Raw genomic sequence first — 57,671 nt, 5'->3', positions numbered from 1 at the left:
AAGAGGCCGGTGTGAGTGCGAGTATGCCCTACAATCGCAAGTTATTTTATCTAAAGGACGGGGTATGCATGAATCGTATTGACGAAATTATATGGAAACGGAACAAGATCATCAGCATCATTCTATGGGTTGTATTAATTGTAGGATTTTCTGTAGCTTTAATTGAGCCCAAATTATTTATTTCCAACGGTGTTGTGATCTTGTATGGAATATGGCTCGCTTATGCAAACGCCAAAAAGAAGCACATCCATCTAATTCCTTGGGTGAACACTGTGCTGATCTCGTTGTGTGGGGTATTCGCCGGATGGGGAAGTGTTGAACCGCTGCTTGCCATTCTTATCTCTTCGATCCTGCTTATTTATCCAAATAAAAAATTATTTGTCATCGGATTTTCGGTTATGCTTGCGAACAACATTCTTCAACTTGTGATTATTCCTACAACGACTCAGGATCAGTTTGTGACTAATGCAATCAACGTAGGGCTGTTCGCCGTTACGGGCGGAATCATGTTCATGGTGTCCTATCTGAACCAAAAGCTCTTTCATGAAAGTGAAAAAAGATGGAGCGAGGTCGAAGCGTCGCGGACCCGGGTGGAAACGATGCTTGAACGGGTTAAGGAGTCTGTTGGCGGACTATCTCGTTATACGGATCAATTGAAGCAAAAGGTGGATTCAACAGGTTCCATTACCCATGAAGTGACCCTGGGATTCAGTGAAGTTGCCAAAGGCGTGGAGTTCCAGGCGACCAGTGTGGCCGACATTTCGGAATCCTTAGCTGTATCGGATCGGCATATTAAGGACGTTGCGTTGTACTCCCAGCAGATGAAAGAGTTGTCTGCAAGTATGGCAACGAGTACGCAAACAGGAAGCGAACATATGGACCAACTGAATATTCAGATGCAAGAGTTATATGAAACGATCAATACAACTGCAAATGACATGCGAAAGTTCAATGAGGAAAGTGAATCCATGACACTTATGCTGAACAGCATAGCGGATATCGCAACTCAGACCAACCTGCTCGCGCTTAATGCAGCCATTGAAGCGGCTCGTGCAGGCGAGCATGGACGCGGGTTTGCCGTTGTATCAGAGGAAGTACGCAAGCTGGCCGAGAGCTCAGGTCAATCTGCGAATGATATTTCAACCATTCTGTCTCGATTAAAAGGACAGACGCAGGCACTGACAGATCGATTCGAACGTATTCGTCTATCGTTACAACACGGAAGAGACAGTGTGCAAACGGCAGATGAAGTGTTCCGTACAATTAACAGCAACTCTCAGCATGTGTTGAATCAAGCGACAGATATTGAGATGAGTTCGGCTACAATGAAGGAATCTTCCACCAGAGTAGTGAATGAGGTTTCCGAGATTTCGAGTGTAACGGAGCAATCCAGTGCAGCGACAGAAGAGATTCTGGCGAGCATGGAAGAACAACGTAACCTGACACAGAAGATGGTGGAAAGTTTCGGAGAACTGGAACAACTGATTGTGAACCTGAATGACTTAGTCTCGGATCACCAGGCTTCTTCCGTTGAGAATAAACTTTAATACTATATCGTTGAAAGTTCGTCTGTACGTATTTATCGTGCTGGACGGGCTTTTTTTCATCTGCAGTACAGCTTGAAGCCGACATTTTTTTCCTATACAGTGTGTGTAGAGTATGAAGAGAGTAGAACTGAAACTGTACATGGTAGTTAAAAGAAGATGTTACCTCATGGGGGAGTAAAAGGTTGAAGAATAAAGGAATGAAAGATAATTTGGACTGTGATGACCGTACATATGAGGTTAGGAATGATAATTGCGCTGCACGCGTACGTTTTTATGATCAGCATTCGTTCAAAGACATGGACTGGCCCGATACAGAGGACGGCAGATATGCCAGAGCTTATCTGGAACCTATGATGCTGGACGGGACCCAAAGCTTTATGTCCAACGTGGAAACGACATTGTTGCTCGCCCGGATTGATGATCTCGTTATTCCGCTGACGGTGAATGATACAGAGTATGATAATGCTTACGTTTGTTCGCCATATACGCATTATGTGAGTTACGCCAAGCAGGAATTGAGCATGTTGCAGAAGCCTGTGTTGGAAAAAGGTCTTTCTGTGCTGCTCAGTCTAATAGGTTGGGGAATGAAGCAATCGCAGATCAACAAAGTTGTGCATGTGAACAACTGGTTGTTGTCCACCAATCTGTATCCAGCCATGTCCGGTGAACAGGCAGAATGTTTGCTTGCAGCGGTACAAGAGCGATACCCTGAGCATGTCATTGTGTTTCGCTCCTTGTGCCCGGGACTTCATCCCGATCTGACGGCGAGGCTAACGGAAGTGGGGTGTCGACTGATTCCGAGCCGACAAATCTACCTGTACCAAGCGCATGATCCGAATTTTGGGAACTCGAAGTCACGCTGGCTGTTGAAGCGGGATTACGAATTATTGGGCAAGCATGGATACGAATTCGTTTCCGAATCAGATATGACGGATGCAGATATTCCGCGAATCGTTGAGCTGTACAAGCTGTTATACCTTGAAAAATACTCCTACCACAATCCCCAGTTCACCGAGCGGTTCATTGCTGCTGCGATGGCATCAGGAACACTCAGGATCTATGGATTGCAAAAGGAGGGGCGCCTGGACGCGGTCATGGGTTATTTCTGCCGAAATGGAATCATGACAACGCCGTTGTTCGGTTACGAGACAGCGGTGCACCAGTCTGTCGGGCTATACCGCATGTTATCCGCTTGTCTGATCGGACAGGCCCGCGAGAACGGCCATCTGTTACATGAGAGCGCCGGGGCGGCGCAGTTTAAGCGCAATCGCGGTGCTGTGGCGGATTTTGAGTATTCGGCTGTGTATGAGCGCCACCTTCCATGGGGCAGACGCTGGTGCTGGCTGCTGCTTGATCGATTGTTGAATCGGATAGGTGTGCCGCTGATGCGCCGCATGAAGCTGTAAACAAACATAATAACGTTTTTGCGCTGCCCGATGCAGGTGTGAGCTTGCAACTGGTTTGACTGCACACATACACACCCCACCGGTCATCCTGATATGTACACTTAGTGCTTAGTTACACTCGCCTAATTAGACATGCTCTGCGAGTTGTACCTCGAAGCCATCGGGATCTGTAATGTAAATAAAGCGCAGATGCGGATTGGGCTGGATGGGGCCACGTACAATCGGAATATTCAGTTCTGTCAGTCGTTCCATGGCTTCATCCAGCGAGTTCACCTCATAACCGATCGACACGCCGGCCTCTGGTTTAAGAATGGATTCACTGCCCTCAATCAGTTCCAGTTTGGTTTCATTCTCCATGCCCAGCATGGCAATCTGCCGTCCACGGCTTTCGAATCTGCGCTGAATTGGAAGTCCGAGCATGTCGTGGTAGAACCCGAGTGAAGCTTCCAAATTACTGACCCTCAGCGTGATCCAGTTTAATTTGATCAACATGGGTGAATCTCTCCTTTTTCTTGCATGATATGTATTTTTGTTACGTTCATTATACGCTAGGCGTTAGCAGGAACCTACCCCTTATCAGTAAACAATAAAATAGCTGCCGAAATATTCGGCAGCCAAATGGTGTAATCTCTTGCAGTTCCGGTAGTGCTAACGAATTATTGAATCAGATCAATGGCCGTTTGTGGTACAAATGCCTCTACACCGTTATAGACAATGACACCCTCCAAAGTTGTCTTTTTGCCGTTTACCAGTGCAATATTTTTGTAGATTTGCAGTTCCAGCTTGGTATTGCCTTTTGTTACGAGGATCTTCGGATTTTTAGCGTCAGTCAGGTCCAGTTTGTACGTCGCACCTTTGGCTGTAAATGCCTGTTTGGCAGGTACAAACAATTGTTTGCTCACGCTGTCGAGATCCAGATCCAGTACTCGTGCCATATATTTGGCGACATCCGTGTTATCAATCACACCGAACGGACGGTCATTGTTCGGAGCATACGTGTACAGCACGACATCTCCACCTGTATGACCACCGGTTGTCCAGCCGATCCCTGCACGTTTGCTAATCATTGGACCAATTGCATAGTTAAGACTGCCTGGCTCGGCCGCTTTGATGGTGGCAATCTCTTCGGAAGTCAGGTCCGTAATGCCATAGTATTGTTTCATCACTGCTTTGATGTTTGTACGCTTCGCATTCAGCTTTGCTTCAACGCCTTCGCCTGTCAGTTTGGCCTTTTTCAAAGGTCCGATAAATGTGGACAACGGCTCTTTATCGTACGTGCCGCTAGTTGCGTTGTTACCAATGGTGAGTCCACCATTACCATGGTCCGTAACAGCCACAACGGCAGTCTCTCCATCCGCTTTGGCAAAATCCATGGCTACTTTTACGGCATCATCAAATGCCAGCACGTCACTGATAATACCAATCGGATCATTGGCATGAGCTGCCCAGTCCACTTTACTGCCTTCGACCATCAGGAAGAAGCCGTCTTTGTCTTTGGACAGAACTTCAATGGCTTTGGATGTCATCTCGGCAAGGCTCGGCTGCTTGGCAGGATCACGGTCCATATTGTAAGCCATGCCTGCGGGTGCGAACATGCCCCATAATTTATTTGAATCGGATGCTTTCATTGCGGCTGGTGTAGTGATGTAATCGTAACCCAGTGCCTTGATGGACGAAATCAGATTCTCGCCGTCTTTACGTCCGGCTGGCTCAAGATATTTGCTACCTCCACCCAACACAACATCCATGCCATTGTAGACTTGTTGCTTGCTGAGTGCATCATAGTTTTTGCGGTCCGGATAGTGAGAGGAGAAGTCCGCTGGTGTGGCGTGCATAATCTCGGATGTAGCGATAATGCCAGTTGCTTTACCCGCCAGTTTGGAAGCTTCCAGTACGGAAGCGATCGGTTTTCTTTCGTCTCCAGGCGCAATAGCCTTTTGTCCAGGCATGGTAGCCTTGTCCGGCAGTACACCGACAAATCCGGTATGAGATTTATAACCTGTAGCAAAAGCGGTTCCGGCAGGGGCCGAGTCGGCAATCGGCGCATCGGCGGAGTGAGTCCGAACCATGCCGCTTGCCATGGAGTCCAGTGTCAGGGACGAGCCCTTATACCAACGAGCCAGAGCGGTAGCATCGTTAGCCATACCGTCAGGAATCAGAATAATCACATTTTTAATCGGTGATGCAGATGTCGTTGAGGTGGTGTCTTCCACAGCCCACGCTGCACTGCTACCTCCGAGTGTAGCCGTAACAATTGTTGTCACCGCGAGCATCATTTTGGCTGCACGGACATTAAACCGGTTTAACATGAATGCATCCTCCTAGAATATATGTATAGTTTGGTATCTCAAACCAAGTGTATACAACAATTGCTAAACTACCGTATGAAATGGGTTAACTATATGTAAAATTTACGATTAGTGAAGGATGCTGGAATTCAGGTGAACTGAACAAAATGAAGAGTCGACGAATTAAGAGACAGTATTATAGATCATCATGTTGTATGTTGAGTTTAAACCCGCATGAGAATGCAATTTTTTATGTTGCCCTGTCAGAAGTCCTATGAAGACGATTAGAAAAAGATATTGCGAACGCTTACATTATGTGCTAACATCACCATAACAACAGGATTGTAACCGTGTTTAGGGCAATACCTGTGTCAGTTCATTCGTTGGTTCTTTGTTCATCAAACGATTGATTGCGTTTACATTTTCATATGGAATGAACCTCATTCCTCAGGGTTGTTACTGATTGCAGGCAAAACCTGAATTGAGGGCAGTAGACCACGCTAAAGCGATGTCTGTTTGCCTTCGGTTCAGGTTTTTTTTATATAAAAAAATGCCTGGTGGCATGACCGCAAGCGCCGTAGCAGATATTTCGAGCAGAAAGGAGCGAGCGTAAGAGACCATTTTTCCTAAATAGAGATATAGACTCATCCAGACATTGGAATACTGATTCTTAGATACGCATCTCTAATGGACATTCCAATGAACTTATCCCATCACACACTATTCGACAGCGAGGAGATTTATGACATGAAAACCATTAAACGTTCGATTGCTGTAGCAACAATTCTGGGGTTATGTATATCCGGTTTACCGGAATATGCAGCAGGCAATACAGCATCCTCTTCTTCAGCAGCGATGGACAAGTTGATCCAATCCGAGCTTATTCGCGGCAGCGGTCAAGGTGTTAATGCAGCTTATCTGAACAAAAAGGCTACACGCATTCAGGCCGCAGTACTTTACTTGCGTTTGTCCGGATTGGAGAAAGAAGCACTCGCCTATCAGGGATCGGAAACGTATGACGATGCGGCTCAGGCAGGCAAAGTATTGCAACCGGTCGTTGGTTACTTGAAGCAGCATCCGTATGTGTCTGAGATCGTAACAGGAACGGAGAAGTTTGAACCTCATGCACCACTTACAGCGGAAGGTTATGCCGAAATGCTGCTGAAGGTGCTTGGATATGAAGCAGGTACGGATTATGAGCAGGGATCGGCTTCCACCTATGCGGCTGGTAAAGGAATTAAGGCACTTCAAGGGAAGGGCCCAAGTCAACTTACCAATCGCCTGATGGCAGAGGCAACCGCGCAAGCATTGCAGATGCCGCTCAAGAATGGCAGTGGAACTTTGGAACAGAACTGGTTAAAACATAAAGAAGCTGGAGTGTTCAAACCTCAAACGGTGCAACAGACCAAGTATGGCGCGATTGATGGCAAAACCTATGAGCAATATGGCACGCTCGGCTGGCTTGGTGTTCCTTACGCGGCACCTCCGGTAGGGGAACTGCGCTGGAAAGCCCCGCAAGAACCGGAATCATGGACAGGAACCAGATCGGCTAAGGAATTTGCAGCGAACAGCTTGCAGATCTCCGGCAAGACTACAGCGGGGAGCGAAGATTCGTTGTATCTCAATATCTGGCGTCCCGACACAACCAGCTCGAAACTTCCGGTTATGGTGTTCCTGCACGGTGGCGGGAATATGACCGGATCAGGCAAAGATTTTCAGGGTGAACAGCTTGCACGAAGCACCAACAGCATCATTATCTCGGTGAACTACCGTCTGGGAGCTCTCGGATTCTTCGAGAATGCAGCGTTGAAAACAGGCAATGCCTTGGATGATTCCGGTAACTATGGTCTGCTTGACGCATTCCGTGCACTAGAGTGGGTACAGGATAATATCGAAGGTTTTGGCGGAGATACAGGCAATGTTACATTAGCCGGACAATCTGCTGGTGCACGTGATGTGCTGGCAACTCTGATCTCGCCACTTAGCAAAGGATTATATCAAAAAGCAGTTGCTTTCAGCGGAGGATTGACGACAGCATCACCGGAAGAAGGCGAGCAAAAATCCGAGGATGTGCTTGTGAAGCTACTCGTGCAAGAGGGGAAAGCGGCTAACGCAGAAGAAGCAAAAGCATGGATTGGCAAGCAATCTCAGGCACAGCTGGAGAGTTACCTGCGTGCACTACCTGCGGACAAGTTGGTCACCGCGTTTGGTGCAACGGCAATCCGTATGGACCCATTCCCGCATCTGTTCCGTGATGGCACAGTGATTCCAAAAGAAGGATTTGACGCCATCAATAATGGCAATTACACGAAAGTACCGGTATTGCTCGGCAGCCTGGAAACGGAGTTCTCCGGTTTTGCCTTCGGTGATCCAAACTTCTCTCCATCCATCGCCGACGAGACTCTGTTTACTGATAAAACCAAGGCGGAGCAATATGCTGCTGCGTTGAAATACGGTAGCGAAGCTTATGCAGGCTTTAATGCAGAGCGTGTAGCGGAGCAATTGACAAGTGAAGCAGGTCAGCCGCCGGTATATGCGTATCGTTTTGCATGGGGCACACAACCTGGGGTCATCTCTGAGCGTTTGCTCACACTACTGGGCGCACCACATGGTGCGGATATGGACTTTTATACAGGACACGCAGACGGAATTGCTGCCTATTTCCCTGATGGGTACTTTAGCGATACAAACAAACCAGGACGTGATCAGTTGTCCGCCGCGATGGCAGCATATCTGAAGCAGTTCCTGTACACAGGCAATCCAGGTACGGGTGGATCACCTGATCTAGCGGCATGGACACCTTGGACGAAAGATGCTCAAGCCCCAATCATGCGTCTGGATGCTAGCAATACAACGGCAGAGATCGGCATGTCCACACAATATAATCAAGGCAAAGACGCCGTTATGGCAAAGATGAAAAAAGAATTGCCTGAAGAAACGTATAAACTGTTGACGGAAAAAGTGTTCGCAGGTCGTTTCTTCTGGGAATAAGGATCACCGGATAGGAAGGTATATATAGATAAATTGAAAGCCAAGGGAGCATGCTCTCTTGGCTTTTTGTACTGTTCGTTATACTTAAATATGGTATTGTTGTAAATATAAATTAATAAGATATGGGAAAGGGGAAAACGTACATTATGGATGGAGTTAGTAATTTTGGTATTGCAGGTATTATAACGCTATTAATTTTCTTTATTATGATTGGTCTTGTATTATATCTGGTTTTCTATCTTGGGATGAAGAGGTCTGGCGTCAAAGAGGAAGTATCCGCATTAAGGATGGAAGTACAAGTGTTACAAGAGGAAGTAGAGCGGAACAGGCGGGAATTGGAAAATATGAAGCGTCGATAACCTTTACACCACTAGTTTTGGATACGCGGAATGGTGTGGGTACAACAGTAGGAGAGGACAGGGGCTCTACGCCCCTACCTACTCAATATAACGTGACACCGTTCAGTTCAGCCTGTGCATACCAAGGGCACTCAATCTATTTCTTGGCAAAAAAACTAAGTGTTCCGGTGCTTTCATCTGCACTCACAAACAGGCTGCGTCCATTTACCCCGTGAATTCCTTCCGGTGATTCTCCGGCTGTAGGAATCAGACCCAGGTAGTCCGGATTGACCGGATCAGCAAGATCAAAGAACAAAATGGCATCTGCCCGTTCGGAAGCTACCGCGGCATATGTTGTGCCGTCTACAGTAGCAACGGTCAGATTCTCCACTTCACTTCCCTTGTTGGGACTGCGATCATCCGGATACAAGCCTACCATAGCTGTTGCCTCGTCAATGAGGTTCTGGCTATCGTACATCCGCTGGCCTTGCAGATCCCAGACAGCAATATTACGTCCGCCTGCTTTTACACCATCCTCAAATTCATTCTTGCCCAAGTCCCCTTCATTAGCTGTCAGCAGGTATTTACCATCTGCCGAGAAAGCAATCCCATCCGGTTCATAACGAGCTGTCAATGTCTCTTTAAACTGAACGATACCATCATCTTTCAGATCCGCTTGATGTGAAGTGGTACCCAGAGCGAAGATTGAGCTGATTTTTTTTGTCTCCAGATCTACAATGGCAACAACATTGTTTTCCTGTAACGTGATGGCTGCTGTTTTACTATCTGGACTAATGGCAACATACTCTGGTTGTGGATCATGCGGATAGATGGCACCTTCTACATTGTCCAGAGATACTGGCAAGTTGGTGATTTCACCCTCCAATACGTTCCCGCCAGCAAAAGATACTACCATAATGCTACCCGGACGTTTGGTGTTGGCATAGTCAATTTCATCGGCAGCTTTATTCAGCTCTTCATCCTCTATCGCGATAACCGCATGCAGACCGTCAGGTGACAGTGCAATGGAGTCAGGACCAATGCCGAGTTCATACGTTTTGACGGTTTTGTAGGTTGTCAGATCCACAATGGCAAGCAATCCTTTGTTTGCTTCGCTATCTGTATCCCCTGTACGAATAACAGCAAGACCGTATTTGCCATCTTTGGACACGGTTACGCTCGTGACTTCAGCTTTGGCGGAGAGGTCATGGAAGCTTACCGTCTTCAATACGTTGATGTTTTTCAAGTCAGTAATGTCCAGCACGGAAATGCTGCCATTGTCTGCTTCGGTTACGAGCAGGCGCTGTCCATCTGGCGTAGAGGCTGATATTTCTGCTTTGCCACCGGGCATCTGAAACGATGCGGTCTGTTCAAAACCGGTTTTATTTTGGTTTAGGATCAGTTGATCCGTAATTAATTTTAGCGTTTGGGAAGATACATACGTTGTACCTTTGGTGATGTAACTTTTACTGTCCAAAGAAGTTTTCACACCGTTGATGGTGGCTGAAGACGTCCCTACAGGAAGTTGTATTTTAGTATCTGCGATCTGGATATCTACACTGCGACTGCTACCGTTCCATGTGACCGTACCCTGCATATTTTGGATGGCTGTACGCAGTACGATATGATCGTTGGCAGGTTTAGTTGCGTCAGCAGCATGAATCATGGATGTGTAGCTGGTTGCTCCTGTGGTAAGAATGGCAGTCATCGACAGAACGGCGAGCCATTGATTTCTCTTTTTCAATGTTCCAGATCCCCTTTATCGTATCGTGTGTAATGAGTTGTACAATTGTTTTAGTATAGGGAGCTTATGTTAAGGAAAGGTAAGAGAAGTCTGCAATTTGTGTAAAATATGATGTTTTCCAGATATGAATGCAAATAAAAAGCCTATTGGCAGAATGATTTCTGTCCAATAGGCTTTACTTTACGTTAGTGTGGGGCAGAGCCCAGGAGATCTATACCTTTTGCTGGGTTAGAACCAGCGACTCAAGTCAGGATAACCGGTAGTCGCCCAAGCGCCATCCACGATCAGACTGGAACCCGATACATAACCCGCATCCTCACTCGCGAGGAACAAGGCAGGTCCTGTCATTTCCTCCGGCTGTGCAGCCCGTTTCATAGGAATGCGCTCCATATAAGCTTCTTTAATATCTGCATTGGAGAGCAGTTCCGCAGTTAAAGGTGTATCGATCAGGCCCGGAAGAATGGCATTCACGCGAATACCGTTGCGAGCCATTTCAAGCGCTCCGTTCTTGGTTAGCATTTCGACGCCAGCTTTGGCAGAAGCATAGGCCGATCCGGCATACATAGGTACCTGGGAGTTGAGAGAAGCTACGTTCACAATGGCTCCGCCACCATGTTTGGACATCTCAATCGCTTCGTGTTTCATGCTCAGGAAGACTCCCTTCATACATAGGTCCACGGTAAAGTCCCAGTCCTTCTCGGAGAGTTCAGTGATTACGCCTGCCCGGGATGCACCAGCCACATTAAAGGCCAGATCCAGCTTTCCGAACTGTTTAACCGCGGCTTGAACCATGTCCTCCACATCTGCTTCAACGGTCACATTGGCTTTAACTCCGACAAAACGTTCCCCAAGTTCGCCCTGAATGGCTTCCAAACGTTCCGTATTCAGGTCTGCGGCAAGCACAGAAGCCCCTTCTTGGACAAGTCGTCTGGCAATGGCGTAACCGATACCGGATGCACCGCCTGTAACAATCGCTACTTTACCCGCAAAACGGTTCTCAAACGTATTCATATGTAACACTCCTTTGTCTAATGAGATAACATGATTTCGCTTACATTTATCTTCCGTTCAAAGTATACTTAATTTTATGATTCATGTATATTTAACAAAAATGTAGTTAACTTAAATAAAATTAATGATAGAAGGATAGAGGTTGTCTATGAATTTGGAGCAAATGCAATATGTACTTGAAGTGGAAAAAACAAAATCGATTACGCTGGCTGCTTCGGCCCTGTCGGTAACACAATCCACCATCAGTCAGGCTATAACACGTCTGGAGAATGAGCTTGGCATGCCATTATTCAGTCGTTCCCGTAATGGTGCGTTTATGCTGGAGCAGGCCAAGCCAATTTTGGATAAAATGAAATCCGTCGTGGACATGGTACAAACGATCAGAGAGGATGCCCAATATATTGGGGAGTCCATCCGTGGAGAACTGCGATTGTCAGCCATACCCGGCGGTGTACCCGGTATTATACCTACGATCGCGAGTATGAAGAAGCGATATCCTGATTTGAAATTTGAACTTTCCGAGAGTGCTGCACGCAATATTATCAGAGATGTCCGTAACAAACAGGTGGATCTCGGCCTGATTGCCCTCTACCAAGACGATATGGAGCAGCACTTGGCAGGACTACACTTTGTACCGATTGATGAGGGCGTCATGCGTGCGTGCGTGAATCTTACGAACCGGTTGGCGGGTCAAAAATCAATCTCCTTGCACGAGCTGAAGAATGAGACGCTTGTGTTATTTAATGATGAGCTGGTGGATGATTTCATAGGTGAACTTTCACAAAGGGTGGGAGAAGTGGATGTACTTTTTCGAACCAACAATTCTGAAGTGGTCAATGCTGCGCTTGCTCAATTAAATGCTGTGACGATTGGGCATGAATACTCCTTCACACATGACAGAAGTGTACTGCATTATGACTTTACTACCCTTGAGATTGAGGGCATACAACGTGTTATTTCAATTGGCTGGGTCATGAGGGAGAGCAAATCCTCCAACCATATTATTCGACGTTTTCTGGATCGGTTTCAGTATAAAGGGTAACGATCTTGTCATGGGTCTGTTCGAACGGGAGAAAATACGCTAGAATTATAATTGAGAATCATTATCAATTAATTCAGGCTATCTTTACTGACGAGTCTGATCAAGTTATAGGCGAGGTGAATACCCATGCGCACGGATGATGCATTAGGCGTAGTATATCAGCATTACCTGACCCAGGAACCTTACAGTCAGCAAGATGAACACACGTATCTGCTCTCTCCCAAGGCGGGTAGCGGTAAGGTCAAAAGAGTGACAACATACAGTGGCATTGAGATTTTATATTCCCAGGTTGAATATCATCAGCCTTATCCAACGTATTTTGCATCCGAAACGCCCATTGTGGAATTGCAATTTGCCTTGTCAGGAGAGCGACATGTGGATATATCCGGTCAGGATTATTCATTATCGATAGGGCAAGGGGCCCTTATTTTTATGCATGATTTCGAAGCGTGGTTTCATCCTCCGGCAAGGGAGTTGTATATGTCCTTTTCGCTGGGGATTCCTGTTTCTCTGTTCAATTATGCGGCGGCGCAACTGGGCGGTTTCAAGTCGATTGCGTTTAATCAGGTGTTAGGGCGAAAAGTGTTCAAGCCGATTGTATTTCAATTGGATAACCGGATACGAACGATGATTGACAGTCTGATTGTAGAATTAAACAACAGTTATCGATCCTCCTTAATGATGGAAGCGACAGCCTTGGAAATCTTGAATCAATTTATGTTCCAACTGTTTGATCTGGCGCCAATCCCCGCGGGATTCTCCAGAGAGGACATCCGGAAGTTACATAGGGCACGGGAGATTATGGAGGCCTGTATGGTAGATCCTCCATCCTTGTTAGCATTGTCCAGACAAGTGGGTCTTAATGATTTTAAATTAAAAAAAGGATTCAAGGCACTTTTCGGAAGCACGGTCTTCGAATATTTGCGTCAGGTTCGTCTCGACAACGCCATGAAGTTGCTGCGCAATCAGAATAACAACGTCACCGAGGCCGCCATTGCGGTCGGTTACAGCAATGTCAGTGCCTTTTCACAGCAATTTTATCGCAAATTCGGCGTGAAGCCTTCCGAGATGAAAAAGATTTATTAAATAAGATGAACTGAAAGATTATACGAGAACGAAGAGTGCAGAACCAGTCTGGAGAAGCGGAGCGTTCGCCTTTATCAACGGATTTCTCCCTTTATATAGAAGGGAAACACGGAAATCCGGTGATAACATCGATCGGAAGATGGTACTGTAATCGTAGTGGTCTTGTGTAAAGTTTTAAGGGTTCATCTTTTTAAAAATAAGATTAATAAATCCGGCTTGCCGTGAATTGTTCCGTATAGAGGCAGTGGGGATTCTCTCAGCCTTGTATACTCCAGGTACAGTGGATACTGTACTGAAATATAGAGGAGTGTATGAGCATGAACCGAATCAGAGGAAGTATTTTTTTTAGCGTATTTGCAGCCATGCTGGGTCTGATGCTGATTGCACCCATCATGCCACCGCTTATTCGCGAGTTGGGCATGAAAGAAAGCCATTCCGGTCTTATTATCTCGCTTGGGTCCATTATGATGGCTGTTATGGCTCCTTTATGGGGCAGATGGAGTGATATAAGAGGAAGAAAACCAATCATATTGATTGGATTCATAGGCATGTCTGTGAGCTGTGCATTATTTGCACTGGCATTGTACGGGGGATTAAATGCATGGATCGGAGGGGGGCTCTTGTTAACCCTTCTGATTGTGACGCGCAGTCTGATCGGTATGTTTATTCCGGCTGTACTTTCTTCTGCCCAGGCCTATATGGGTGATGTGACAGAAGGGGAAGAGCGGGGAAGCGGGATGGCGATTATCAGCGCTGCGAATGGACTTGGCCTTGTATTTGGACCTGCGATTGCAGGAGCTTTTACCCTTATCGGTCTGCTCTGGCCGCTTTATTTTGGCATTTTTATAGCGATCGCTGCTTTTATTATCGCCTTGTTGTTAATCCCGGCAGCCAAACCGGTCATTCAGGCAAAACCGCCTAAAGTCAACCCGTTCCAACGTGGTTTGCGAATGTACCTTGCTGCAGGCTTGGTTACGATGATGGGCATCATGACATTGCAGGTTGTCGGAGGATTTTATTTTCAGGATCAACTGGCTCTATCCCCAGCGGCGACGGCCCGAATGGTTTCGTTTGGACTCATGTTCTCTGGAGCAGCGATGTTGATCATGCAGGTCATTCAGATGAAGTGGTTGAAATGGCAGCCACGCCCAATGATTTTGCTCGGGTCCCTTTTCCTGATCGCAAGCATGATTCTGTTTTTGGTCTTCCATGTGTTATCCATGTATTATTTCTCATTCTTCCTGTTTGGTATGGGTTCGGGTCTGATGATGCCGGGGTTCATGGCAGGTGCTTCGCTGGCAGTTAGCAAAGAACAGCAGGGGGGTGCAGCGGGATTGGTAGCAGCGATTCAGGGGATATCCGCCGTCATTACGCCTTTACTTACAACGACACTCTATCAAGTGGACAAACATGTTCCATTTATGCTCGTAGCTGTTCTGGTTGTCTTGTTGGCAATCATGATGCTGGGAATGCGGAAGAATCAATCCAATACTGTAGCGGACGCTATTCATTCGTTATAGTCAGACAAAGTCAGAAGGTCAAAAAAGGTCAAAATAAAAGAAAAAAGGATCTATTTTAAAATAGTGAACCATGATGAAAGAAAATCGGTTTTTTTCGTCTTTTACGGACTTTGAGCCTTATTTGCAAGGGTATTATAATAATCAATGTAAGCAACACCAATAAACCAACCACACAAAAGGAGCTGATTTTCATGTTTGATCTGATTCCGTTTCGTAAACGAAATGAAGACCCGTTCGGACACATGTTGAAATCCTTCAATGACATGGTTGAGAACTCATTCCTCTCCCCTTTTGGAACTGGCTCCCAGCCATTTCGCACTGACATTCGTGAGGAAGAAGACAAATACTGGGTAGAAGCCGAGCTTCCGGGCATTGCCAAAGAGAATATAGACATTCAGGTTGAAGGTAAAGAATTGATTATTCACGCCAAACGCCATGACATGGTTGAACAGAAGGATGACTCCAATCGGATCATTCGGCAAGAGCGTCGTTCAGGTGAATTTATCCGGCGTTTCTATGTGGATCATATTGATGAGGAGAACATTAAGGCCAGATTGGAAGATGGTGTGCTGAAGCTTGAAATTCCGAAACGTCCTGGGGATGATCAATCTCGCAGACGAATTCAGATAAACTAATATACAGAGAAAAGATTTGTTCCCTAAGCTGGCAAAAAGCATGCAGGAGACATCCATAAGGATGTTTTCTGCATGCTTTATTTTTCATATGAATTGGACGAGATGAGACATAACTGAATATCCATTTTGTTGGTCCAATTTATTTGTCTGCTGCTGCCTGCATTAATGCATAGATCTTACGTGTGGTATTCACATTTCTAACCGTCATATAAGCATAGACTTTGGAACCCACAAGCTTGTTCATGCCACTTTTGGACGCATCTTCTCTACTGACTGAGTATAAAATCGCTCCGGGAATATAGATCAGTGTGCCGATTTCCGGTTTGATGGGCAGTTGGTCCAGCACGGAGGGCTCATTGATCTCATCCCAGAGGAACATCACATCACTTTTGGCTGTGTCATCATTTACCCATTCTTCTGGCAGCGCCTGAATAACGCTATGGATTTCATCCATATTCCGCACCATTACCCTGATCTGTAAGCCAAAATCGGCGGCGATGGCCTGCTCTAACACATGGGATATCTCCACATTTGCATTGGCACGTTCCTGATGATCGGCAAAAATAATATTGCCAGAGTTGATGTAGGTAACAACATCCAGCATGCCTGCTTGTTCAAACGTTTCTTTCAGCTGCTTCATATTGATTTTATTGTTCCCGCCTACATTAATGCCTCGTAGCAAAGCCACATAGATCATATGGGCGCCCCTCCAATTCCTTCAATTTACCGTTTTAACATAATGACAGATATTCGAAAAGATGTGCAGAATACTCATCTCCCAACAGTTCTTGCAATAAAGGTTCCACATGCTCCAGATACTCGGGCTTGGTTTCATAGGTTTCTTCATCTTTTACTTCTCCGGCATAGGTGCGCGCCGCCTCAATCAGGATGGCTAGTGCACTGAAAAAGTCTGACAGCGAATCAGCAACACGGTTTGGTTCTCCACCTGTAAAAGCGGCATATACGGGAGAGTTTGGTGCTTCCACATCTACAATTAACGGATCATCGTTAAAGTTTGCGATGACGACGTGATTTTTTGGCCAAGTGGAGGACTCCTCATAAGGTTCATTCATGCCAACCCAGCGGAACCCCAGTTGCTGACGAAGCAGATGTTCAGGTGCGACAAAGGAAATAAGTGCGGCATCACCGATTTCGACGGCGGCATTTTTCATTTTGAGTGTACCTTCCGCATCCGCATCCATCATTTCATAATGACTGTACAGATACTGAAGTTCTGGAGAAAGAGGTATTCGTGTATCCACTTCCGGCTGGTGATGTTGTTCGCGTGGACGCAGATCATGATTTTTGAAAAGTCCATAAGCTTCATTATATAAATCCTGCTGTTCCACAAAACGGCTCAAGGCCGCATCCAGTTGTTGCATGATGTCTGAGTCCTCCTAATAACATTGATATAATAACAGACCGATTCGTTTGATTCTTGGCTATAAGCATTATACTATATCAAAGATAAATTCAAAAAAACATTTGAATACGTTTACATTCATGAGAGGACATGATATACTTTCACTCAAATAAGGATTGTTACTGCTTCGGGCAGGCAAAACCTGAACATCACTATGTGTGGACTTTGTTCCATTCATAATGTTGTTCGGGTTTTTTTGCATTCTACGGTCCATATTAAGGATAGAAAAACAGAGGACGTACTTATTCCAACCCAACTAACATCATGCTGTACAGAAGAAAGGGGAGCATTATGAACAAGAGAAAATGGTTAAACGGTTTTGCCGCAGGTTGTCTCAGTATCATCCTGGTGATTAGTGGATGCGCATCCAAAGCGCCACAAACCGCGAGTGACACACCAAATCAGGCGACAGAACAGACAGAGAATGAAACCCAGGAACCTGCAAACAACCAAGCTGCCAAAGGCAGAACAGTGATTACAACCGACGGTGAAGTGGATGATATGAACTCGGTTATTCGTTTCCTCTTGTATTCGAATGAGATGGACCTTGCCGGAATTGTACTGACCAGTTCCGTGTATCATTATGCCGGAGACGAGGAAGCGGGAATCCAACCGTTCCGCTGGACAGGCACACAGTGGGTCTACGACATGATCGATGCCTATGGTGAGATTTATCCGAACTTGTCCAAACATGCTGATGGGTACCCGGAGCCGGAACAGCTTCGAGCGATGACCAAGATCGGTAATATTTCCGATAAAGGGGAGATGGAGAAGGAAACCGAAGGTTCCGAATTCCTCGAAACTCTTTTCCTCGACGATGATTCCCGGGATCTGATTGTTCAGACATGGGGTGGCACCAATACCACAGCCAGAGCGCTGAAATCGATTGAGGAACAGTACAAGGACACAGCTGAGTGGGATACGATTCGCAAAAAAGTCAGCGACAAACTGGTCCTCTACATCATCCTCGATCAGGATGACAGCTACAACGAATACATTGCGAAGAATTGGCCGGATATCCGCATTCTCAACGACCAATCAAACTTCTGGCATTTTGCCTATGCATGGAAGATGCATGCCGAAGAAGTGAACAGTAAACTTCATGGAGACTGGATGGTCAAGAATATCCTGAACGGACATGGCAAGCTGATGGATATGTATGCATCGATGGGTGATGGCAAAATGATCGAGGGCGAACTGGCCGAAGAACAACGGGGAAGTGCTGAATATCTGAAGAACAATCCGCAATATGACAAGTACGATTTTATATCTGAGGGTGACTCTCCATCCTTCTTTTATCTGATCGATAATGGGTTGCGTAGTATGGAAGACCCTTCCTACGGCGGTTGGGGTGGACGCTTTGGCGTTGTGAACGACAAGCTGTTTAGAAACAATGTGCTTGATTACGATCCATACACCAAACGATATGAAGCCGAATACTCTCTGATGAGATGGTTTGACGATATTCAGGATGATTTTGCAGCACGTGCAGACTGGGCAGTTGCAGACACTTACGAAGGTGCCAACCATAATCCGTCTTTAACGATTAAGGAAGGGCTGGATCTGAGTGTTAGTCCCGGGGAGGAAGTTACTCTTCACGCGGAAGGCACAGACCCGGATGGAGATCAACTGACGTATACGTGGTGGAGATATTTCGAAGCGGACACTTATGAGGATTCCAAAGTAACAATGAACAAAGTTCAGCCTGAAATGGCGGGTGATCTGCAGCTTGGATTGCATCGTGAACTTGCAAAGGATGAGCAGGTGGATACGATAAAATTGCAGGGCAGTGACACCGAAGCGGTGACATTTACCGTTCCTGACGATGCCAAATCGGGAGATACCATTCATATTGTTGCCGAAGTACAGGATGATGGAGAGCATCAGTTGAAGCATTATCAACGTGTGATCCTAACCGTGAAATAGAGAAATAGAGGGGCTGTCCCAAAAGTCATCAACATGGCTGGTGGGACGCCCCTCTTATTTGTGTAGTCTGATCGTAATTGATCCTTTAACGCTGGATGCCTGACCAGAAGACATTCCAGGTGATCGCCAAAGCTTGTTCATAGGATTGCCGTGTCTCATACACGAGCTGTACATCCAATCCATCCATCACGGTGACAAAAGCTACGGTGGCTTCTTCCGGACTCAGGCGTATATCGGAATGTCTGGTAAATACGGCTGCCAGCTCTTCCTTCAGTGTCCCGAGGTACGTTCGATACTGGGCCAGCACAAAATCATGCACCTCCAGCGGTGTGATAAAGGACAGGATATACATAAAAGCAACGTTTGGATGAGTCAGAAAGCGATTTTTGTGTTCATGCAAAAAGGCATATAACTGCTGATCCAGAGTTTGGGTAACAGACTCGCTGAAAAATTGGCGTACAAACTGTTGTTCCTCCTGCACAACTTCCTCATATAACTCCAGCAATAACGCTTTTTTGGATGAATAGTGATAAGCCAGGGATTGCTTGCGAATGCCTGCCTCTTCGGCAATCTGCGCCATCTTGGTCCCCTCGTAACCCAGACGATTAAAATGTTGAATGGCAATTTCCTTGATTCGTTTTTTACTCAATGTCTACCTCCAGTTGGCGAGCTGTAAACCTCTGCTGTTTTTGGGAGTATACCAAATATAACAAGATATATACCACAAAAATGCCTACAGAGATAGCATACACCACCGTATAGGAAAATGCAGAAGCCACTACGCCCAGAATCAACGAGCCACCGCCAATCCCGAGGTCAAAAAAATTAAAGAAGGAAGCCATCGCATTTTCATGCTCATGTTCTTCTACAAGATTCACACACCAGGTCTGAATGGCCGGGAATATGGCACCAAAGCCAAAGCCGTATAACGCGCCGGCGATCAGGAATTGCACATCACTCTGGGCGATAATCAGAACCAGTAGCCCCGCGATTGCAAACACGGCAGAAGGTAACAACACGGAACCTGGTCCCCATCGATCAAACATTTTCCCCGAGAACAGTCGAACGGCGAAGCTGGCGATGGCGACGATGAAGAAAAACCAGGCTATATTCTCGAACCCTCTTTCGGCGGCGAATAAAGCCACAAAGGACATGATTGAACCTGCTGCAATACCAACGAGCATAATGAGAAGGGAAGGGAAGAGTACCTTCTTTTCAATCAGTTTCACCGAAGGGACATGAGTTTGCATAGACTCGCTACTACCTCCTGTTTTCGGCTTTCTGGATACAAACACTGTCATCAGGAGAGCTAACAGCAAAATGCACATACCTCCCATAAACAGGCTCTGGTAGTCGTACCTAAACAACAGGCTTGTTCCAATCAATGGACCGATGGATATGGCGACCGTTTCCCCTACGCCGAAATATCCCATGCCTTCTCCCCGGCGATCTCTTGGTATGTTTTCAGTGGCAATCGTTGCAAAATATGTTGTTGCCAAACCAAATCCGAATCCGTGGATTACTCGGAATACAAGAATCATCCAAATACCTGACGAAAGGTAGTATGCGCCTGTCATTAATGCACAGATAGTGATACCGATAATCAATAGATATTTTTTATCTATTCGAGCTGCCAAAACAGAAGTGAAGGGTCGAATCAAGATGGCAGAAAACATAAATACGCCGGTAACAAGCCCAATTTGGGAGGCTTCGCCACCAAGGCTTGAGACAAATAAAGGCAAGGTGGGAAGCAACATTTCAAATGCCATAAACAATAATGCGTTGGCTAACATGATAAATAGGAATGATCTTCCCCAGAGTTGCTGAGGTATAGAGCTATGTGTTGAAGTACTCATGGTTTTCCTCCGTAATGTTGATCTTTGTCGCGCGACATGTTGAACTGATTTTACCTGACGATGGTCAGATTGTAAAGCGTGTTTTCAGAGCAGGGGTTCATGACTTTTTGGTGGATGAGAGAAGTTATTAAACATTTTTAATCCATATCCCAACATTTTCCGGTATAATAATCAGATAAAATGATTCAAGTGAATACTACCTCGGAGAGGTGATATGCAATGACGGTTGATATACTTGTAAGAAATAATGTTAAGGTACTTGGCTCGGGTAGCCAAACGATTGTATTTGCTCATGGTTTTGGATGCGATCAAGATATGTGGCGTTACATTGTTCCTGGTTTTATGGAGAACTACCGTGTGGTGTTGTTTGATTATGTTGGATCTGGTGAATCTCAAATTAACTATTATGATGCTGTCAAATATAGCAATCTTCAAGGATACGCTCAGGATGTGCTGGAAATTATGGAAGCGCTTGAGCTAAAGGACACCATATTTGTCGGGCATTCCGTCAGCAGTATGATTGGTATGCTGGCATCGATTCAGCACCCCAAATATTTCAAACAAATCATTATGTTGGGACCATCCCCACGTTACGTGAATGATCTGCCGAATTATTATGGGGGTTTTGATCGGAATGATATCGATGAATTGCTTGAGATGATGCAGATGAATTTTATTGGGTGGGCGAGTTATCTGGCACCCATTGTGATGAACAATCCGGAACGGAAAGAGTTGACGGAAGAGTTGGAGAAAAGCTTCTGCTCCAGAGATCCGCATATTGCGAGACAATTTGCCGAAGTGACGTTTTTATCGGACTGTCGTATTGATCTGGAGCAGGCAACTGTACCAACATTAATTCTTCAGTGCTCGGATGACAGCATTGCCCCGGTAGAAGTAGGAGATTATTTACACGCTCATCTGAAGAATAGCAGGTTGCAACAGATGACGGCCAAGGGACATTATCCGCATCTAAGTCAACCTGAAGAAACCATCCGAATGATTAAGGATTATTTAACGAGCGCATAAAACGCGGAAGAAAGGCAGTTATTCCATGGATATACAATTAGATCTGGCTCCCTGTGGATACTTCTCTATCTCTGATTCGGGCGTCGTACAGTCGGTTAATCAAACTTTGCTTACGATGCTTGGATATGAACGCGATGAGCTCATAGGGCAACATATTGAATCCACCATGTCGGTGAGCAACAAGGTGTTTTTCCATACGTATTTCTATCCCTACATCCAGTTATATGGACATGTGGACGAGATGTACTTCACGTTCCGTACCCGTGATCAGCAGGCTGTTCCTGTTCTGCTTAACGGTGTTCGTCAGACCCGTAACGGGGAAAGCGTTGTCGATTGTGTCGTTGTAGTCATGCGTAAGCGAATCGAACATGAGAAGGATATTTTGCATACCAAAACGAAACTACAGGAGCTATATCAAGCGACGCAAGAAGCGAACAAAGAGCTTGAACGACTGCATGAGGAATATAAAATTAAAGAGCAAGCGTTAATCAAAGTGAATGATCAGTTGGAGACAATGGCCTCCACCGACTTGTTGACAGGATTGAAGAACCGCAGGTTTTTCCAGGAAAAAATGCTTGAAAGCTTGATGATGTTCCAGGAGAAACAACGTTATTTCTCCCTTCTTGTTGTGGACATTGATCATTTCAAAAGCATTAATGATACGTATGGACATCCGATCGGAGATCTGGTGCTCGGTAATCTGGCAGGGCTGCTGCAATCGGTATCGCGAAGTACGGATGTGGTTGCACGTTACGGCGGGGAGGAATTTGTGATCATTCTTCCAGATTGTGAAGAGGAGCAGGCGATCGGTATCGCAGAACGATATCGTTCACAGGTTGCTTCAGCCGACTGGGGTGAATATAACATTACTGTGAGTATCGGTGCGGCCACTGTAGTAGAGGAAGATACGGAAAAGACCTTGTTCCAAAGAGCGGACAACGCCCTGTATGTCTCCAAAACCGGAGGACGAAACCGGGTGACACATGCAGCTCAGATGGTAAGAAGTTAAGGATTGGTTTGCATCAAAAAAAAGCGAAAAGGAGCCTGTGCACTGTGAGGGAGATGATCCCACATAGCACAGGCTCCTTTTATTTGTATGGAAATAGGCAGGGCTAATTCCGCTTGAGTAACATCAGATTAACTTTATCGCGGAGCAAGGTAACCATACGCCTTAGCCGGAGAGTTGGCCTGAGGACGAAAATCTTCGCTCAGTTCATCCATAAATGCCGGGTTCACATATATGGAGTGTGCATCATTGCCAGATCCCTTGATGTAGGCGGCGATGCCGGAGTAGGCTTTATTTTTCCAAACCCACAGGGCATCTCCCTGCTCACCTGGTGAGTAATAGACATTATGGTCAAACACATTGCCGGTATTGCTAGTGTATTCGTTGTATATCAGTACTTCCGAGCTGCTCGATACGAGAATGTTATGCATGAACGTATTGTTCTTTGTCCGTGACTGCATGAATAACTGTCCATTGCCAGCATTCAGGGTATCATTCCCCACAAGTGTATTGTACATAATCTTGCTATCCTCGGTAGCTCCTCGTTCCTCGTCATAACCTCCCATGGCAATACCCGTCAGTCTGTTGGAATAAATCAGGTTATCCCGCAAGGTAATGTTGCTGGTTGAACGTCCGGCATGCTCTGAGGCAATCTCAATTCCGATATCGCTCCGATATACCCGGTTCTGGTCGATGATATGATCTTTCCCGCCATCTACATAGATGCCACCGGCCGAGTTGGTATCATTGGGCAGGTCTGTTCCATAGGAGGGATTGTTATTGGACGTAATATCGTATACTTCGTTGCCTCGTACAATGCCGTTCCGAGCCTGATCGTACGTGTCGTCCTCGGACGTACCTTCGTACCCGATCAGATCAATACCAATGTTGTCGGTATCATGGATGACATTATTCTGTATGGCAAAGGTATCAACATTGCCGTTGACTGCAAGTGACTCGCTTGAACCAAGTGTGAGATCATACAATTCATTATCCTTGATGATGATATTGCGTAATGCTTGAGGGTGCTCTGTGCCATAAATGGCAATACCGTGGGCATCCCTGCCCCGCAAATCGGTACCTTCAGGAGGTGCATAACTAGCAATCGCGTGTATGGTGTTGCCTAACAGCTGAATATGCTCACCTGCTCCGTGGACATAGATCCCGGTTGGAACTTGGCCCCCAAGTTTGGTTGTAAAATTACGAATTTCGAGATTCTGAATCGTGATATAACTGGCATTTTCAATTTCAATCAACCCTTCAATACCCCGGACAGATAAACCTTTACCATCAATGATAACCTGCTCCTGAGGATAACTTGAAAATAGGGTTGGATTAGCGGAAGAATTACCGCTCCTGGTGATTTTGACTTTCTGATGATAGACACCTTCACGCAAATAGATCGTGCTTCCTGGCGAAGCGTGGTCGGCTGCGTGCTGCAACGTTTTCCACGGAGATTGAATGGTTCCTTTATTCGAGTCGTTTCCTTGGGGGGATATGTAATGGATGACCTGAGGATCAGACTTTTGAACAGAAACGGGTTCCTTCATGGCAGATGTATGATTCTGACAACCGGATACAAGCACCATCAGAATCGGAATCATAAGTATAACTACGCGAATCAAATCGTTTCCCCCTTGAATTTAGCTTTGAAGATAGATTATAGCAGATTTGAACGGGTTAATAACCCATGATATGCTCTTATAAAATCAGCGAGGAGACTGCTCATGAATACATTAACGATAGCTGAATTAGTAGATCGGGAGAATCACGCATGGGAAGAACTCAAGGAACTCCTGGATAGTGGGCAAAATACATATGTGTATGTTCCAGCAAAACAAGAGACTGGAGAGGATACCCTCTATCGTCTGCAAATAAGCACCAAATCCTATTTGGGGGCTGTTGCTTATGAGACAGAAGGTATTGTACTGGACCATGGCTGGATCACGCTGCTTGGTGCGGGTGGTGACAGTACATCGGGGAGTCTCACCAGTTGGAATGGTGTGAGTGAGCAACCTTGGGTAGATGTACTGGAAGGTATGATGGTCGTTGCATATGATGCGGCAGGTGGTTTCTTCGGACTGGATACAGGCAAGTATGGCCGCACGGGACACATTTATTATTTTGCACCGGATACACTCGAATGGGAATCGACAGAACTGGCATATTCAGGTTTCATCAACTGGCTGGCGAATGGTGATCTGGAGCAGTTCTATCAGACCTTTCGCTGGAAAGGCTGGCAGGAAGATATGTCTCAACTACAGACAGGGCAAGTATTCGCGTATTATCCACCACTTTGGACGCAGGAAGGTGACGGCGAGAGCAGCAGTAAAGCCCCAATTAGCATAATGGAGGCCTGGAAGTTCGCACTGGACGGAAAATAGTTGGCATGCTGCTGTAGGAGGAAATAAGAAAAGTAACCTGTAAGTTCAAGTTCATTGAGTGATCCACTTTGAAAAAACGGCATTTCTGTTCCAAACTAAAAAAAAGGCTCGCGCTTGGTGCGGGCCTTTTTGGTTCTGAACTTTAAACATCAATTGTCCAATGTAACAGGTTTAATGCTTGAGCGTGAAGCTCTGCTATGCCAGACGGTCAACCCGAGTGAAACAACGCAGACGAGCAACAGACAAGCATACACCACATGATAAGCTTCCTCGACCGAGACTCCCGGAATGCTGTGTAGCAGCAGCCCACACACGGCTACAGACACCGAACCACCGAAGAACTGAATCAGTTGTAACATGCCCATACCGGAACCTATTTGCGCTTTGGGCAGCACTCGTGACGCTTCATTATTCAGTGAAGCCATGGAGGCTGACAGTGCCGGTGAGAAAAAGAGATAACCACTGGTAATGATCAGTGCGGATTGATCCAGTCCGAGCATGAATAGGGCAAGTACCGCTGCGAGCAGGATGTGTCCGATGATCATAAATCGCATATTACCATAACGGTCGATCCAACGTCCGACGAAGCGGGTGCAGAATGCTGCAACAATGGCTCCAGGAGCAATCAGCAAACCAATGGCGAGCGAAGAGCGCCCATATAAATCAGCAAGCACAAGCGGCATCAAAAACAGATTGCCCAGATTCACGACCAGCACGCAGAATCCGATAAGGATTAAGCGGGTATACCCTGGTGTTTGGAACACTTGTGGATTCACAAAAGGAAGACTCGCTTTCCGAATATACAGGAGGTGTGCAACAAGTGAAATAACGCCCACGGCAAACCATAACCAGGATTGCTGGGTGATCGCGACGAGAAGTGTAGTGGCATTAATGACGGTTAGAATGGCGCCAATAACATCAAACGGCTGATCTGTTTTGACGGATTCACGTGGGAGAAAATAGAGTAATACAGGCAGGGCGAGCAGGACAAGCACGGTTATGGCAAAAAGTCCGTTCCAGCCCCAGTACTCGCTAATGAGTCCGCCTACAATGGGGCCAAGTCCAAAAGCCATGGCGCTACCTGATGAGATCAGTGCGATGGCAGCTCCGCGTCGTTCCACCGGAATGTAACGACTCGCAATGACGAGGCCCAGACCGGCCATCACCCCTGCACCCGCAGATTGCAGAATACGTGTCAGCAACAGGATCGCGAAGTTATGCGCGAACAATCCGAGCAATGAAGATAACCCCAGGATTAGGAGTCCAACCGTTAACAGTTTGCGTACCGGAATACGGTCTGACAATCGACTGTAAATCACCGTCGACAGGGCGTAACCAATCGAATAGCTTGAGATAACCCAAGACCCCAGGTCCGAGGTAATCTGCAGATCATGAATAATGACTGGCAAAGAAACATTGAACATGGTGGTATTCATCACAACGATGAACAAACAGCACGTCCAGAGTGGCATGACAATTTTATCTTTCACGGTACCATTCCTGTCTTATCTATGAATGTGAATTCGGATTGAGCTTTGATGAAAATGTGATGAAAAGCAATATATCATTTTACACTTCATTTTAATATATGGCAATAATGTCATACTGTATATTGCGCAGTATAAGTGAGATTTAAGAGACGTGGAGTCGGAATTTATAGACTAGTTCCCTGAAATTGGGTAATATGATGGTTGGATTACATAATCATGTTTTGAAGAGATTTTGAAGGAGACTACAGTATGACTCACTTATTATTAATGTCCCACAGCGTATTTCCGACTCTGGATATGAAGCGAACGGCGCAGTTTTATGAAGAAAAGATGGGCTTCCGGGTGGTCGAATATCTTGATGCAGCGGAACCCCATATCTGCCTGTATCGTGATCTTACCGAGATTATTTTAACCCAAAGCAATGGACAGAAGGTCATTCCCAACAGAGAATTATATGGGTATGGATATGATGCCTATTTTATTACCAAGAACCAGGAAGAGCTTCAGCAGGAATTGATCAACGCCGATGTGAAAATCGTACGTGTCCTTAATCACACAGACTATAATAACAAGGAGTTTGTGATCGAGGATATTGATGGACGATGGATCGCTTTTGGCATTAAACAGGGATAATTAGATACAGAAACAGGCGCTCCGATAATGGGCGCCTGTTTGTGCATACGATATCTGCAGAACTTATGCTGCAGTGACTTGCTTGCCGCGATTGCGAATCCACTTGATGACATCCATCAGTATGACGGCAGCAAGAGCAAGTCCGCCTGCAATCAGGAACTCATTCCAGCCGAATGTATCAGGGATAGCGAAGACGCCGCGAACACCTGGAATCAGTGTGATTGCATAGAGACAGAGACATACCAGAATGGAACCGAGCACGAATTTATTGGTCATAAAGCCCACCTGGAAGATGGTTTGTGTGTTGGAACGTGCTGCAAATGTTTGCAGACTACGTGCCAGAATCAAGGTTGTGAATGCCATAGCCACACTGATTTCCTCCGAGATGCCAAGTCCGATATATTGGGACACAATAACAGCCGCACCAATCAGGACACCACGCGTAATTACAGCTTGCAGGGTTCCACCTGCGAAGATACCCTCGTTAATATCACGCGGTTTACGCCGCATGACATCCGGCTCGGGTTTCTCTGTACCCAAAGCAATGGCAGGCAAGGAGTCGTTCACCAGATTGATGAACAGCAGTTGAAGGGCCGTAAACGGATTAACCCAACCGACCACTAGGGCAAACAAAATGGCGATAATCGCGCCGAGGTTACCGGCGAACAGGTAGGCGATGGCTTTTTTGATGTTATCAAACACCATCCGCCCAACACTAACTGCATTCACGATGGAGACAAAGTTATCATCCGTCAGAATCATGGCAGCCGCATCCTTGGCGACATCTGTTCCGCTACCCATCGCTACACCGATGTCGGCTTGTTTCAGCGCAGGCGCGTCGTTAACCCCATCTCCGGTCATGGCTGCAACTTTGCCTTTACGCTGCCATGCACGCACAATCCGGATTTTATTCTCAGGTGATACTCTGGCGTATACCGAGATGTGTTCAAGTTGTTGATCCAGTTCTTCATCGGACATTTTGTCCAGTTCGGCTCCGGTAATGGCGAGGTCATCCGGTTCGGCAAGGCCGATATCAACACCGATGGCCTGAGCCGTCGTTTTGTGATCTCCAGTGATCATGATGGTGCGAATGCCCGCTTTTTTGGACTCTTCAATAGAGCCGTATACCGCTTCACGCGGTGGGTCAATCATCGCTGTCAGGCCAACCAGTGTCAGATCATGCTCGTCATCAATGGTGACCTGGTTTTTGTCATCGAATTTTTTGTACGCATAGGCCAGCACACGGAAGGCGCGTTTGGAGAATGCCTCATTTTTCTCTTCAAACTGTGTGCGAATCTCGGGTGTGAGGGGCTGAACCTCACCGTTGATAAATACATGACTACAGCGACTGAACAGCACATCCGGTCCACCTTTGGTCAGCAAAGCCGTCTGTCCCTCGAAGGTATGCACCGTACTCATGAGCTTTCGATCCGAGTCAAAAGGAAGCTCAGCTTCACGCGGGAACTGGTCACGGATTTCATTGTAATCCTTGTTCACCCGGTTGCTGAAGGCAATGAGGGCCACTTCGGTTGGATCACCCAGTTCCTTGCCTTCCTGGTTAATATTCGAATCATTGCAGAGCACCGCAATATGTAACAAACGTCGTTCCTCTTCCGACCACTGATCGGGATCATCGGGGAATTCGTCTTTGGTGCCATGGGGAATGTAATAATCGACGACAGTCATCTTATTCTGGGTTAGTGTTCCTGTTTTATCTGTACAGATGATACTGGCAGAACCGAGCGCCTCCACGGCAGGCAGTCTGCGAATGATCGCATGTTGTTTGGCCATCTTATTTGTTCCAAGTGACAATACGATAGTCACAATGGAGGATAGCGCCTCAGGAATGGCAGCAACCGCAACAGCTACGGCAAACATCAGTGCATTTACGATGGATGGCCCGATATTCTCCGTACCTTCGGTCAACCATACACGACCGGCTTCAATGCCAAAGATGAGAATCGACAAGCCGAGGATGAAAAAGCCCAGTTTTTTGCTGAAAGATTCCAACTTGCGCTGTAATGGCGTGTTTTTGGCTTCGGCATTTTCAATCAGTTCGGCAATTTTACCGATTTCGGTTTTGAGAGCCGTACCTGTAATGACAAGCATGCCCCGTCCATATACGACGAGTGAGCCACTGAAGGCCATATTGCGACGATCTCCAATAGGAGCTTCATCCGGGATGGTATCGGCGTGTTTCTCCGCAGCTTCCGATTCTCCGGTCAGCATGCCTTCGTTGATTTTCAAACTTCCTGATTCCAGGATACGCCCGTCTGCCGGGACATAATCACCTGCATCCAGCATAACAATATCACCGGGAACGAGTTCCCTCGCAGGAATGGTCTTTTTCTGCCCGTCACGAATGACCTTGGCTTCAGGAGCAGACATTTGTTTCAGCGCGTCGAGCGAGCTCTCGGCTTTTTTGGTCTGAACTACGCTGATTACCGCATTGAGCAAAATAACCAGGAATATGATCAACGATTCAATCAGGTGTCCAAGTACAACCTGTACAGCGGCTGCAATCAGCAGCACGATGACCATCGGATCTTTGAAATTTTCGAGGAACAGTTTCCAGACTGGTGTTGCATCTTTACCTTTTAACTCGTTATATCCTTCCGTTTCAAGTCTCTTGGCAGCTTCGGATGTTGTGAGTCCCTTGGAGGAACTCTGTACATCCTGAAGGGTTTCCTCCGCACTGTGTCTGTAATGTTGCAATTGACCAGCTCCTTGAATATTAGATTTCTCTGTGTATTACCCTTACGGGCAAAATCTAGAATCGTTTCATTTCCGTATTTTTTAAGATTATGGATTTATACGTTTTTAGCTGTACACAGTATTTTTCATAATGATCCGAGATATGCCTTTTTTTGAATGTTATTATTTCCAGTTTGGATGATCGTCTGGAGAACCATATATAGATGTTGGATCAGAAACTGTGTGCACCATCACACTAGCTCATATCAGGGTCTGTTACGCTATTACATAACGAACTGCGTTTAATCTAAGTTTGGAGGGGAAACCATATGTTTTGTTATCAGTGCGAACAGACGCCAAGTGGCGGGTGTACCGTGGTTGGGGTATGCGGCAAAAACGAAACAATCGCAAGTTTGCAGGATACGATGATTTTTGCGTTAAAAGGCATCGCTGCTTATGCGACACATGCACGCCAGTTGGGATATTCTGATCCTGAGGTGGATCGGATTACACATGAGGCATTATATATGACATTAACGAACTCGAATTTTAATGTACAGGAACATCTGGAGATGGCGATGAAGGTAGGTAATGCAGCAATCCGCATTATGGATGTGTTGGATCGTGCGCACACGGACCGCTTTGGTGTACCGCAACCGATTACGGTTAGCCAGAACCAGATTGAAGGACAGTGCATTGTGGTGACGGGACATAATCTGTATGCATTGGAGGAGTTGCTGCGTCAAACTGAAGGGAAAGGAATCAACATCTATACCCACTCGGAAATGTTGCCTGCGCACGGTTATCCTGCGCTGAAGAAATACGCCCATCTCAAGGGTAATATCGGCAAAGCCTGGTACGATCAGCGCAGACTGTTCCAACAATTTCCGGGTGCTATTCTTGCAACAACCAACTGTGTCATGCCGATCAAAGGCACATATGCAGACCGCTTTTTCTCATACGAAGTGGCGGGTCTGGAGGGTGTTGCCAAAATTACAGAGGATGACTTCTCACCTCTAATTGAACGCGCATTGTCCCTGCCTGCGGCTAATGTACAGTCCGAGCAAGTCTTAACGACAGGATACCATCATGAGACCGTGATTGGACTTGCGCCCGAGATTATTCAGGCGGTAAAAGACGGTCATATCCGCCGATTCTTCGTTATTGCAGGTTGTGATGCGCCAGGCAAAGGTGGCAACTACTATCGTGAACTCGCGACATCCTTGCCAAATGATACTGTAATTCTGACGACATCCTGTGGTAAGTTCCGCTTCAACGATGTGGATTATGGTACGGTTGGAGACACGGGTATACCGCGTTATATCGACCTGGGTCAATGCAACAATTCCGGTTCCACGGTGAAAATTGCAATGGCTTTGGCGGATGCTTTTGGCTGTACCGTGAACGAGTTGCCTGTCAGCATTGTGCTGTCCTGGTTTGAGCAAAAAGCAGTTGCGATCCTGCTCGGCCTGTTCAGCCTCGGCATTCAGGACATTCGCATTGGACCAAAACCGCCTGAGTTCATATCGGAAGGTGTCTTGGATGTACTCGTGGATATGTTTGGCCTGAAGTTAATTACAACGGCAGAAGAAGATATGAACGCGATGTTGGCACTGTCATAGGATGAAGGATGTATATTTACGTGCATTCGCCATCTGATGGCTGAGAATGTCGTTTGTGAGTATGAAGAGTATGACCATAAGTAAAGATGGATAAGAGCCTACATAAGAGTAGGCTTTTTTTGCTTTTTCGACCTTCATAGGTCCATATACCTTGTATAAATGAACATGCAATGTCAGGGAAATTAGTTTTTTTATCCTATTGAAGTTTTTTCATGGAAATGTGTATATAGATAGAGGCATATTAGATCATAACACATCACAAAACACGGGTTTACCGTAATATGAGGAGATTGTACATAATGCATGACACACAGATTGAAGATTGGTTGAAACTCGCAGGTGGCAAGGAGAACATCAAGCTCGTAGAACATGAAAAGGGCACAACAACGCTGGTAATAAAGGACAGTACTCAATTGAACATGTCTATTCTTGCTTCCTCAGATGTTGTGGCAGATATTCGGATAACGGGTGAGCAGTGCCATCTGGCAATAAGAGATGAATCTTCACTTATCTACAATACGTTACTGGGTATGGACGCTTGGGAATCGACAAGGACAGCGTTGCAGGAAGCGGGACACACGAAGAAGAACAGATTCTCGATCTTACATTTTGTATCCGATGTGTTCAGGCCCTTGATGCCTGCAATTCTCGGAGCCGCTGTTATTAAAATTATAGTCGCCATTATTGCGTTAATGGATACGTACAGTTCTGCGGACTCTTCAGCATTGATGGACAGCCAGACCTTTACGATCTTCAGGATCATTGGAGACGGTGTATTTTATGTACTGCCTATATTGGTAGCAATCAGCACAGCGTATCGGTTGAAGAGCAACATCTATGTTGCTGCATCGATTGGCGGACTCATGTTTTATCCGGAGATGACGATGCTGATGTCAGGGGAAAAAGAGGTGCATTTCCTGGGTTTGCCACTGGTGTCCCAGCCTGCTTTTTACTCTACGCCCATCTGGGTCATTCTAACGATCTGTGTAGCCGCCTTCTTGGAAAGAGTTGTTGAACGATGTAGTCCAAAATTTTCCAAAGGGATGGTTGCTCCATTCCTGACGTTACTGATTCTTGTTCCGCTAGTATTGATGATTCTTGGTCCAGTCGGCACCTGGATTGATGAACATCTGCCGGAGGCATTGGATACACTAGTAACTAATGCTCCAGTGGTGTCGGTGATGTTACTGGGAGCGGTCTTCTCACTGATGTTAATTACGGGATTACACTACTGGATAATTGCCATCATCATTAATGAAATGGTTATGAATGGTGGTTCTATGGTGATTGCTGCCATGTTAGTGGCGATTGTAGGACAAGCAGGGGCTGCGCTTGCAAACGCTTTGCATTCGAAAGAGCCAGCATCCAGAAGACTTGCTTTCTGGGCAACGGGAACAGCCCTCCTTGGAGTTGTAGAGCCTGCATTGTATGCGGTCAACATGAGAAAAAGATCCTCTTTCTACGCTGCATTGCTGGGTGGAGCTGCGGGTGGACTGTATTTAGGACTGTTATCTGTCAAGGCATTTTCTATGGTGGGGAATCCGAGCTTGGTCAGCCTCCCTCTCTTCATCGAAGAGGGTAGCCTGAATCTGTTACACACATGCATTGGTGTGGTTATTGCTTTCGGTGTCTCAGGTGGACTGACGTATTGGATGGCAAGAAAAGGACAGAAACGGGGACAGGGGTCACCGAAGGCCAGCATTGAGTAATACGTAAAACGTACTTTTGAAAAAGTAGTGTTAAAGTTGTAAGAAAGAGCCTATACCTGATGGTACGGGCTCTTTTGAGTTTTATCTGAATAATACAAGTATGAAATGCTCAGTAGCTGTCCACCATTTTATTCAAGCCATAGCTTGTTGGTTATGGAGTTGTCATGTATTTTGATATAGTGAAACCTATAAATCTGGATTACTAATCCCTTTGAAAGGATAACCTATGTCTGACAACATGGAATGGATTGCGCAATGGAAGTCAACGAATGCACTAAGCAACGCATGGATAACAAAAGGCGAGCTGCATCACTTTCCCAGTCACACCTTGATATTTATCATTGATGGAAAAGCGATCTGGAATATAAATGGACACCGAGTTCACGTCTCCTATGGAGAATTAATTGCGCTTGAAGAGAACTCTGTAATGGAGGTCATTGAAGGTGGCAACCTGGATCTGGCAGGCTGGCATGTTCAGTTCGATACATATTCGGTGCTGCATGATCGACGGGAAGCTGAGAAGTTTGAATGGCGGTTACCGTCAGGAGAGGCGTATCAGAAAGTGCAACTGTCCGGTGGAGGTCTGGCAAGTATCATTCAGCATTGGAGTGAAGTACATACACAGGATCAGAGTGCAGAAAGGGTTGGCCATCAGCATTTGTTATATGAGTTGTTAAGTAATCTATATCGGAAACAGCCGGATAACGAGTTGAAGCCAGAACACGGTATACTTCGCTCCATTGACTACATGCAGCAGCATTATGATCAGGTCATTACACGTACACAGTTAGCTCAGATTGCCGGAATCAGTCCATGGCATTACTCCCGCAAATTTAGCGAGCGATATGGTAAGCCACCTCTGGATTATCTGGCACACTACCGGATCTACCGTGCGCAGGAAGAATTGATATTAACAGCTGCAACCTCACAGGATATTGCCAAAAAGACTGGATTTGAAGATGCTCATTATTTTAGCCGACGCTTCAAACAACTGACTGGCGTATCACCTAAGATATATAGGCAGACGATGACGCAGCGCAAGATCGTATCACTTTCTCCAATCTGTGCAGAAATTATGATTCATCTGGGTGTCATCCCCCATGCCGTAGTGGTCACCCCGATCTTGTTGTCCCCACATCATCATGAACAATTTACAGCGTATGGAGTAGAGATGCTGGAGGTAACACAGTATGAGGTGGAGATAGAACTTGTTCGACAAATTCAACCGGAGATGTTGATAGGAAACGTATTGACGGAAGAGGTCAAAAGGGAGCTGCGCACAATTGCACCGATTCTAACTGGACTTCATCAAGATGTAGAACCAATGCTCGATCAATTGGCAGTCTGGTTTCTTAAAGAAGAAGAAGCTTATAGACTGCATCAGCAGATGAAACACGAAGTCAGCGTAGCTAAGCAACAGTTGCAACCCATCATCCAATCCGCGGCCACAGTCATGTTGCTGAGGGTAGAAGCGTTTGGTTATCGATATCTGGGTGGGCATTCACACGGGGTATCACACTTGTTATATGAACAGCTTGGATTAACACTGCCGCAAGCACTGGATTCAGGTACAGCCTGGTTTAATCCTTGTTCGCTTGAATTACTGACACAAGCCAATCCCGATTATGTGTTTGTGGAGAAGCGGATCATGCAGCACTTCAGCGCTGAAGAGAATATGAGGAAACTATGGGAGAGTCCGCAATGGAACGAGCTGAAGGCTGTGAAAAATAATCGGGTATTTTACGTAGATACTCACCTGTGGGTAGACGGTCACGGAATTACGGGTCACACTCTGATTCTAAATCAGATCGTTCGCCATCTTACGGAACCTTTTCATGAGAGAGCACAATAATCCAACCGAATACGCACGATATGCTATGGAAGCAACACTTCTTATTTGATACTATTTGATAATAATTATCATTATCAATGTACATAAGGGGCGAAGTATATCATGTTACGAAGATTTAAAGGGTTAGCCATCATGCTGTTGGTGATCAGTATGATGCTGGCGGCATGTTCCGGTGGAACTACTGAAGAGAACGCTACAGCTGGAACAGCAGGTACTCCAACTGAAGGAGCAACGAATACAACAGAAGAAACAGCGACTGAAAGTGGGACTAAGGTGGTGAAGGATCAGTTTGGAGAAGTAACGATTCCAACTCATCCTCAAAATCTGGTTGTGTTTGATTCGATCTATGCCGAGTATCTGATTGAAATGGGTGTTACACCTCAAATCGTTTTGTTAACTCCAGAAGTTGAAGCGGAATACCGCCCTGATTATTTGAAAGAACATGGAGTCCAGATCATTGAAGTTGAGCAATATCAATATAATTATGAGCAGTTGCTTGCGTTGTCACCGGATATGATCCTTGCAGCTGGCGAAGGTATGGAACAGGGCGTATATGATGAATTGTCCAAAATTGCTCCTACGGTGGCACTGGATGCCAACAGTGAAATGAAACGTGCTATGCCAAAGCTGGCTGCCATATTTGACAAGACCGAAGAATCTGCCAAAGTATTGGCTGAATTTGATGAGAAAGCCTCACAAGCGAAAGAGAAAATTGCGGCAGCCCTGGGAGACAAGACCGTATTGGTTCTCCGGGTAGAGCACAATCGTTACCGTTTCATGGGTCCCAAAGGAGGAAGCAGCAGTGTTTTCTTCTATGATATCCTGGGTCTGAATAGCCCTGAAGCGATCAAAGACTCTACAGATTGGTTTAGCCAGTTCTCACTGGAGTTTTTGCCTGAGATGAATCCGGATTATATTTTTCTGGAAGATAGAACCCTCGTAGGTTATGACACGAAGAAATCCATGGAAGATCTGAAAGCAAGCCAGGTGTGGTCGAATCTGGAGGCTGTGAAGAATGATCATGTCTTCCCGTTGAAGACAAGCCAATTCGTATCCGGTGTGGGTCCGATTGGATCTGTAAAATTGATGGACTATGTTGTTGAAAAGTTGGTGCCTTAAATGACAACGGAGACACAATTAGACATCTACGATATTACGATCATTGGTGGTGGGCCTGCTGGCATGTATGCCTCATTTTATAGTGGTATGAGAGCCATGCGTACCAAGATCATCGAAGCCAAGCAGGAACTGGGTGGATTCATGCGTACGTACCCGGAGAAGCTGATCTGGGATGTGGGCGGGATTGATCCGATTCGCTGTGAGAAGCTGATTGAATCGCTGGAGAGACAGGCGAGAACGTTCGATCCAACGATTGTATTTGGGCAGGAAATAGCCGAGCTTGAACGACGTGAGGATGGTGTATTTGTACTCATTTCCAAAACAGGCGAACGTCATTACACACGTACCATCCTGTTATGTGCGGGCAGAGGCATGACCCAGGTGCAAAAGCTGGATGTCGAGGGTGCCAATCGGTATGAGCTGACAAATCTGCACTATACCGTAACTGATCTATCTCGATTTGCCGGGAAGCGTGTTCTGATCTCAGGCGGCGGCGATTCCGCAGTCGACTGGGCGAATGAAATAGGCAAGATCGCAAGTGAAGTTACAGTAGCACACAGACGTCATGAATTTACCGGACATGAGTCGCCTGTTGCTCAGATGAAAGCTCAAGCCAACGTCATGACGCCATATACTATCTCTCGCTTATACGGTAAAGGTGATAAAATCGATCGTGTCGAGTTGGCCCATTTAGAAACCGATGAGATCACACATGTCGAAGTGGATGAAGTTGTTGTAAGCCATGGGTATGATCGTGATTTTGGTAACCTCGTGCAATGGGGGCTAGCGCGTGAAGACTACGGCGTATCTGTTGATCAGCGCATGCGTACCAACATTCCAGGCATATTCGGAGCAGGTGACTTTATCACTTATGGAAGCAAAGTCAGGCTGATCGCAGGTGCTTTTAACGATGCGGTGCTCGCCGTCAACAGCGCCAAGACGTATCTGGAACCTGCTGCTTCCGATATGGCGGGTGTATCTTCTCACAATGCCCGGTTCTATGAGAAAAACAAAGCACTATTGTAAAATAAGAAGAACCTGTGCGAAAGGGATAAGCATAGCAAAAGCCAGTCAAACATCGAGAATATCTCGTGTTCGACTGGCTTTTTTAACTGCATTTTATATTGAAAATGGGTCTATACATTCATGTTATAGACTGGATTCATAGACCAATTTTCTAATTATGGGCACTAAAATTTTCTAATTTATAGTTAATAGTCTATGCCCCTTGTGATGGATACACATAGTATGGGGAGAAATATCACGGAGGTGAGTTCATTGTTAAATCGTCATGGAAAACGCATTTGTAGACGTAAATTTAAACAAAGCATGCATTGTCGTGTTAAGGTTAAGGTGGTAAAGGTTAGACCTAAGGTTGTTGTTAATGCACCGCAAGGCGCTCAAGGAACTTCTGGACCAATAGGACCGATAGGTCCAAAAGGGGCAACTGGCGCTCAAGGGATACCGGGACCACAAGGACCGATAGGTCTCAGAGGAGCGACCGGTGCTCAAGGGATACCGGGACCACAAGGACTGCAAGGGATTCCGGGTATACAAGGGCCAGTCGGGCCAGCAGGCGCGCTCGGAGCAGTGGGTCCGGTAGGTCCGGTAGGTCCCGTAGGTCCAGTAGGAGCAGTAGGAGCAACAGGTCCGGCCGGTCCAGTTGGGGCCGGAATATCCGATTTCCTAAGTGTTTTCCGAGCAGACCCTGGCACAGGCACAGACACAGTACCTGGCAACTCACCAATAACTTTAACCGGGGTTTTGGCTAATGTTGGAGGTGCATTCACTTTTGTGCCGCCGTCCTCCACGATAACAATCAATGAAACAGGAAGTTACTTGATCTCTTTTAGCATTCATAATCAGGGCAATGCGGATTTCAACCTCACGGTAAATGGAACGCCCATAACACCTGTGCCTTTCACAGGTAATGGAGGAGGACCTATATCTGCTGAAGTTATTGTTACGGTTACAACGGTTCCGACGACGATCCAGCTGGTAAATGCGAATGCAACTCCTGCACAGTTGCATAACAATCTAAATACCACTGTGACCATTCTAAAACTGACTCCTTAATTCCGATTCTCAATATAGTCTATGTCAGCATAAAAATAAAAGTTTATGTGTTTTATCCAGTCAATAAGTCTATTTATTCAAAAAGATAGTCTGATTTATCGGGGGCTTGAGAGTGGCGGGACGATGACATTAAAGGGCATCGCCGCTACTCTCTCCGTTTTCGAAGCTAAGCTCCCCAAGTCTGGGTAAAAGAATCACGGTGCTAGTAGCTACCGAAGGTATGGGGGCACTAAGATTACGACCGTCTTTATGTTCAAGCTGGACAAGATACTTAAGCAAGTGGATAGTTACTTTTTAGCTCTGCATAAGGACGGATACGATTTTTTCATCCAAATTGATGAGGATGGCTATTCGGATGGAATGTTTGAAGAGTATGTCTTTGGTTATGGGGCACTGTACTTGCTTGCCAATTCAGTGAATGTAGATGGACAGATCCCATCGCCGGATTTTGGCAGTACTCGTAGATTGAAAATAAAACCAACATAAGTTGTCCATGTTGTTGATTAACATCTGGGGAATAAACAGATCCATACTTAGCTATCGGTTATCCCACAAAAGCCTGTCCATTTGCTGATTGAAAGAGCTTTCATTTCATCCGTATACTAAAGGTGTTAGCAGGTTGGGTGTCATAATGAGGCATTCATCGTAATAGGAAAGGATGATATGAAATGGGCAGATTAACTGGAAAAGTTGCAATTATAACCGGTGCCGCAAGTGGAATGGGATTGGCAGGTATTCAATTATTTGCAAGAGAAGGAGCCAAGGTAGTGGCTACCGATGTGGCAATCGAAGCTTTGGAGGAACAGGTTAAACAGATCGTAGCTGGTGGCGGGGAAGCCATTGCGTTGAAGCTGGATGTATCCAGTCCAGAGTCCTGGAACGCTGTTGTGGAAGAAACCGTATCGAAATTCGGAAAAATAGATATTCTGGTCAACAATGCCGGAATTCATATGGCCAAAGGCATTTTGGAAGCTGAGCTAGAGGATTGGGACAAGGTTATGTCCATTAATGGTACAGGTGTATGGCTCGGCATGAAGGCAGTCATTCCTTATATGCAGAAGAATGGACAAGGTTCCATCGTTAATACCTCTTCCATAGCAGCAATCATTGGTGGAATAGCAGATGCCCAGGGCGCAGCTTATAGTGCTTCCAAGGGATCTGTACGTTCATTGACCAAACACGGGGCACAGTGGTTTGCCAAAGACAATATTCGTGTGAACTCCGTACATCCGGGTGCTGTGTTTACGGGGATGGTGGAGAAAGCAGGCATCAAATCCCAGGTGGAGATGGGGGAGAATTACAAAAATCTTGCTCCACTGCCTCCACATGCTGGTGAATCTATGGATATTGCTTACGCCTACCTGTTTTTGGCATCTGATGAATCCAAATTCATTACAGGTGTTGAGTTGCCTGTAGATGGTGGCTGGATCAGCAACTAATTAAAATAAATGTTTCGACATGATAAAGAGGTACTGTATCTCAAGCTTCAGGGGAGACAGTACCTCTTTTTAAGAGCAGATCCCACTACAGAGTCATGGCATAACTTTATCTTGATGGACTCGTTGCAGAATGGAGATTAGACCGATAAATCTCTTGGGAACGGTTCATGCGTGTGAATTCCAACAGTTGTTCAGCCATATAGGAGGCGCTGTATTTGAAGTTGCTTTTCACCCAACCCGTAACTAAACCAAGAACGGCATTAGCCTGATAACAGGCGAGAAGTTCCTTATCCAACCGTGGATCAGGTGACAGATCGGTCACATCCTCCAGATACAAGTTCTTAAGTGTTATATAGAGTGTATCCCTGAAATCCAGTAGCACGTTAGAATTAACCAGCAATGTATAGAAGGAGGCATGAGCCAGCACATGGTCGAAAATTTGAATTGCTGAGGCGTTAAGGTCCTTAATATCGAAATCTCGGAAATGCTGATAGGGTGCTCGATAGGCTAATTTTAAATCGTCAATCACGTCATTTAACAATTCATCAAACAGGTCTTCTTTGTATACATAATGCTTGTAAAATGTGCTGCGGTTCAAATCGGCGGATTTGACAATATCGGTGATGGTTATACTGGCCAATGGCTTACGGGACATCCATTCCAGAAGGGCTGACTTCAGAGCATGTTTGGATTTGTGTACTCTTCGATCGGTGTCAGATACAGATGGAGACTTAAACATATACACAACCTCCCTTACTTATCAATGATACAGTGCACAGGCAGCAGATTACGCTTACTACAATACAAAAATGTGAATATATGGTGACTTTGGTGTCGTAAACTGTCCGTATCACTGTGTTCTACCTTATAATAAACCAAAACGGACGAGGAGATGGACTCCAGATGAAAAAACAAATAGGGATCATTGCAGGTATTGCAGCTGTGATTGTAATCGGAACCTATCTGTTTGCAAGTAATACGGGCAAGGAAGAGGCGGGTACAGCCAATGCGCCCAACATCCGAAAATTGGTGGAAGATATCAGCACAGGAAAAGAGACACCCGAATCTGCCTCCATCAATGCCAAACAGTTAATCGTAACCGATCAAGATAAAAAGACCACTACATACGATTTGCCTGAAAATGAATTTTTCCTTTCCATTGCACCCTATGTGGATCAGACCCATCCCTGTGCAATTCATAGCTTGACCGGTTGTCAGGGGGAAATGAGCAATAAGGAATTCAGTGTTACCATTCACGATTCTCAAGGCAACACTTTTATGAAAGATGAAGTGATGAAGTCTGGTGCAAACGGATTTATGGATTTTTGGGTGCCTAGAGACAGAACCTATCTGATTCGTATTGTTCGAGATGGAAAGGTTGCGGAAACGCAATTGTCTACATACGAAAATGATAATACATGCATCACTACGATGCAGTTGAGTTAATGCAAACAGCAAACAGTAGAAGGGAAGGATGGCTTTTGAGCTCTCCCTTTCCTTTTTTATTTCATAAAAGAATTGGAATAAGGTACTTTCCATTGACAAAAATCCATTCCTACGGCATAATCCAATAGTGATAATGATAATTGTTATCATATAAATACATATTAACAGGGGAGAATAGAGATATGAAAAAAGGGTTGAATGGACTGTTGATTATGCTGGCCTTTGTGCTGGTTTTGGCGGGCTGTGGTAAAACCACGACTACAACAGATACAAGTCAAGGTAGTGGCTCGGGTAGTGCTCCGGCTGAAGAGACAGCAGGTCCTGTTACCGTGAAGCATAAACGTGGAGAGCTTAAGCTGGACAAGCCAGCAGAGCGTGTCGTTACGCTTGAATGGACATATACGGAGGATGTTGTTGCCTTGGGTGTTCAACCAGTAGGTAATGCAGATAACGCTAACTATAAAGTGTGGGTAACATCCGAAGCAGCACTGGATGACAGTGTAACGGATATCGGAACACGCAGTGAACCAAATCTGGAAGCTATTGCTGCATTGAAGCCAGATCTGATCATTGCTAATGCAGATAATAACACGGCGGTCTACGATCAGCTTAACGCGATTGCGCCAACGATTGAATATGATCCGTACGATGGTAACGGTTATGATTATGACAAAATGACAGAGATCTTTACTAACATTGCAACGGCTCTGGGCAAAGAAGACAAAGCAAAAGAAGTTCTTAGTGATCTCGATCAGCACTATGTAGAAGCCAAAGAAAAACTGGCTGCTGCGGGTAAAGAAAACTTCAATTTTGCGCTGACACAAGCGTTCACATATCAAAATGCAGTCAGCCTGCGTATGTTTACCGATAACTCGGTTGTGATTGGTACTTTGGACAAAATCGGACTGGTTAACGATTGGCAGCCGGACAAAGTTGAAAACTATGGCTTCTCTACAGTAGGCATTGAATCCTTAACCGATGTGAAGGACAGTAACTTCATTTATATTACACAACCAGACGATGACGTCTTTGGCACAGCCATGAAAGATAACTCGGTTTGGAACGGACTGAACTTTGTGAAGGAAAAACGCACATATCAACTCGATAGCACAACATGGACATTTGGTGGACCGATCTCCTCCAAAGTATTGGTTGATGGGGTAGTCGAGGCGATTACCAAATGAGTTCGGTTCAAGGATCTAAGCCAGCTATGAATTGGCGCACAATAAGCATATATGGGGGCGGTCTAACCGCTCTCATCGTGCTTTTTTTTGTAAGTCTGTGTTATGGAGAAGCATCCATTCCTTTGCATGTCGTTTGGGACGCTCTTACAGGCAGACAGGATTCATTAGAGCACAATATGGTCTGGGACTTGCGCATGCCGCGTACAGTGATCGGTATTCTTGCGGGTGGCGCACTGGCTGTTGCGGGCGCTTTGCTGCAAACGATTACTCGTAATCCACTGGCTGCTTCAGATACGCTGGGCATTAATGCGGGAGCATACTTTGTGGTGGTGCTGGGAGCTATCGCTTTTCCAAGTCTATTAAGTCAGTCGCCTTTTCTTTTCGCAGCCCTAGGTGGTTTGCTGGCAGCATTTGCGGCTTATTTCATGGGCGGCGGACGAACATCAAGCCCGGTTCGACTTGCGTTGTCCGGTATGATTGTATCGATGGTCCTTGGTTCATTTACGAGTGCATTACATATTTTTTTCTCCATGGAGACACAAGGGTTGTTCCTTTGGGGTTCAGGAACACTTGTCCAGAATGACTGGAGTGGTGTGTTTTATGCTTTGCCTTGGGTGGTTGGTATTACCCTTCTCGCGTTAATCCTGTCCAGACAGTGGGATATGCTGGAGTTGGATGAATCAACGGCCTCTTCCTTGGGACAAAAGGTTGCATTGGCTCGTGCAGGAGGGTTAATCCTCGCTGTATTGCTGGCCGCCGTGATTGTCAGTGTAATTGGACCGATTGGTTTTGTGGGATTGGTTGCACCTCATCTGGTTCGATTGAGTGGTGTACGTTCTAATCGATTACTTTTACCCGGTGTGTTCATATGGGGCGCAGCGCTCCTGGTTGGAGCAGATGTCCTCGCCAAGATGGTGCATAACTCCAGCATGGAACTGCCAACGGGTGCCGTTATGGCGATCATTGGTGCACCTTGGCTCATCTGGCTTGTTCTTACACGTATGAAGGCTGCAAACGGATCAGGCATGTCAACTTCAATGAGCACAGGAGGAGCTGCGCGTCGCTTTGCATTTGGCCCGATGGCTGTATTATTCTCAGTCATAACGGTCGTGCTTATCTTGCTCAGTACAATGTTTGGTGGTATGCGAATTCCGCTGGCCGATTGGTTACCAAGTCTGTTCCAATCGGATGGACTGTTCTCCGCGCTGATTCAGCTTCGGATTCCGCGTACTCTTGTTGCCGCAGGTGCAGGAGCTGCACTGGCAATCAGCGGTGTGCTCATTCAGATGGCGGTACGTAACCCGCTGGCAGATGCTTCAATTGTTGGTGTGTCCTCAGGTGCAGGGCTTGGAGCAATGATGGTCATCATCTTATGGCCGGGTCTTCCGATATACTTGCTGCCAATTGCGGCAATTATCGGTGCAGCCATTGCTGCAGTGGTTGTGTTCTCCCTCGCCTGGAAGAAAGGACTGAACCCTTCGGCGGTTGTGTTGCTGGGGATCGCGATGTCTGCCATTGCTGGAGCAGGTATTCAGATTCTGATTGTCCGTGGTGCGGTATACGGTAGCAGCGGATATATCTGGCTGACAGGAAGCACCTATGCTCGTACCTGGGAACAGGTGAGGGTTATCGGATTATTTTTAGTTATTCTGGTACCGGTGGCTTGGTGGCTGGCACGCAGATTCGAACTGCTGGTATTTGACGACAACAGTGCATCCGGGCTTGGTCTCGGAGTACGTCGCACACGATTATTGGCCATGACAGTTGGTGTATTACTTGCAGCAGGTGCGGTTGCTTGTGTAGGAACCGTTGGTTTTATCGGGCTGATTGCACCACATATGGTACGGCTACTGACGGGGAATAAGTTAAGACGATCCATGTTCCTATCCGCATTAGCGGGTGCAGTCATGCTGGTGCTCGCCGATACTATCGGTAGAACCGTCATGGCACCGACAGAGATTCCATCAGGCATACTCATTGCGATCATCGGAACACCGTACTTCCTGTATCTGATGTATCGTTCTAATTGGCGCAAGTCTGTATAAATCGTTGAAACAAGAAGCCTGCTCCCCGAGCAGGCTTCTTGCTATCACGTGGTACCATTCAGCTGCGATCTTAAATCACCCAATGAATGTTTAGTCCTCTGAAAATGAAAAAAATCCCCTTCACGTCTACGAGAAGTAGAGATCACGTTTTCAAACGTGAAACTCTTACTCCCTGTGGACCTTGAGGGGATTTTTGCTTGAGCACATTCGAATCGTACTCCCGTTAGCTGGATTTCAGAATCCCGCTGTCATCGACGGATTGTACGGCTTGCTGCAATATTTCATTATCCTGAACAAGCGCGAAGCGCACATACCCTTCACCTGAAGGACCAAAGGCACTGCCTGGGGTTGCAATGACACCCGCATGTGTGACCAGATCCATGGCAAATTGCTCTGAGCTGTCGTAGTGCGCCGGAATCCGGCTCCAGACGAACATCGTTGCTTCAGGTTTGGCAATCGGCCAACCGAGATTGCTGAAGCCCTCACAGAGGATGTCTCTACGCTGTTCATAAATAGCTCTGACCCGTTCAACCTCGGATTGATCACCGGTAATGGCTGCAATTGCTGCTTTTTGAATCGGAAGGAACATCCCGTAATCCATATTGGATTTTAGCTTTTTCAGCATGGAGACCATGGTTGTATTGCCCACACAGAAGCCGATTCGCGCTCCGGCCAGTCCGTACGTTTTTGACAGGGAATTGAACTCCACACCGACGTCCATGGCGCCAGGGAATGCAAGGAAGCTTCCACATGACTTTCCGTCAAATACGAGTTCACTGTACGCATTATCGTGGAGCACGATAATATCATACTTCTTGGCAAAGGCAATCAGGTCAAGATAGAACTGATCCGGTGCCATCGCGGTTGTTGGATTGTTGGGATAGGAGACCAGCATGAATTTCGCTCGATGAGCGATATCTTCCGGTATATCCTGAAGTTGAATAACATACCCGTTTTCTTCTTTTTGCGGCATATAATACAGTTCTGCACCTGCCAGTAACGGCCCATCCGCGAAGACGGGATAACAGGGGTCAGGGACCAGCACGAGATCACCTTCATCGACAATGGAGAGGGATATATGTGCCAGCCCTTCCTGTGAACCGAGCAAGGAACAGATCTGTGTTGCCGGGTCTAACTCGACCTGATAGCGCTGCTTGTACCAATCGCTTGCAGCTTGCAGCAACTCACTCTGATCATTCACTGCATATATATAATTAGCCGGATTAGCTGCGGCCTCACATAGTGCAGTTATAATATGCTGCGCAGGTGGGATATTCGGCGTACCCACACTGAGATCAATAACCGGCAGTCCGTTCTCCAGTCTGCGGCGCTTGATCTCCAGCAACCGGGTGAAAATTCCTTCGTTGAAATGATCCATTCGTTTGGCAAAGTTCATGATGATGATTCAGCCTCCAATCCTCTTCGTACGCATATTCATTAATAATAAATGGACAGCGACTAAAAGAGAAGAGCAGGGGAACGCTTGCGGATCATGACTTTACTTTAAACTGGCTTAGTTCGTCTTGCAGTTTGCCAGATAACTGGTTCAACTGTTTTGACAGATCTGCTACCTGTTCGATACTATCCAGCTGCTCCTGCGTGCTGGCGCTTACTTCTTCCGTCGATGCCGAGTTCTCCTCTGTGGTGGAAGAGATAATCTCCAGTGCCTGGAATATCTCATCTTTGTGCTTGTGTACATTGGAGGTATTGTTGGTAATCTGCATCATACGCTGCTGTAGATCCTTTAGGTCTTTGTTAATACTAAAGAATACATGTTTGGTATCTTCTACGGATTTGGCATTCTCCTCCGCAATCTTCATACCGCGCATGGTATGTTCAACCGACAGGGTTGTTTTCTCTTCAATAACATTTACCTTTTTGTTGATTTCCTCTGTTGCCTGAGCCGTCTGTTCTGCAAGTTTGCGGACCTCTTCGGCAACGACGGCAAATCCTCTTCCATGTTCGCCAGCACGTGCAGCTTCAATGGAGGCATTCAGTGCGAGCAGGTTCGTCTGAGAGGCAATCTGTTTGACTGTATCCACAAAACTGGATATTTCATTCCGACTCAGGTCAATCTCCTGGATAATAGAGGACATTGCTTGGGTGGACTGATGGTTTTCCTCGGACCATTTCGATAATTGTTCCACGACCGCCAGTCCTTGGCTGCTCTGATCAGCAGATGTCTGCACGACCGTTCCCATAGCCTGCGCATCGGTAGCAATTTCATCGATTTGGCTGGATAAAGAGCCTGTTTTGCGTAAAATATTTTCCGTTTCGATGGACTGATAATTCGTTGCATTGGCAATTTCGTTGATGGCTGTTGATGTATCATTCATAGTCACAGCTGTTCGAGAGGAGATGGCTTGCAGATCATTCGACGACTGGTTCAGGATTTGCGCCGAGCTGCCGACCATTTGCAGCATGACCTGAATTTTCTGCACCATGGAATTCAAGCCTGTAGCGATCTGTCCAATTTCATTATTAGATTTGATATCCAGTTGGACAGTCAGGTCACCTTGTTCAATCTGTTTAATCTTAGCCAGCAGCTGTGGTATGGAGCGTAACAGACGGCGAAGGGTAATGTAACAGATAATCACAAGTAGAAGGGTGGCTGCAGCAAAACCGCCAAGCGTGATCCACGTGAACGTTTTTAATTCCGCGAGAACTTCTTCTTCGGATATGGTCAGACCAACGGACCATCCCGTATCCTTGCTGGTAGCGTAGCCGATATAACGACGTTCCCCATTGTCGTTCATAAGCTGTACGCCGTTTTCACCGGCAAGCATTTTCTTGCCGATGTTCCCCATGTCCCCCGTACTGTCCAGGATGTTCTCCTTCAATACCTTCTCTTGATCTGGATGGTACAGAATTTCCCCGCTCTTGGACAGCAACATGGAATAGCCCGTGCTTCCAAGGGAATAACTCTCCATAATTGCCGGAATATCCTTGAATGCAATATCCGCTGCGGCAAAGCCGATCGTGTTGTTGTTGTCGTCTTTGATCGGATAAAAGATACCCATGAGTACATCGCCTGCTGCAATATCAATGTACGGATCGGAGAAATAAAGTCCGTCTGCGGCGGTAACCGGCTTGTAGTATGGACGCGACTGGATATCAAAGTCCGGTGCAGATACGACACCATCATTTTGAATCCAAAAGCCTTTTCCATCCAGACCCGCGACCCAGGCATCGGCAAACGAAGGCTCTGCCTTAACGATAGCGGCGAGTGTCGCCTGTGTTTCCGCAGCGTAGGTTGAACTTGCCGCATCCGCAGCAGATGCTGTTGTTTCTATGTATTGCTGAAATAATGTGTTGGTGGACATTTGCTTGACGAGTGCGCCCTTCTCCTTGAATAGTGCATCAAATTCACTAACAATGGCTTGTGTCTTGGTCTGGAGCATGGATTCCTGCTGTTTCACCAGAATGTTTCGTGTGCTTGCAAACATAAATGTTCCCAGCACGGCAAAGACAACTACGATAATGACCAGCAGCACAATGGACAACGTATTTGCCATACTGGATGTCCGTGCTCCCATTTTCCCCCACTTGTTCAACATGTTCGACATATTCCATCTCCCCAGATGATTAATAAAAAGCTCAAAACGCCTTAGTTATATGTCGGCATGATCTATAGTTTTATGTAGATTTCTGTCGAATAATCCTGAAAGCAACGGGAAGGAAAGGCATGAGTATAAGAACAGTCAATGGGAGGGATGAAAAAAGAGGAAAGGAATGAAAAAACGGGGATCGGTGGTGGTTCATCCAGGCGATCTTGTTTATAATGGAATGAATTGGAACTATGGGTGGAAAAGGGGGATTATCTGTGAGTGAGTTATGGCATGCATCAATACAGGGGGTTCCATGGAATGCCGAAAAGATGCACCAGGCGGTGCATCTGTTGCGCCGCAGAGCAACGGTTCATTTCCGCGTTGGCGCGGATACATACGAGGACCTTGCCGAGCTCGATGCCAAAGTATTCTTTGCCCGGCCGGATCTGATCCTACACATATCACATATGGACCCTAAAGGGGTATATTCATCCGGATTTTTGGGGCGACTTGCACAGTTGAAACATGTGTCTGCCTTGCAGCTTGATCTTTCGCAGGCACAGGATTTGACGATTCTGGGTGCGATGGATCAACTGCAGTTTCTAAGATTGAATTCACCTGCAAAGGCGACTGGGCTCGATTTTATTAAACACTACACACGATTGACCTTTCTTGAACTGCGTGGCAAATTCAACGGATTTGCTTCCATTGCGGCATGCCTCCAACTGCATACGCTCATTCTGAACTGCGCGGTCGAAAGTGTTGATGTGTTGGCGGAACTGCCCGTGCTTCAGTATCTGTCCCTGGATCACTGTGAGTTAAAAGGGGGACTGGATGTATTGACACAGTCGACCATCTCAATGTTGAAGCTAAGCTCTGTTCGCAAACTGACGAGTATTCAGGGACTCGAACAGATGCGTGGGCTGGAATATCTGCATCTGTCCTTGCCCAAGCTGGAGCATTTATGCGACTTTTCCCATATGACCTCTCTCAGACAGCTCGAACTGGACTATATGAAATCGTTACGGGATATCAAACATCTATGGACAGCCCGTGCTCTGGAGTCTATTGAACTGAAAGAGATGAATACAGCGCTCAAAGCGGATTCTTTTGCTGGATTAACCGGGCTGGAGCATTTGCGCCAAATCGATTTTCGTTTTATTGATGTTAACAAAGGACGGATTGCAGCTATGCGTGATCACCTGGACAAGGCCGGAAAATCCCATTTGTTATATGAGAATATCCCTGAGCATGAACGCCTGAATTCCATAGGTATTGCGCACTTGTCGCATGTATTAATGTAAACAGGCTTTTGTCCAGCATGTGTATACAGAGCGAACTCCAGTGAACGGACCGATTGAGGCGGGCAGATGTCATTTCTATCTAGGTGTTCGTATCCGTTAAGGCGGGTATGTTGATCTCTTTCACGCAGGCCGCTTTGGACAAGCTGATGATACATCGAACGATGGCGACCATATCCTGCAGGGGAATGCGGGTCCCATCATACTCGGCCAGTGCACGTTCCATCCCGTCTTCATACGGAATTTCTGCCGCCAGTTCTCCCGGGTTGATGCATGTCACCGCGATGCGGTCATTCCTCGTATGCTCTCTTAGAGCTTCCGTAATACCCCTTATGGCAAATTTGGAGGCGACAAAAGAAACCTGGCTGCTGCCTGCATTGCTCAAACCGGCTGTTGAACCGATCAGGATGATCTTCCCTGCTTCAGATTGGCGGAGCTGAGGCAGTAAAGCCTGTATACATACAATCGTAGAAGTCACATTCACATGGATCAGCTGACTGATATCTGCGGGTTCATCCTTATCAAACGTGTAGTGCTCTTCAAATCCTTCCTTTTCCCAGATTCCCACGTTATAAATAAGCACATCCAACGTCTCGCCTTGAAGTTGGCTGGCAACTTGCTCCGCTGCCTGAAGCTCGGAAAGATCAGCCTGAATCCATATTCGCTCGACGCCATCCTCCACGGACAGACTTTCCGGCTTGCTGCGAGAGACCACCCAGACCTTATCACCGGATTGCGGCACACCTCTGACAAATGCATCGCCTAATCCTTTGCTTGCACCAAAGACAATTATATTTTTCAAATAAAGCCCTCCTTATCGATTAAAAATTAATAATATTTACATTAATCTATATCTTACTATAGAGGTGATACATGGAACATGAAGTTTGAATGAGGTATGCTTCATCCTTGTCAAGATTCGGGATGGTTGTTCTCCAACAATACGATATCTTCGCCCCGTTGTTGCCTGAGAGCAATATTGTCCCTCCCCCAAGCACACATGACATCCACGATGGTGTTGGCGGTAACGCCATATTCTGTAAGTCCGTATTCCACTTTGGGAGGCATCTGTTGGTAGACATGTCTGGTGACAAGGCCGTCTCGCTCCAACTCGCGCAATTGTTGAATTAACACTTTTTGCGAAATGCCAGGAATGCTGCGCTCTAATACGCTCGTTCTCTTTACTCCGGACATCAATAAACAGATGATTAAGGCTTTCCATTTGCCACCTATAATTTCAAGCGTCGCTTCAATGCCCAGATTGTATTGTTTCATCCTGATTTACCTCAGTTTAAGTTTTACGTGTTTTATAGAGTGTAACTATTTATTTTCTCACGGTTCTAACATTGAAGTCCATACACACTTTGAGGTAACCATCTTACTTCATTGTGTGTATTTTCTTTTGACTGGATGTGACTGATAATGGTCCATATTCAATTAAAGAAACCAACACCCTGGATGGGAAGAAAGGAACTTATGATGAAAACACTTGTTATTCTGGCACATCCCGATATGCAAAGTTCAAGAGTCAATCGTCGCTGGAAGGAGGAGTTGTTGCAGCATACAGATGATATTGTTCTTCACGAATTATATTCGGCCTACCCCGATTGGAAGATTGATGTTTGCCGAGAACAAGAGTTGCTGGAGACGCATGATCATATGATGTTGCAGTTCCCGTTATATTGGTACAGTTACCCACCGCTGCTGAAAAAATGGTTTGATGACGTGTTCACTCATGGATGGGCGTACGGATCGAAAGGAAATCGATTGAAGGGAAAGCGGATGGGACTTGCAATGTCCATAGGGGATAAGCAGGAGAATTATGCGAAAGATGGTTCCATCGGTTACAGCGTAGAGGAACTTGTTGCACCTTTCGTAGCAAGCATGAATCATGTAGGGGTTAAGGCGCTGCCGCATTATGCAGTCTATGGTGCCTCGTTCCAGGCTACGGATGAAGAGATTAACCGAAGTGCTGAAGAATACATGCGTTATATAAAACAGTTCCGGGATTCTTAAAAGTTAAAAGCTGAAACTCTTCATAAGAAATGTACTGAAAAGGACCTGGCTCACACATGGTGAAGTCCAGGTCCTAATCAATAAGCGAAAAATTAATAACCGAATAAAAACACATTTATTCTACGCGGAAATAATCAAAATCTGCATATCCTCCAGTAGACTTCGTTGCATAATTGAATAGTGCAAACCGGTATCCCATAAAGTGTGGCAGTGTGTAAGACATTTGAAGTGTATTGCCAATGGTGGTCCAGTTGCTGCCATCCAGACTATAAGCAAAGTAGGCTTTGTCTGTCTGGTTCGTAAAATCACAGATGACGCGGAGATAGATTCTGTTCTGGTTTAATGGCATAGTTGCTACTTCGGTCATGGTGCCGGAACTGGCATTAGCCATAACGATGGATTTGGTGCTGCCCGTCATTTTTACGCCGACAAAACCATATCTGGCCTGAAAAGCAGCGAGTCCAGCATAATCACCATCCTTCATGCCTGCTGTATCCAAAGCGGTAACCCCCGTACTTTTTGGACCAAAGGTTCGTTGTGTCAGCGTGTTGCGGGCTTCTAACAGGTTTTTGCTGATTTTGCCTGTAGTTAATCGCATGAAACCCGGCCGCTGGAGCAGGGACCAGTTGGCAGCATCAGGGTTATGATTCCACTGCCAGAAAGTAGCGAGACTGGATGTACCGGAAGATGAATTGCTCGTCAGGGAGACGTCATCCACATAAAACGCCATCAAATCATTGGTCGGGTCCGGATTCGAGTTATACGGTGTTTCCACAAAAATAAAGCTTTGAGACAAGTCTGCATTCGACGGAACGGTATACGTACCTTGAATGGTACCCCACTGTCCGCGGGTTAACGTCGCACTGCCCATAATGGTAATTCCGGTATAACTTGCACCGTTCTGGATGCTAAGATTGAACGTTTTGGTTGCAGGACCAGTAGTGTATTTGATCTTTGCCGAAAAAGAGTATGTTCCTCCCGGTACCAGCTTCCCTGTAACCATCTGTTTGGCTCCGCCTGCTGTCTGCTGTCTGCCGCTGACGAGCAGGCTTTTTGTACCGATGAATGCTTCGGCATTTGTTACGATGATGTTCGCCGTATTGTTGCTGGTCCACGGCTGAATGCTACTTTCCTCAAAACCGCCGTTCACTAACAGTTGCGTTACTGAGGGTGTGCCTGATGTGGTTGCGTTGAACTCATCGGACCCGTAGATTTTGGCAGCAGGCTGACCTTCAACGGGCATATTCATGTTAAGTGGAACCTTGCCGTTCACCCCAAACACAGGCCAGTTATCCGACCACGTCACTGGAACGAGATAGGGGATGCGTCCAATAGCCCCGCTATCACGAAACAGCAAGCCGTACCAAGCGCCGGATGCGGTATCCACGATGCCTCCTTGGGCGATTCCCGAGTCTCTGAGTACAACTTTACCTGTGTATGGACCTGTCAATGTGTTTGCACGATAGGCAAGCTGAATGCGACCATCACCCGAAGGCCAGGCAATCAGGAATACATAGTACATACCATTGATCTTCTGAATGTGTGCTCCTTCTGCCTTTACAATCATGTTGGAGCCGGCAACACTGCTTGCGTTTGGAATCAGGACCTGATTGAGCCCGCCGGATTTAACGGCCTTGGCATCAGGTGTCAGCTCAACGATACTGATGTTATCACTGCCATGAACAAGAAAGGTTCGATTCCCGTCAAACAAAAGGGAGGGGTCATGGTAATAACTGTTCAATGTGTAAGGTGTCCATGGCCCTGTTTCAATATTGCTGGTTTGGTAAATATACGTCTTGCCCGTGGAAAGCGAGCCAAAGGCCACATAATATATACCGTTGTTGTACCGCAAACTGCTCGCCCAGGAACCACGCCCATACTCGTTTTGTCCATTGTTCAGATTCTGTATATCCCCGTTTCCAAGCGTATCGTATACATAGTTTACGATGCTCCAGTTGACCAGATCATAAGACTTCATGACCGGGACTCCCGGATTCATATGCATCGTTGTGCTTGTCATATAAAATGCACTGCCCACCCGAATGACGTCACTGTCAGGAACATCCGCGTAAATAACCGGATTGCTGAACGTTGCGGCTGAAGCAGCGGGACTTGTCAAAGGGAATGATGTTATAAGCAAAGGAAGAGCGAGTAGAAGAGCACTGATTTTTTTCCACATATTCTATCCTCCCAATCGATCATGTCCTATGAATTAAAGCGAGTACTCCAGATAATCAATGTAAGCATCCCAAGTGCCATTATCCGTTGTTACGACCAGCTTGATTTCCTGATTGCCTGTAGCGTGAGTGATGCCGGTGAGGGTTTGAACGGTCGGCTCCGTTCCCGTGAAGTAGAAAGAACCAGCGGTTACACCCCCGATGACCAGATCAACACGGGCTGTATTATTGTTGTTGGAAGCGCCGCGGACAGAGAATTGATGGGTTGGGAATGCAAAATATTGATTGTATGCTGCATAATCATTGTTCCCGTAAAGAGCGACTCCATTAAAAGGGGAACTGATTACGCCAGCGTATTGGCCGCCAAGCGTCATATTCTCGGCTTCGTAACGGGTAACGTTTGGATTGGGATTAGGATTTGGGTTTGGGTTAGGGTTGCCGCCCGAACCTGATGTGAATTGCCAGTAGTCCAGTTTGAACAGATTTCCATTGCCCGAGCCTGTAAACACCAGATACAAACGATGTACCCCTGTAGCGTTGGTAACATTGGTCTCCATCTCGCGCCAAGTTTGCGAACCGCCAGTTGAACTTACGTTAAGTGTTCCAACTAGTGGGCCTGTCGGACTGTCCAGTCGAACCTCGATGTTGCCATTTCCGGTAGAAGCGACATTGGCCTTGAATTTGGAGGCTCCAGCTGAGCCAAAATCAACATTACCCACCGCGATCCAATCCCCATTATGAATGTTAGTGACATTCTGATTGGCTACAGGTCCACCGCTCGCTTGACTCGGTTCAGTGTTAATTCCTGCTTGCCAGCCAATGGTTTCGGCTTCCACCCGGACATACGGGTTGAGGTTAGTGGTCTGAGGTACACCTGTCATATTTCCTTGAACTTCCTGGATTGTTCCATCCGCATTATGTGTCAGTTTGTTGATATGTGTGGAACGGTATCCTTTGCCTTCACCGAGAAATGCTCGACTCACCGTTTGCGCATGGTACGCGACATACCATTCGTTGTTGAATTGAAACACGGCATGGTGGTTATTGCCGCCTACACCGAAGAACGTACCAGGATTTTTCAGAAAGTGTCCTTTATACGTGAAAGGTCCCATGGGGCTGTCGCTGACCATGTATCCGATCTCACCTTTTGGATATGCAGTAGGATGTGTTCCCGCGAAGTTGATGCAGTAGGAGTAATAATATTTGCCGTTATACTTGTGGATGCCGGAATCCTCGAACATATAAGGAGAATCAATAGTCACAGCACTGCCCACCACACTGGTCATGTCGGCACCGAGACGAATGACTCGAGCTGTTTTGGGATTAGCAATGGAAGCAGCGTTGGTATCATTCGGAATGCCGCCTCCAGCATATAAGTAAGCAGAGCCATCATCATCGACAAGGACAGCCGGATCAAAGAGCCAGGTTACGCCGGACATACCCGGTGTACTATGAGTCAGGAGGGCACGACCAAGTGGATCGGACCACGGTCCAATGGGGGAATCCGCCGTGAGCACGCCAATACCTCCACCCGAGTTGGCAAAATACAGGAAAAACTTTTCTTTGCCAGCAATGGTTTTCTTCGCCATGGCAGGAGCCCAGGACTGGGTAGCCCATTTGGCAATCCCTTGTCCATTATTCGCATTATTCGCACCCGCTACCGGGATGGAACCATGGTCTGTCCAGTTCACCATATCAGCTGAAGAGATGACGTTAATTTTCCCGATCGTGCTGTACTGGTTCTCTCGGACAGAGCCGTCACTGTTGTACAGATATGCATCACCTGTCATGTAGACATAGACCCGATTGTTATGGACGAGCACATAAGGATCGGCTCCCAGTTTATGATCGATGAGGGGATTGGAATTTCCAGGAAGTTTGGCAACGGCTGCATTGGCTGCATGGCTGGATTCAACGGGCAGGGTGACAAAGATTAGCAGACAAGACAACAACAAAACTAGCGGTTTACGAATCATACGTTTCGCCTCCATAAGATTGGATTAGTTGGTGAGCTGAAATTCAGAATAGCTGAAATGGTGAAATGCCAAAAAATGAAGAGATGTTCCTCATGTCACCCCCTTCCTGAAATAATGGTTAGGTTGGCTGTTAGGTTAAATCTTCATGTTGTCATATATGGTTTAAGCCAGACGACCTGTGCACCGGGTACGTGGTCACGGCAGCAAGGGGAGAGGCTATAACCCGAAGTAAGCCTGCATCTGTGGGTGCGATTAGAAAAGCTATAATCTGTCAGGTTTCTTTTTGTAATCGCTTTCAATAAAATGGGTTAGAACACTGAAATTTGGCGAAGAAAGAGGTTTGGTCACGTCTAAATGTAATTATTTTTCATATTTTCTTTTAAATGTTTATTAACTTGACGATATCATATCACAATTTTAAGATAATACAATCTTTTTCTATTTTTAGTAGAGAATGAAGAAGACCATTATTATTCTATGTGTTTAACATTGGGCTTGATGGTAAAAATACTATCTCGTATTCTATAAAACTACACTTTCAAGCATAGCTTTGCCCGGCCAACAATTAGATACGAGAAAAAGACGTCTTAAGCTGTGACCGTTTCCCTGGAATCTACCGGGGGAACGGTCATTTCGTTATTTTCTGAAATCGATCCTGGTTACATAACAAAATCTACTCTTACTTGCTGACCAACTTTGATATTGCATAATTTCTTCTCTTTGTTGTACATATCCCAGTTTTTGTATAGCTAAAGCCCTGTGCGTAAAAGGTTGTTAAGTGATAATGGTGGATTGCCCCCTGTGTTTTGTCCACACCGTTGATTGAGTGTTTGAATATTACTATCGAGTGAGCTTATGCCAAATACTGCTAGACTCAGAGGTTCATAAAGGTGGGATGGGAAAATGGCTATTTTGTCAACTGGGCCGATTGAAAACAATCTGGTTTCCGGGGTTAGACCGACCCAACAGGTAACGATTAGATTGGTAAGTCGGGCTGAGGTGGATTCTGTAACAGTATCCATTCAGGGGTATGTGCTAAGCACAACAAGAACGCTGTATGTGAGTGAAGTAATCAGTATTGCCCCTAATGAAGCAGTGACCAGAAATTATTTTGCAGATTTAGATGCTTTTGAGTTTGTTTTTGGAACAGATGTGGAAGGCGTGGAGGAAGTAGAGATTTCAGTGTGGGGCAAACAAGCCTCTGGACAATTGGTTGATGCACACCGAGTGGTACAGCACGAAAAAACAGTTAATGACATCTAGCAGATCAAAATCCCCAAAAGAGGAGATGTAGCGATGAGCTTTTTATCAACAGGGCCGATTGAAAATAATGCTGTTAGCGGTGTAAGACCGACTCAGACCGTTACTGTCAGAATTGATAACCGTAGTAATGCCACAGCCTCAACCGTACAGATACAAGGGTATTACATGGAAAGTGGAATAAGAGTACTGTACGTCAGTGAGTCTTTTGACATCGTACCCAATCAAGTAATAACCAACAACTATTATGCTAATTTTGATGCCTTCGAGTTCACTTTTTCAACACCAGCGACGGTTAATGATCCTGTTCAAGTATCAGTATGGGGTAAGAGCAGCACAGGCGCATTGGTAACTGCCCATCGTTTGGTTTCTTCCGAATTGCTGGGTGAAACCCCAAGCATCAACGGAGCTACAGGCGCGACCGGGGCTACGGGAGCGACAGGCACACCAGGGACAGCTGGAGTGACAGGTGCAACAGGCGCACAAGGTACAGCGGGAGCAACAGGCGCAGCAGGTACAACGGGAGTAACAGGAGCGACAGGCACGCCAGGTACAACGGGAGTAACCGGAGCAACGGGTACAGCAGGTACAACCGGAGTAACGGGAGCAACAGGCGCAGCAGGTACAACCGGAGTAACGGGAGCAACAGGCGCAGCAGGTACAACGGGAGTAACCGGAGCAACAGGCACAGCAGGTACAACGGGAGTAACCGGAGCAACAGGCACAGCAGGTACAACCGGAGTAACCGGAGCAACAGGCACAGCAGGTACAACCGGAGTAACGGGAGCGACAGGCACAGCAGGTACAACGGGTGTAACCGGAGCAACAGGCACAGCAGGTACAACGGGAGTAACC

The 57,671-nt window shown here is 46.2% G+C and carries 46 protein-coding genes (1 of these 46 cut by a window edge); 28 read left to right on the top strand and 18 right to left on the bottom strand.

What is annotated here, in order from left to right:
• The first annotated feature begins 68 nt into the window (after positions 1–68).
• Both QNO02_RS22240 and QNO02_RS22235 read left to right on the top strand, forming a co-directional pair.
• Entirely contained in the window at positions 69–1,547 is a 1,479-nt protein-coding gene (locus QNO02_RS22240; protein ID WP_176872537.1) for a methyl-accepting chemotaxis protein, read from the top strand.
• 182 nt (positions 1,548–1,729) lie between these two features.
• Positions 1,730–2,953, top strand: coding sequence for a GNAT family N-acetyltransferase (locus QNO02_RS22235; protein WP_289390008.1), 1,224 nt, complete (start codon positions 1,730–1,732; stop codon positions 2,951–2,953).
• A gap of 126 nt (positions 2,954–3,079) precedes the next feature.
• Here QNO02_RS22235 and QNO02_RS22230 read toward each other — a convergent pair whose 3' ends face one another.
• Positions 3,080–3,445 (bottom strand): VOC family protein, encoded by a 366-nt coding sequence (locus tag QNO02_RS22230; RefSeq protein ID WP_091028088.1) that lies wholly within the window; start codon positions 3,443–3,445, stop codon positions 3,080–3,082.
• 164 nt (positions 3,446–3,609) lie between these two features.
• On the bottom strand, positions 3,610–5,262 hold the full coding sequence (locus QNO02_RS22225) for an alkaline phosphatase (protein ID WP_289390007.1): 1,653 nt from the start codon (positions 5,260–5,262) through the stop codon (positions 3,610–3,612).
• A gap of 726 nt (positions 5,263–5,988) precedes the next feature.
• On the opposite strand from QNO02_RS22225, the gene QNO02_RS22220 reads away from it, so the two are divergent.
• The gene (locus QNO02_RS22220; protein ID WP_289390006.1) at positions 5,989–8,232 is read left to right on the top strand and encodes a carboxylesterase/lipase family protein; all 2,244 of its coding nucleotides are present in this window, start codon (positions 5,989–5,991) and stop codon (positions 8,230–8,232) included.
• Between the two features lie 146 nt (positions 8,233–8,378).
• Positions 8,379–8,591, top strand: coding sequence for a hypothetical protein (locus QNO02_RS22215; RefSeq protein WP_289390004.1), 213 nt, complete (start codon positions 8,379–8,381; stop codon positions 8,589–8,591).
• A 136-nt stretch (positions 8,592–8,727) separates the two neighbouring features.
• Here the strand turns inward: QNO02_RS22215 and QNO02_RS22210 are convergent, their stop codons facing one another.
• Positions 8,728–10,314 (bottom strand): choice-of-anchor I domain-containing protein, encoded by a 1,587-nt coding sequence (locus QNO02_RS22210; RefSeq protein WP_289390003.1) that lies wholly within the window; start codon positions 10,312–10,314, stop codon positions 8,728–8,730.
• Positions 10,315–10,542: 228 nt separating this feature from the next.
• Positions 10,543–11,325 (bottom strand): SDR family NAD(P)-dependent oxidoreductase, encoded by a 783-nt coding sequence (locus QNO02_RS22205; RefSeq protein ID WP_289390002.1) that lies wholly within the window; start codon positions 11,323–11,325, stop codon positions 10,543–10,545.
• Between the two features lie 148 nt (positions 11,326–11,473).
• Between QNO02_RS22205 and QNO02_RS22200 the strand changes: the two genes are divergently transcribed.
• The 4 genes from QNO02_RS22200 to QNO02_RS22185 all read left to right on the top strand — a co-directional run bounded on the left by QNO02_RS22200 (position 11,474) and on the right by QNO02_RS22185 (position 15,608).
• Complete coding sequence (locus QNO02_RS22200; protein ID WP_091028101.1) at positions 11,474–12,367, top strand: LysR family transcriptional regulator; 894 nt, start codon at positions 11,474–11,476, stop codon at positions 12,365–12,367.
• 126 nt (positions 12,368–12,493) lie between these two features.
• A complete protein-coding gene (locus tag QNO02_RS22195) occupies positions 12,494–13,453 on the top strand; it encodes a helix-turn-helix transcriptional regulator (RefSeq protein ID WP_091028105.1) in 960 nt (319 codons plus the stop codon).
• Between the two features lie 317 nt (positions 13,454–13,770).
• Positions 13,771–14,973, top strand: a complete 1,203-nt coding sequence (locus QNO02_RS22190; RefSeq protein WP_289390001.1) for an MFS transporter — start codon at positions 13,771–13,773, stop codon at positions 14,971–14,973.
• A 191-nt stretch (positions 14,974–15,164) separates the two neighbouring features.
• Positions 15,165–15,608: an Hsp20/alpha crystallin family protein gene (locus tag QNO02_RS22185; RefSeq protein WP_289390000.1), complete on the top strand. Its 444-nt coding sequence runs from the start codon at positions 15,165–15,167 to the stop codon at positions 15,606–15,608.
• Positions 15,609–15,747: 139 nt separating this feature from the next.
• On the opposite strand, the gene QNO02_RS22180 is transcribed toward QNO02_RS22185, so the two are convergent.
• Positions 15,748–16,305 carry a DUF1697 domain-containing protein gene (locus QNO02_RS22180; protein ID WP_289389999.1) on the bottom strand — a complete coding sequence of 186 codons (558 nt, stop codon included), beginning with the start codon at positions 16,303–16,305 and terminating at the stop codon, positions 15,748–15,750.
• Between the two features lie 34 nt (positions 16,306–16,339).
• Positions 16,340–16,990 carry a hypothetical protein gene (locus QNO02_RS22175; protein WP_289389998.1) on the bottom strand — a complete coding sequence of 217 codons (651 nt, stop codon included), beginning with the start codon at positions 16,988–16,990 and terminating at the stop codon, positions 16,340–16,342.
• A gap of 332 nt (positions 16,991–17,322) precedes the next feature.
• Here QNO02_RS22175 and QNO02_RS22170 point away from each other — a divergent pair, with 332 nt between their 5' ends.
• The gene (locus QNO02_RS22170) at positions 17,323–18,957 is read left to right on the top strand and encodes a DUF1593 domain-containing protein (protein WP_289389997.1); all 1,635 of its coding nucleotides are present in this window, start codon (positions 17,323–17,325) and stop codon (positions 18,955–18,957) included.
• Between the two features lie 85 nt (positions 18,958–19,042).
• Here QNO02_RS22170 and QNO02_RS22165 read toward each other — a convergent pair whose 3' ends face one another.
• Both QNO02_RS22165 and QNO02_RS22160 read right to left on the bottom strand, forming a co-directional pair.
• A complete protein-coding gene (locus QNO02_RS22165) occupies positions 19,043–19,606 on the bottom strand; it encodes a TetR/AcrR family transcriptional regulator (protein ID WP_047843882.1) in 564 nt (187 codons plus the stop codon).
• Complete coding sequence (locus QNO02_RS22160) at positions 19,599–20,813, bottom strand: MFS transporter (RefSeq protein WP_133385719.1); 1,215 nt, start codon at positions 20,811–20,813, stop codon at positions 19,599–19,601. The genes QNO02_RS22165 and QNO02_RS22160 overlap by 8 nt, the downstream gene beginning before the upstream one ends.
• Positions 20,814–21,032: 219 nt before the next feature.
• Between QNO02_RS22160 and QNO02_RS22155 the strand changes: the two genes are divergently transcribed.
• The gene (locus QNO02_RS22155; protein ID WP_289389996.1) at positions 21,033–21,839 is read left to right on the top strand and encodes an alpha/beta fold hydrolase; all 807 of its coding nucleotides are present in this window, start codon (positions 21,033–21,035) and stop codon (positions 21,837–21,839) included.
• 25 nt (positions 21,840–21,864) lie between these two features.
• Positions 21,865–22,848: a sensor domain-containing diguanylate cyclase gene (locus tag QNO02_RS22150; RefSeq protein ID WP_289389995.1), complete on the top strand. Its 984-nt coding sequence runs from the start codon at positions 21,865–21,867 to the stop codon at positions 22,846–22,848.
• 134 nt (positions 22,849–22,982) lie between these two features.
• On the opposite strand, the gene QNO02_RS22145 is transcribed toward QNO02_RS22150, so the two are convergent.
• On the bottom strand, positions 22,983–24,470 hold the full coding sequence (locus tag QNO02_RS22145; protein ID WP_289389994.1) for a right-handed parallel beta-helix repeat-containing protein: 1,488 nt from the start codon (positions 24,468–24,470) through the stop codon (positions 22,983–22,985).
• 102 nt (positions 24,471–24,572) lie between these two features.
• On the opposite strand from QNO02_RS22145, the gene QNO02_RS22140 reads away from it, so the two are divergent.
• The gene (locus tag QNO02_RS22140; protein ID WP_289389993.1) at positions 24,573–25,229 is read left to right on the top strand and encodes a DUF2625 domain-containing protein; all 657 of its coding nucleotides are present in this window, start codon (positions 24,573–24,575) and stop codon (positions 25,227–25,229) included.
• Between the two features lie 149 nt (positions 25,230–25,378).
• Here QNO02_RS22140 and QNO02_RS22135 read toward each other — a convergent pair whose 3' ends face one another.
• Positions 25,379–26,719 (bottom strand): MFS transporter, encoded by a 1,341-nt coding sequence (locus QNO02_RS22135; protein WP_289389992.1) that lies wholly within the window; start codon positions 26,717–26,719, stop codon positions 25,379–25,381.
• A 249-nt stretch (positions 26,720–26,968) separates the two neighbouring features.
• Between QNO02_RS22135 and QNO02_RS22130 the strand changes: the two genes are divergently transcribed.
• A complete protein-coding gene (locus QNO02_RS22130) occupies positions 26,969–27,352 on the top strand; it encodes a VOC family protein (protein ID WP_289389991.1) in 384 nt (127 codons plus the stop codon).
• Positions 27,353–27,415: 63 nt separating this feature from the next.
• Here the strand turns inward: QNO02_RS22130 and QNO02_RS22125 are convergent, their stop codons facing one another.
• Positions 27,416–30,067: a cation-translocating P-type ATPase gene (locus QNO02_RS22125; RefSeq protein WP_289389990.1), complete on the bottom strand. Its 2,652-nt coding sequence runs from the start codon at positions 30,065–30,067 to the stop codon at positions 27,416–27,418.
• A gap of 308 nt (positions 30,068–30,375) precedes the next feature.
• Here QNO02_RS22125 and hcp point away from each other — a divergent pair, with 308 nt between their 5' ends.
• From hcp to QNO02_RS22085, 8 genes are all read left to right on the top strand, one after another.
• Positions 30,376–31,668 carry a hydroxylamine reductase gene (gene hcp / locus QNO02_RS22120; RefSeq protein ID WP_289389989.1) on the top strand — a complete coding sequence of 431 codons (1,293 nt, stop codon included), beginning with the start codon at positions 30,376–30,378 and terminating at the stop codon, positions 31,666–31,668.
• Positions 31,669–31,967: 299 nt separating this feature from the next.
• Positions 31,968–33,377 carry a PTS transporter subunit EIIC gene (locus QNO02_RS22115; protein WP_289389988.1) on the top strand — a complete coding sequence of 470 codons (1,410 nt, stop codon included), beginning with the start codon at positions 31,968–31,970 and terminating at the stop codon, positions 33,375–33,377.
• Between the two features lie 226 nt (positions 33,378–33,603).
• Positions 33,604–35,229 carry a helix-turn-helix domain-containing protein gene (locus tag QNO02_RS22110; protein ID WP_091028139.1) on the top strand — a complete coding sequence of 542 codons (1,626 nt, stop codon included), beginning with the start codon at positions 33,604–33,606 and terminating at the stop codon, positions 35,227–35,229.
• 102 nt (positions 35,230–35,331) lie between these two features.
• The gene (locus QNO02_RS22105; RefSeq protein ID WP_289389987.1) at positions 35,332–36,348 is read left to right on the top strand and encodes an ABC transporter substrate-binding protein; all 1,017 of its coding nucleotides are present in this window, start codon (positions 35,332–35,334) and stop codon (positions 36,346–36,348) included.
• Positions 36,349–37,374: an NAD(P)/FAD-dependent oxidoreductase gene (locus QNO02_RS22100; RefSeq protein WP_289389986.1), complete on the top strand. Its 1,026-nt coding sequence runs from the start codon at positions 36,349–36,351 to the stop codon at positions 37,372–37,374. It begins immediately after the preceding gene.
• Between the two features lie 252 nt (positions 37,375–37,626).
• The gene (locus QNO02_RS22095) at positions 37,627–38,424 is read left to right on the top strand and encodes a collagen-like domain-containing protein (RefSeq protein WP_353959073.1); all 798 of its coding nucleotides are present in this window, start codon (positions 37,627–37,629) and stop codon (positions 38,422–38,424) included.
• Positions 38,425–38,703: 279 nt separating this feature from the next.
• Complete coding sequence (locus tag QNO02_RS22090) at positions 38,704–38,910, top strand: hypothetical protein (protein ID WP_143023550.1); 207 nt, start codon at positions 38,704–38,706, stop codon at positions 38,908–38,910.
• A 182-nt stretch (positions 38,911–39,092) separates the two neighbouring features.
• On the top strand, positions 39,093–39,863 hold the full coding sequence (locus tag QNO02_RS22085) for an SDR family NAD(P)-dependent oxidoreductase (RefSeq protein ID WP_091028148.1): 771 nt from the start codon (positions 39,093–39,095) through the stop codon (positions 39,861–39,863).
• A gap of 106 nt (positions 39,864–39,969) precedes the next feature.
• Here QNO02_RS22085 and QNO02_RS22080 read toward each other — a convergent pair whose 3' ends face one another.
• Positions 39,970–40,602 carry a TetR/AcrR family transcriptional regulator gene (locus QNO02_RS22080; RefSeq protein ID WP_289389985.1) on the bottom strand — a complete coding sequence of 211 codons (633 nt, stop codon included), beginning with the start codon at positions 40,600–40,602 and terminating at the stop codon, positions 39,970–39,972.
• Between the two features lie 164 nt (positions 40,603–40,766).
• On the opposite strand from QNO02_RS22080, the gene QNO02_RS22075 reads away from it, so the two are divergent.
• The 3 genes from QNO02_RS22075 (at position 40,767) to QNO02_RS22065 (ending at position 44,538) form a co-directional block, all read left to right on the top strand.
• Complete coding sequence (locus tag QNO02_RS22075; protein WP_289389984.1) at positions 40,767–41,309, top strand: CueP family metal-binding protein; 543 nt, start codon at positions 40,767–40,769, stop codon at positions 41,307–41,309.
• Positions 41,310–41,491: 182 nt separating this feature from the next.
• A complete protein-coding gene (locus QNO02_RS22070; RefSeq protein WP_091028155.1) occupies positions 41,492–42,493 on the top strand; it encodes an ABC transporter substrate-binding protein in 1,002 nt (333 codons plus the stop codon).
• Positions 42,490–44,538 (top strand): iron ABC transporter permease, encoded by a 2,049-nt coding sequence (locus tag QNO02_RS22065; protein WP_091028157.1) that lies wholly within the window; start codon positions 42,490–42,492, stop codon positions 44,536–44,538. Before QNO02_RS22070 ends, QNO02_RS22065 begins: the two co-directional genes overlap by 4 nt.
• 223 nt (positions 44,539–44,761) lie before the next feature.
• Here QNO02_RS22065 and QNO02_RS22060 read toward each other — a convergent pair whose 3' ends face one another.
• Complete coding sequence (locus QNO02_RS22060) at positions 44,762–45,934, bottom strand: aminotransferase class I/II-fold pyridoxal phosphate-dependent enzyme (protein WP_289389983.1); 1,173 nt, start codon at positions 45,932–45,934, stop codon at positions 44,762–44,764.
• Positions 45,935–46,028: 94 nt separating this feature from the next.
• Positions 46,029–48,104 (bottom strand): methyl-accepting chemotaxis protein, encoded by a 2,076-nt coding sequence (locus tag QNO02_RS22055; protein WP_176872539.1) that lies wholly within the window; start codon positions 48,102–48,104, stop codon positions 46,029–46,031.
• Between the two features lie 257 nt (positions 48,105–48,361).
• Between QNO02_RS22055 and QNO02_RS22050 the strand changes: the two genes are divergently transcribed.
• Positions 48,362–49,390: a leucine-rich repeat domain-containing protein gene (locus QNO02_RS22050; protein ID WP_289389982.1), complete on the top strand. Its 1,029-nt coding sequence runs from the start codon at positions 48,362–48,364 to the stop codon at positions 49,388–49,390.
• 79 nt (positions 49,391–49,469) lie between these two features.
• Here QNO02_RS22050 and QNO02_RS22045 read toward each other — a convergent pair whose 3' ends face one another.
• Both QNO02_RS22045 and QNO02_RS22040 read right to left on the bottom strand, forming a co-directional pair.
• Complete coding sequence (locus tag QNO02_RS22045) at positions 49,470–50,189, bottom strand: SDR family oxidoreductase (RefSeq protein WP_133385708.1); 720 nt, start codon at positions 50,187–50,189, stop codon at positions 49,470–49,472.
• A 110-nt stretch (positions 50,190–50,299) separates the two neighbouring features.
• Complete coding sequence (locus QNO02_RS22040) at positions 50,300–50,662, bottom strand: winged helix-turn-helix transcriptional regulator (RefSeq protein ID WP_091028164.1); 363 nt, start codon at positions 50,660–50,662, stop codon at positions 50,300–50,302.
• Between the two features lie 204 nt (positions 50,663–50,866).
• Between QNO02_RS22040 and QNO02_RS22035 the strand changes: the two genes are divergently transcribed.
• A complete protein-coding gene (locus tag QNO02_RS22035; RefSeq protein WP_289392849.1) occupies positions 50,867–51,403 on the top strand; it encodes an NAD(P)H-dependent oxidoreductase in 537 nt (178 codons plus the stop codon).
• Between the two features lie 115 nt (positions 51,404–51,518).
• On the opposite strand, the gene QNO02_RS22030 is transcribed toward QNO02_RS22035, so the two are convergent.
• The gene (locus tag QNO02_RS22030; protein WP_289389981.1) at positions 51,519–53,582 is read right to left on the bottom strand and encodes a beta-xylosidase family glycoside hydrolase; all 2,064 of its coding nucleotides are present in this window, start codon (positions 53,580–53,582) and stop codon (positions 51,519–51,521) included.
• A gap of 33 nt (positions 53,583–53,615) precedes the next feature.
• On the bottom strand, positions 53,616–55,556 hold the full coding sequence (locus QNO02_RS22025) for a carbohydrate-binding protein (protein ID WP_091028169.1): 1,941 nt from the start codon (positions 55,554–55,556) through the stop codon (positions 53,616–53,618).
• A 903-nt stretch (positions 55,557–56,459) separates the two neighbouring features.
• On the opposite strand from QNO02_RS22025, the gene QNO02_RS22020 reads away from it, so the two are divergent.
• Both QNO02_RS22020 and QNO02_RS22015 read left to right on the top strand, forming a co-directional pair.
• Positions 56,460–56,819 carry a hypothetical protein gene (locus QNO02_RS22020; protein WP_289389980.1) on the top strand — a complete coding sequence of 120 codons (360 nt, stop codon included), beginning with the start codon at positions 56,460–56,462 and terminating at the stop codon, positions 56,817–56,819.
• Positions 56,820–56,852: 33 nt separating this feature from the next.
• On the top strand, positions 56,853–57,671 hold the 5' portion of the coding sequence (locus QNO02_RS22015) for an exosporium glycoprotein BclB-related protein (protein ID WP_289389979.1). 723 nt of this gene lie beyond the right edge of the window; only the first 819 of its 1,542 coding nucleotides appear in the window; its start codon is at positions 56,853–56,855; the stop codon falls past the right edge of the window.

The organism is Paenibacillus sp. PK1-4R (assembly GCF_030369595.1).
Lineage (GTDB): Bacteria > Bacillota > Bacilli > Paenibacillales > Paenibacillaceae > Paenibacillus.
This window is presented reverse-complemented; position numbering and strand designations above follow the sequence as displayed.

Coding starts and splice junctions, on each gene's coding strand:
- QNO02_RS22080 (WP_289389985.1), bottom strand. CDS start 40,602: ATGTTTAAGTCTCCATCTGTATCTGACACCGATCGAAGAGTACACAAA.
- QNO02_RS22240 (WP_176872537.1), top strand. CDS start 69: ATGAATCGTATTGACGAAATTATATGGAAACGGAACAAGATCATCAGC.
- QNO02_RS22040 (WP_091028164.1), bottom strand. CDS start 50,662: ATGAAACAATACAATCTGGGCATTGAAGCGACGCTTGAAATTATAGGT.
- QNO02_RS22155 (WP_289389996.1), top strand. CDS start 21,033: ATGACGGTTGATATACTTGTAAGAAATAATGTTAAGGTACTTGGCTCG.
- QNO02_RS22075 (WP_289389984.1), top strand. CDS start 40,767: ATGAAAAAACAAATAGGGATCATTGCAGGTATTGCAGCTGTGATTGTA.
- QNO02_RS22025 (WP_091028169.1), bottom strand. CDS start 55,556: ATGATTCGTAAACCGCTAGTTTTGTTGTTGTCTTGTCTGCTAATCTTT.
- QNO02_RS22065 (WP_091028157.1), top strand. CDS start 42,490: ATGAGTTCGGTTCAAGGATCTAAGCCAGCTATGAATTGGCGCACAATA.
- QNO02_RS22225 (WP_289390007.1), bottom strand. CDS start 5,262: ATGTTAAACCGGTTTAATGTCCGTGCAGCCAAAATGATGCTCGCGGTG.
- QNO02_RS22130 (WP_289389991.1), top strand. CDS start 26,969: ATGACTCACTTATTATTAATGTCCCACAGCGTATTTCCGACTCTGGAT.
- QNO02_RS22220 (WP_289390006.1), top strand. CDS start 5,989: ATGAAAACCATTAAACGTTCGATTGCTGTAGCAACAATTCTGGGGTTA.
- QNO02_RS22175 (WP_289389998.1), bottom strand. CDS start 16,990: ATGCAACAACTGGATGCGGCCTTGAGCCGTTTTGTGGAACAGCAGGAT.
- QNO02_RS22215 (WP_289390004.1), top strand. CDS start 8,379: ATGGATGGAGTTAGTAATTTTGGTATTGCAGGTATTATAACGCTATTA.
- QNO02_RS22205 (WP_289390002.1), bottom strand. CDS start 11,325: ATGAATACGTTTGAGAACCGTTTTGCGGGTAAAGTAGCGATTGTTACA.
- QNO02_RS22085 (WP_091028148.1), top strand. CDS start 39,093: ATGGGCAGATTAACTGGAAAAGTTGCAATTATAACCGGTGCCGCAAGT.
- QNO02_RS22110 (WP_091028139.1), top strand. CDS start 33,604: ATGTCTGACAACATGGAATGGATTGCGCAATGGAAGTCAACGAATGCA.
- QNO02_RS22190 (WP_289390001.1), top strand. CDS start 13,771: ATGAACCGAATCAGAGGAAGTATTTTTTTTAGCGTATTTGCAGCCATG.
- QNO02_RS22195 (WP_091028105.1), top strand. CDS start 12,494: ATGCGCACGGATGATGCATTAGGCGTAGTATATCAGCATTACCTGACC.
- QNO02_RS22070 (WP_091028155.1), top strand. CDS start 41,492: ATGAAAAAAGGGTTGAATGGACTGTTGATTATGCTGGCCTTTGTGCTG.
- hcp (WP_289389989.1), top strand. CDS start 30,376: ATGTTTTGTTATCAGTGCGAACAGACGCCAAGTGGCGGGTGTACCGTG.
- QNO02_RS22060 (WP_289389983.1), bottom strand. CDS start 45,934: ATGAACTTTGCCAAACGAATGGATCATTTCAACGAAGGAATTTTCACC.
- QNO02_RS22230 (WP_091028088.1), bottom strand. CDS start 3,445: ATGTTGATCAAATTAAACTGGATCACGCTGAGGGTCAGTAATTTGGAA.
- QNO02_RS22170 (WP_289389997.1), top strand. CDS start 17,323: ATGAACAAGAGAAAATGGTTAAACGGTTTTGCCGCAGGTTGTCTCAGT.
- QNO02_RS22180 (WP_289389999.1), bottom strand. CDS start 16,305: ATGATCTATGTGGCTTTGCTACGAGGCATTAATGTAGGCGGGAACAAT.
- QNO02_RS22020 (WP_289389980.1), top strand. CDS start 56,460: ATGGCTATTTTGTCAACTGGGCCGATTGAAAACAATCTGGTTTCCGGG.
- QNO02_RS22100 (WP_289389986.1), top strand. CDS start 36,349: ATGACAACGGAGACACAATTAGACATCTACGATATTACGATCATTGGT.
- QNO02_RS22055 (WP_176872539.1), bottom strand. CDS start 48,104: ATGTCGAACATGTTGAACAAGTGGGGGAAAATGGGAGCACGGACATCC.
- QNO02_RS22200 (WP_091028101.1), top strand. CDS start 11,474: ATGAATTTGGAGCAAATGCAATATGTACTTGAAGTGGAAAAAACAAAA.
- QNO02_RS22185 (WP_289390000.1), top strand. CDS start 15,165: ATGTTTGATCTGATTCCGTTTCGTAAACGAAATGAAGACCCGTTCGGA.
- QNO02_RS22160 (WP_133385719.1), bottom strand. CDS start 20,813: ATGAGTACTTCAACACATAGCTCTATACCTCAGCAACTCTGGGGAAGA.
- QNO02_RS22105 (WP_289389987.1), top strand. CDS start 35,332: ATGTTACGAAGATTTAAAGGGTTAGCCATCATGCTGTTGGTGATCAGT.
- QNO02_RS22140 (WP_289389993.1), top strand. CDS start 24,573: ATGAATACATTAACGATAGCTGAATTAGTAGATCGGGAGAATCACGCA.
- QNO02_RS22150 (WP_289389995.1), top strand. CDS start 21,865: ATGGATATACAATTAGATCTGGCTCCCTGTGGATACTTCTCTATCTCT.
- QNO02_RS22030 (WP_289389981.1), bottom strand. CDS start 53,582: ATGTGGAAAAAAATCAGTGCTCTTCTACTCGCTCTTCCTTTGCTTATA.
- QNO02_RS22115 (WP_289389988.1), top strand. CDS start 31,968: ATGCATGACACACAGATTGAAGATTGGTTGAAACTCGCAGGTGGCAAG.
- QNO02_RS22035 (WP_289392849.1), top strand. CDS start 50,867: ATGAAAACACTTGTTATTCTGGCACATCCCGATATGCAAAGTTCAAGA.